The organism is Streptomyces sp. NPDC002680 (genome assembly GCF_042889145.1).
GTDB lineage: Bacteria > Actinomycetota > Actinomycetes > Streptomycetales > Streptomycetaceae > Streptomyces > Streptomyces adonidis.
This window is the reverse complement of record NZ_JBIAQP010000023.1, coordinates 172,674-230,344: the sequence shown is the minus strand read 5'-3', so window position 1 is coordinate 230,344 and position 57,671 is coordinate 172,674. Positions and strand designations below refer to the sequence as shown.

The window sequence follows — 57,671 nt, the reverse complement described above, 5'->3', positions numbered from 1 at the left end:
GTGTTCGTTTTCCTTCTTTCGCGGCGGTGCCCGACCGTTCCGGCCCCCGTTCCGGTCGGGAAGGCACCTGGAGCCTTGTTGCTCCAGGGAACAGACAATCGGATCACCCCACCGAAATGTGCAGTCCACCCAGCTGTCGCTTCTAACGGAAGGTGACCTTCCCTTACTTACAGATCATCCGACGATTTGCTGACGCATACCGCCATGATCCGCCATACCGCCCGCCAGACTTCGCCACCCCGACTCAGCTGCCCATCTGTCAAAAAGGGAGATTTCCGACCCTTATTTGCGCGAACACGAACCCACCCGACCGCGAAACAACTGTGATGTACATCACTCACCCGACCCATGGGTGTCGACGGGCACCATGACCGCATGGCCCGCCTCCGCGACATCGTCATCGACTCGGCCCACCCGGCCTCGCTGGCCCGCTTCTGGGCCGCCGCACTCGACGGGTACGCCGTCGCCCCGTACGACGAGGCGGAACTGGCCCGGCTGCGGGCACTGGGCATCGACGGCCCGGAGGACGACCCGACGGTCCTGCTGGAGCCGCGGGACGGCGGTCCCCGCCTGTTCGTCCAGCGCGTCCCGGAGCCCAAGCGCGTCAAGAACCGGGTCCACCTGGACCTGTCGACACCCGACCTGGCCACCGAACTGGACCGGCTCACGGCTCTGGGCGCCACCGTCCTGGCCCGCTACGACGACCACGTCGTGCTGCTGGACCCGGAGGGCAACGAGTTCTGCGTGATGAAGGTGAGGGAGGTGATGAAGGTGAGGTAGGTGAGAGAGGTGAGGAATTAGGGCGGGCGTCAGCCCGTCGCCTTCGCTTCCTTCGCCGGGTGTTCCGACTCCGTCGACACCCGCTGTACGTCCCGGGCCGAGCCCGTGACGCCCGACAGGAAGCCCTGGGCCCTCGGTGAGGCGTTCGCCGTCAGCCAGGCCGGGTCGATGTCGCAGACCGCGACCTTGACGTCCGTGCCCGCCAGGGCCAGGGGGAGGGTGTGGACCACCGTGGACGGGAAGCTGAGGATCGTACGGCCGATGGGGCCTCGGCGGGCGATCAGTTCCAGGGGGAGGTCCGGGCGGACCACCTCCAGGCCCGTGCAGGCCGCCAGGTCGTGGAGTTTCTCGGGGCTCTCGCGGCGGTGCGCGAAGTAACGCGTCACACCGTGGGCCTTGGCGAGGGCGCGGACCGCTTCGCGATAGCGATCGGCGTCGACCACGCCCGTCTCCACCAGTGACGTGCCGACCATGTCGGCGCCCTCGGAGATGTGCGGGGGCCCGAAGCGGGAGCGGGTCCAGGCGAAGTCGTTGGACGTGACCTCGACGCCCTTGGGGGTCTCCTCGATCGGCATGGACGAGAAGATCTCGACCCGGCGCTTGCCGCCCGGGGTCAGCCGACGGCGGGCCTTCGAGGACACCGGGATGAACAGCAGGTCCCGCGCCCCGGGGCGGCGGGACTTGCGGTGCCAGCGCACCAGGCGCTCGCCGCGCGCCAGTTGGGAGACGAACTCCATGGTCGCCGTGCCGTCGTCGACCACGACGAGGTCACGGGCCTTGGTGATGTTGAGAAGTACCTGTACGTAGCGGGAGAACGGGTCCCCCATCACGATCCGCTGCGTCCGGCGCAGGAGGGGCGCCAGGCCGCCGATCGTGCGGAACGGGGCCGACGTACCGGCTCGCGCGTCCTCCCAGCGGACCTCGTGGCCTTCGTCGCGGGCGAGTTCGGCCATGCGGCGCAGCTGACCCCGGGTCATCGGGTCGACCGGGGACAGGACCACCAGGGTCAGTCCGCCCGCGGCGGGTTCCCGGTGGACCGTCGGCCGGCTCTGGCCTCTGCGCCAGCGGCGGGACGCCTGCCCGGGGACTTTGCCCTTTTCGCGGGCGGAAACAGCCGACGCCGGACCGCCGGCCCCCTCCGGGCTGAGCGCATGCGCATGCACATGCGCCCATTCCAGCACGTTCAGGAGCTGGACCGGACTCTCGACGAAGGCGAGAGTTTGGGGGCCGGTGGTACCGGCGCGAGGGCTCATCGACGTACGACCGTCGCTTCCGTGAGTACGGACTGGGGGATCCGCGTGGACGGAGTGGTCACCGGCTGGCGCCGGTGAAGCCGCTGAGGGACGCGGATCAGGCGGTGACGGGCTCGCCCGCGGCAGCCGCGATCTCCGCGTCGGCGATGACGCCGGAGACACGGCGCAGCTTCTTCATCGGGCCGATCTCGGACTCGTAGACCTTCTTGACGCCGTCGCCGAGGGACTCCGAGATGATCCGGATGTCGCGGACGAGGCGGGTCAGGCCCTGCGGCTCGACGGAGGCGGCCTGGTCGGAGCCCCACATCGCGCGGTCGAGGGTGATGTGACGCTCGACGAAGGTGGCACCGAGGGCGACCGCGGCCAGCGTGGTCTGCAGGCCCGTCTCGTGGCCGGAGTAACCGATCGGAACGTTCGGGTACTCCTTCTCCAGCGTGTTGATGACGCGGAGGTTGAGCTCCTCGGCCTTCGCCGGGTACGTCGACGTCGCGTGGCAGAGCAGGATGTTGTCGCTGCCCAGCACCTCGACCGCGTGGCGGATCTGCTTCGGGGTGGACATACCCGTCGACAGGATGACCGTACGGCCGGTCTTGCGCAGGGCGACGAGCAGCTCGTCGTCCGTCAGGGACGCGGAGGCGACCTTGTGGGCCGGAACGTCGAACTGCTCCAGGAACGCGACGGCCTCGGTGTCCCACGGGGAGGCGAACCAGTCGATGCCGCGCTTCTTGCAGTGCTCGTCGATCTGGCGGTAGTCGTCCTCACCGAACTCCACACGGTGGCGGTAGTCGATGTAGGTCATGCGGCCCCAGGGGGTGTCGCGCTCGATGTCCCACTGGTCGCGCGGGGTGCAGATCTCCGGGGTGCGCTTCTGGAACTTGACCGCGTCGCAGCCGGCTTCGGCGGCCACGTCGATCAGCTTGAAGGCGTTCTCAAGGTCACCGTTGTGGTTGATGCCGATCTCGCCGCAGACGTAGACGGGCTGGCCGGGGCCGGCGGTCTTCGAACCGAACGAGCGCAAGCGGGTGGAGGTCATGACTTTTGGTCCTTACTTCTTGTTGAGGGGGTCGAGAGAGGGGCCGAGGATCCAGCTGGCGATCTCTCGGATCGCGCCGTCGCCGCCGGGAACGGTGGTGACCGCGCGTGCGGCGCCGCGCACAACGTCGTGGGCGCTCGCGACCGCCACGGGCCAGCCCACGAGGGCGAAGCACGGGAGGTCGTTGACGTCGTTGCCGACGTAGAGCACGCGCTCCGGCGCGATGCCCTGCTCCTCGCACCACTGCTTCAGCGCGAGGTCTTTCCGGTCGATGCCGTGCAGCACGGGCAGCTGTAGCTTCCGTGCGCGGGCGGCGACGACCGGGTTCTGTTCCGAGGACAGGATCAGCATCTTGAGGCTGCTCTTGCGCAGAGCCGCGATGCCGAGTCCGTCCCCGCGGTGCACGGAGACGAATTCCCGTCCCTCGGAGTCGATCAGCACCCTGTCATCGGTCTGGGTGCCGTCGAAGTCGAGTACGACCGCGTCGATGTCGTCGGCGGTCGGGAGGGCGCCGGGGCGTTCCGCGTCGAAGAGCGTCGCGAGGGCCCGGGCGCGGGCGAGGTCGTGCGGGTCGTCGATCTCCAGCACACGGGCCGGGTCGGTACGCACGGGTTCGGTGTGACCGAAGAAACGGTGCTTCGACTTACGGAAGCCCGCCGCGTCCATCGCGTAGACAGCGCCGGTCTCCAGGAGGTCCTGGGGGCGGTCCTGGCGGCGGGGCCGGAAGGACTTGTCGTGATTTACGCCATAGCCGCCGCCGACGGTCACCGTCTCGGTGGTGGTGACGGTGTCGGCGCCGCCCTCGACAGCCGCGCTCTCGCTCGGCGCGGGCTGCGGGTCGTCGGCCGCGTCGCGCCAGATGAAGCCGTGGAAGGGGGCGACGGTCAGCGCGCTGTCCGCGCCGTTGTTCACGACCGCTCCGACGACGCCGTCGACGTCCTCGCGGATGATGAACGGGCTGGTGCACTGCACGAGCAGGACCACGTCGACCTTGGCGTTGTGCAGCGTCTCGTGGGCGTCCATGGCGTGCAGGACGGCGGCCTCGGAGGTCGCGGTGTCACCGGCAATGGCGGCGGGGCGCAGCACGACCTCGGCGCCGGCCTGGCGGGCGGCGGCGGCGATGGCCTGGTCGTCGGTGGAGACGACGACGTCCGTGACCAGCTTGGCGGCGAGACACTCGCGCACCGCGCGGGCGACCAGCGGGACCCCGCCGACGGGCAGCAGGTTCTTCGCGGGCACGCCCTTGGAGCCGCCTCTCGCGGGGATCACCGCGAGCACGCGGGGCCGCGCGGTCGCTCGGCCCGCTTGCGGGTTGGACTCCGGCTTGGACATTGCCTGTACTCCTTGACGCTCTTCGCGTGCTTGACGTTCGCGTGCCTGACGGGGAACCCGGTCGGTCACAGCTCCCCCATGCGCCGGATCACGGGCGCCACGCGCTGCACGCCGTGCCGGTAGGCGCCGCGGGCCGCGCGACGCACGATCTGCCGCACCGCTCCCGGCTCCTTGTCGGCGGCCGGGGCTCCGGGCAGCGGAACGCCGTCGGGGCCGAGGTGGTGCCGAGCGAGAATACCCGGCAAATATCCGGGAGCCGTCATCGGTGTGTAGTACGGGGCCAGGGGCGGAAGCTTCGAGGATCCCAGAAGACGGTCGATCCTGTCGCGTGCCGCGTCGAAGGCGGTCTCGTACGAGCCATCAGCGGCAACGCCCTGCCGGGCCACCCACTGGGCGTCAGGAACGGGCTGGTGACCGGCGTCCAACTGCTCCCAGGAGGCGAGGCAGCCGGAGCCCACGAAGTGGTGGTTGCCGAGCGCCTCGCGCACCCCCAGGTCGCTCAGCACGACGGTCGGGATGCTGCGGTGCAGGGACTCCAGCGCGGCCGTGGAACTGATCGTGACCAGCAGGTCCGTGCGGTCCAGGACCTCGCCCATGTGCCCGTAGACGAGCTTGAAGTTCGGCGGAAGGTCTGCGCGCTGGGCCAGTTTCTGGTAGGGCAGTTCCTCGATGTGCGTGGTGTGCTCGCCGGGCTTGGAGCGCAGCTTGAGCAGCACCTCGCGCTCGGGGTGCAGCCGGGCGTGCTGCACGAGCCGGTCGAGCAGATACGTACGGTCCTTGCGGCTCTCCGGGACGGAGGGCTGGGCGGCGAAGACGACCGTGTAGGGGTGACCATGCTCACCTGTGTACGTCGAACCGCCCAGGAAGGGGAGTGCGACTTCGGTCACAGAGGACGAATCGGCACCGACTCCGTCGTACACGGCCTTGAAACGGTCGGCGTCCTGACGGGAGTTCGCGAGGACCAGGTCGGCGCCGTGGCGCAGCAGCAGACCGTCGGCGAGCTTTTCGTAGACGACCCCGACATAGCCGGTGACGACGACGGGGCGCAGGGCTGTGTCGTCCCACACCTTCGCGAGGCCGTGCAGCATCGCCTGGACGCCGCCGCCGACGAGAGCGAGCACGAGGATGTCGTACGGCTCCTCCTGGCCCATGGCCCGCAGGAACTCGAGGGCGGTCACCTCACGCAGGGAGTCCGCCTCGACCCCTACCTCCTGCAACTGGCGGGCGGTGGGGGTGGCCCGGCCTCTGAGGAGGTAGCCGTCAAGATGAATGTCCGAATTATCAGGAGAAATACGGCTGGCAGTGAGCGCACCCCATTTCCACCGAGTGTCGGAATCGGCGAGGACGGCGACCCTCATGGGGCTCGTGGTACTGGCTGGCACGTCCAAGACCTTAAGCCGACATGGGGGGCTTCCGCCGAATCCGTGGGCAACAAAGGGTTAACAAAAGGTCGCGTCGACTTGAATCAAGACGTCATACGTGCAGAAACCCCCTTGATTCACCGGCCCGACACATGTAGTTCACCCGACATCAAACCCCGGGTAAAGTAGGACCACCGGAGAGGCTCTAACCTCGGACTCGTGGTCAAGCTCTCCGTCATCGTGCCGTTCTACAACGTGCAGCAATACGCGCCCGACACTCTGAAGAGCCTGCGCGCCAACGCGCGCGAGGACTTCGAGTTCATCCTCGTCGACGACTGCTCGCGCGACGAGACTCCGAGCATCCTCGCGCGCGCAGAGCGCGAGCTGCCGGGCGCCGTGCTGGTCAGCCACGAGAAGAACGGAGGCCTGGCCACCGCCCGCAACACCGGTATCGACAAAGCGCGTGGCGAATACCTCACGTTCCTCGACGGCGACGACTGGCTCGCCCCCGGCTATTTCCCCCAACTCCTCGCCGCTATTGAGGACTTGGGCTGCGATTTCGTTCGTACGGACCATGTCCAGTGCACCAACAGGGCGCGTGCGATCCATCGGGTCCCGCACGGCAGGCGCGGGGTGGTGATGTCGCCGCGGGACGCGATCCTGCCGACCGACCGCTCCACCTCCGTCGACTACGCCTATGCCTGGGCCGGCATTTACCACCGCCGGCTCGTCGACCGCGGCATCCTGCACTTCACCGACGGGCTGCGTACGGCGGAGGACCGGCCGTGGATCTGGAAGCTGCACCGGGAGGCGGAGTCGTTCGCCGCCGTGGGGCTGCTCGGCGTGTTCTACCGGCGTGGTGTCGCCTCCTCGCTCACCCAAATCGGTGATGTTCGCCAACTCGACTTCATCCGGGCCTTCGACCAGGTGATCGAGGAGACGGCCCGGGACCCCGAGGCGGATAGGCTGCTGCCGAAAGCAGTGCGCACCTACTGCGCGATCATGGCTCATCATCTCGGAGCGATCGAGAGGTTCGAACCCGCCGTGGCCCGAAAACTGCGCTCGCTGAGCGCCGCCGCGCTGAAGCGGATGCCGCAGGACGTCCTCGCGGAGGCCATCGACTCGATGGACGCCCAGCGGGCCAACCGGCTGCGGAAGGTGCGGCGCAGGCCCGTCTCCGCGTCCGCCGGGACGGTGTCCGTCTGATGTCCCGCACCACCCAGATCTACTGCGCGTCGACGCTGTACGGCGCCGCCACGCTGGCCGCCGCCCTCGACGCGGGGCTCTTCGAGCCGGCCGACCGCCGGATCCTGCTCGTCACCAACAACGCGGCCAACCCCGAGATCACCCCCGGGGTCGACGCGATGTCCGGTTTCGACCGGGTGCGCGAGCGGTTCGACGAGGTGCTGTCCTGGAACGAGACGATCGCCCCGTTCCACCCCAGCGGCTGGGGCCCGCGCGCCGACGACGTCCCGCTGTGGGAGCGGCATCTGCGGATGCTGTGGAACCTCGGCGACGACAACATCCAGCTGGCCGTCGAGTCCGTGCAGGTCTACCCGGCCCTGGCGCTGTGCCAGTTGTTCACCGGCGCCCCCGTCGACGTCTACGCGGACGGCCTCATAAGTTATGGCCCCACACGCGAGAAGATCGACGCGCTGGTCGGCACCCGCATCGGGCGGCTGCTCCACCTCGACCTCGTCCCGGGCCTCACCCCGCTGCTGCTCACCGAGTTCTCCGTGCCCACCGAGCTGGTGCCGACCGAGGCGTTCCTGAAGGTGCTGGGCGAACTCGCCGAGGCCGAGCCGGAGCTCGCGGCGGCCACCGCGAAGAACGCGAAGGAACAGCCCGCGCTGCTGCTGGGCCAGTATCTTTCCGCGCTCGACATCCTCACCGCGGCCGAGGAGGAGGAGCTGCATCTGCGCATGGTGCGCGGCGCCGTGAAGGCCGGACACCGCGCACTCGTCTTCAAGCCGCACCCGACCGCGCCCGCCGCCTGGTCGGGCTCGCTGGAGGCGGAGGCGAAGAAGCTCGGCGCCACACTGACCGTCCTCGACCGGCCCGTGCTCGCCGAGGTCCTCTTCCAGCGGCTGCGCCCCGCGCTGGTCGTCGGCTGCTTCTCGACCGGCCTGTTCACGGCGGCGGGCCTGTACGGCATCCCGGTCGCCCGGGTCGGCACGGACACCGTGCTGGAGAAGATCGCGCCGTACCAGAACAGCAACCGCGTGCCGCTGACCATCGTGGACGTCCTGCTGCCGGACCTCGCCGACGCCAAGGCCGTGCAGAAGTGGTCGATGCCGTCCGCCAAGCAGGTCGGCAAGGAACTCGCCGGGCTCATCAAGGCGATCGGCTTCTGCATGCAGCCCCGGATCTACCCGAGGCTGCGCCCGGAGGCGGAGGCATACCTCTCCAAGCACCTCACCGAGCGGACCTGGCGCTACTTCAAGCGCCGCCGGCTGACCTCGCTGGCACTGCCCGGCGCGCTGCCGTCCCAGCTGTCGTTCATCCCGCGCAACGCGACCGTGCGCCGGATCGCGCGCCGGGCCCGTGCGCTGAGCAAAACGGTGAAGCGATGACAACAGGCCCCGCGGGCATCTAATCTGCCGAACGCGTCGCCACCGATTCGTATACGACGGACGGGTGGCGACGCGTTCGCGTGCGCGCAACCTTCGAGTGCCTGCATACGTCAATGACCTGACCGGTTATTCATCCGTCAGAGTTCTGTGCTACCTCTTTGGGTTGCCCCTGACTCTCCTGGTTACCGTCGATGAGTCAGCTTCGCTTGTTCTCTTCTCTTGTCCCCGCTGCGAAAGGCCACCCGATGACCGCGGCCGACCAGACCATGGCACCCCCGCTCCCGGCTCCCCCGCCGGGTCCGCGGTCCGGGAGTGCCGAACCGGCCGTTCCGCCCGCCGCCGAGGGCAAGAAGGCCCGCCCGGTCAGCCGGCTGCGGGCGCTGGACGGACTGCGGCTGGTGGCCGCGCTGATGGTCTGCATGTACCACTTCGCCGGCAAGAACGGTCAGGTCGCCGAGTCCTGGCACCAGTCGCCCGGTGTGATGTTCCCGACCCTGTCCCGGTTCGCCACCTACGGCAGCCTCGGGGTGCAGTTCTTCTTCGTCATCAGCGGCTTCGTCATCTGCATGAGCAGCTGGGGCAAGACGCTGGGCGACTTCTTCCGCTCGCGCATCGCGCGGCTCTACCCGGCGTACTGGGTGGCGATCGTCATGGTCACCGCCGCCTCGTTCGCGATGCCGGTGGTCGTGCACCACGTCCGCGGTGACGAGTTCCTCGTCAACCTCACGATGATGCAGCAGCCGCTGGGCGTGCCGCGTGTCCTGGGCGTGTGCTGGACGCTGTGGGTGGAGCTCAAGTTCTACGTGCTGTTCGCGCTGTTCGTGGTCTGGAAGGGCGTCACCTACCGCCGTGTGGTGACCTTCTGCATCCTGTGGACGCTGGCCGGCGCCTTCGCCCGGGTCGCCGACAACCCGCTGATCTCGGAACTGACCTTCCGCGACCACGCCCCCTTCTTCATCGGCGGCCTGGCCCTCTACCTGATCCACCGTTACGGCAGCGACCTGCTCCTGTGGGGCATCGTCGGCATGTCGTTCCTGCTGGGCCAGCGCTACTCGGTGACGGCCCTGTGGCACCCGGGCGCGCAGGGCGACTTCGTCCGGAACCCGTACGTGATCCAGGGGATCGTGCTGCTGGCCTTCGCGTCCGTCGCGGTGGTCGCGCTGGGCTGGACGCGCTGGGCGAACTGGAACTGGCTGACGATCGCGGGTGCGTTGACGTACCCCTTCTATCTGATCCACGAGCACCTGGGCTGGTTCTTCATCCGGGTCCTGCACCGCGGCTGGGGCCTCGACCCCTATCTGACGATCCTCGCGTCGGTGGCGAGCCTGCTGACGCTGGCCTGGCTCATGCACAAGTTCGTCGAGAAGCCGTTCGGGCCGCGCCTGAAGCGGACGATGACGCTGCAGTCGAAGCAGCTGGGCGAGAAGCTCAAGCAGGCCAAGTGAGTTGAGCGCGTGAAAGGGCCCGGGGTCGGATTCCGACCCCGGGCCCTTTCCTGTCGCTGTGCCGGTCAGGACCGCGCGGCCCTGACCTTCTTCACGACCTTGCGGACCGTCGGGTTGCGCCGCAGCGTCTCCGCGCGGACCGTGCTGCCGCCGGGGAGGCGGAGGCTGGTCAGGCGGCGGCGCTTGAAGTAGTGGGCGTTCTCCGACAGATGGACCGACAGCCAGGCGGCGACCTCTTCACGCAGCTGCGGGTGCTTGCGGGACTGCATGCAGTACCCGACCGCCTTCACCAGCGGCTCCAGCCGTGCGACAAGGCCGGGGTCGTCGGACGGCACGCCGATGCTGGACGCGAGGTCGCGTTCGGCGTCGGGCAGGGCCGCGTCGATGATGGTGAGCGGGATGCGGTTGCTGTTCTCGTACGGCGTGATGGCGTCGAGGAGCGACTCCGTGCCGACCCGGGCGACCGGGATGCCGTAGAAGGTCGCGGCGGTCATCAGGGCGGTGGAGAAGCAGCCGACGACCAGCTGCGGCTTCAGGTACGCGAACACCGTCTCGGCGAGCACCGGTTCGTTGAGGACGCTCAGGTGCACGCCCAGTTCCGTGGCGGCGGTCTGCAGGGACGTGGAGTACGCGGCCGGGGCACTCGGGTGCGGCTTGAACAGGACGGCGGTGTGGCCGGCCTTGGCCGCGGCCCGGAGCATCCGGACGTGCAGCTCCTCCTCTTCCTCCTGGGTGATGAGGTTGATGGCGGACAGGTACTGACCGAGGAGCACGGCCGTCGGACGGTTCTCGGCCGGGATACGGGCGGCGAGCAGGTCGACGCCCTGCTCCCCGATCTCGTTGAGAACCTCGACGATCGGCTCGTTCGGGATCGGCACCGGCTCCACGCCGTACTCGGCGAGGAGCAGGGGCCGCAGTCCCGGTATGAGGTCGAGGTGGAGCACGCGGGCAATGCGGCTGCTCATGCCGTGCGGAACGCGGTTGCGGGTGGGGCCGTAGCTCATCAGGCCGTCCGCGTACACGTGGATCGGGCTGTCGGCGAAGATCTCGGCGACCGCGCGCGAGGGGTTCGCCTGGATCGACTCGCAGGCGATCTCGACGGGCTCGTCACCGAGATCCCAGGCCAGGCGTACGGCCTTCTCCCACATGATCGCGTCCTGCGCGCGGGGGGACCAGCCGGCCGGGTGGTGCGGGGAGATGAACTCGTTCCAGGAGCGCACCTCGTCGAACTCGGGCCGCAGCTTCTCGAAGCCCGCCATTCTGTCGAGCGGGGTGCCGACCTCCGGGATGGCGGCCGTGTTGCTGACGACCAGGATGCGGCGGTGCTCCTCGCGCGGGCCGAAGAGCCCGGCGCGGATCGCGGCCGTGACGGTCGCCGCCGCGTACTGCGTCGCCGAGAAGAAGATCTGGATCATGCCGCGATTCCCTTCATACCGCCGCGCACGCGCCGCAGCAGGTGTACGCGCTGCTCGCCCATACCGATGAGGGCGGCCTGGAGCTCGTCCTCGGACATCTTGTTCAGCGCGTCGGCGCTCATCTGCCGCAGCTTGGCGGCGGTCGGCCGGTCGAAGCGGCTGCGCTGGAGCAGCTGGTGCGCGATGACGACGCAGTAGTTGCGCAGCGCCTTCTTGCGCAGCAGCCCGACCTCGGGGTCGCTCGCGAGTTCGGCGAGTACGAGGTCGAAGGACCGGAAGAAGTCCAGCTGGCGGACGTCACCGATCTGGGTGAGCGAGGTGGTGACGCCCCGGCGGTAGAAGACCCCGCGCAGGCTGGCGACCAGGTAGGAGTCGGCCCTGCGGTGCAGGTCCCAGATCCAGGGGCGGTCCTCGGCGGTCTTGAGGCCGTCGTGGAAGCGCAGCATGCCCTTGTCGAGGAGGCGGCGGTGGTAGACGCCGGCCCAGGCGTAGGGGTAGTCGACCATCGTGGTGTCGTCGACGGGGAGGATCGAGGTGCGCGGGTCCAGCGGGACGTTCCGGCGGCCCTCGGGCGCCCGGTGGACGGCCCGCTCTATGCCGTTGACCTGTACGTGGTCGGTACGCACGAAGTCGACGTCATGGCGCTGGATGGAGTCGACGAGGTCCTTCAGATAGCCCGGGGCCAGCCAGTCGTCACCGTCGAGGAAGGTGATGTACGTGCCCTCGGAGGCGTCGATGCCGGTGTTGCGGGCGGTGGCCAGACCGCCGTTCTGCTCGTGCTGGATCACCCTGCCGTTCTTCAGCCGCTTCGTCAGCTCCAGCAACGCCTCGTAGGTCTTGTCCTTCGTCGAGCGGTCCTCGATGAAGATGAACTCGAAGTCGTCCTGGTCGTTGTTGACGAGACTCGTCACGGTGTCCGAGACATAGGTCTCGATGTTGTAACAAGGCACGACGACGGACAGTATCGGGGGACGGTTGGTCACGCGTACACCTGGGCTCTCTCAGCTGCAGATTCCGCGACAGTAAGAGTTATTCGGCGCCGGATGTCAACTCGACCTTGATCGGACAGCACTCGAAAGATGAGGGCCGGGCCGCACTCACACCGCATCACGACGACTTTCCGTACGTCATTCCGTACGTCGCCCCGATTCCTGCGAGCACCAGCCTCAGCCCTTCCTCGAACTGTCGGTCGTAGTCCTGGAAGACCTCGGCGCCGGCCGCGGCCGACAGGGGAAAGTCTGCCATCCGCCGGGCCCGCTCCTCGACGTCGTACCCCTCGCGGCGCTCACCGGGCAGCGGCTGCACGCCCTGCTCCTCCGTGACGAAGCCAATCGTATAGACGTACGCGGTCATGTTCGCGCGGACGGCCTGGGCCGGTGTGAAGCCCGCCTCGACGAAGCAGCGGAGGTTCGCCTCCATCTGGACGGCGTGCTCGACGCCGGTGAAACGGGAGCCGCTGAACACCTTGGCGCCGTCGCGGTAGCCGAGCAGGGCGTCGCGCAGCCCGCGGCTGGCGACGAGCAGCCGCTCGTCCCACGGGACGTCGGGACCGGGGGCCGGGCCGGCGACCATCCGCCGGTACATCTCGGTCGCCATCTCATCGAGCAGGGCCTGTTTGTCCTTGAAGTGCCAGTACAGGGCGGGTGCCTTGACGTCCAGCTCCTTGGCGATGGCCCGCAGGGTGAGGCCGTCGAGACCGACCTCGTTGAGGAGCTTCAGGGCGGTGTCGGCGACGCGTTTGCGGTCGAGGGGGACTCGTCGTTCCGTACTCACGCTTGACAACTTAACACCGTTAAGTCCACTCTCGGAGAGCAGGGCAACTTAACAACGTTAAGGAGAGTGGAGTGGACATGAGGACCGACGTACTTGTCGTGGGCGCGGGGCCGACCGGACTGGCGCTCGCCGTGGACCTCGCGCGGCGCGGGGTGGACGCGGTGGTCGTGGAGCGGGCCGAGGGGCTGTTCCCCGGGTCGCGGGGCAAGGGGATCCAGCCGCGCACGATGGAAGTCTTCGACGACCTCGGGGTGCTGGACGCGATCCGGGCGGCCGGGGGCCCGTACCCGGTCGGGATGATCTGGCAGAACGGCGAAAGGGCGGGCGAGCACCGGATGTTCGACCCGGCGGAGGAGGAGAGCGAGGAGTCTCCGTACGGGGCCGAGCCGTGGATGGTGCCGCAGTGGCGAACGCAGGAGATCCTGTTCGCGCGGCTGACGGAGCTGGGCGGGCGGGTGGAGTTCGGCAGGGAGGTCGTGGGGCTCGACCAGGACGAGGAGGGCGTGACGGTCGCCTTCGCGGCGGGTGCGCCGGTTCGCGCGCGGTATGTCGTCGCGGCCGACGGTGGCCGCTCGACGGTTCGCCGGACGCTCGGCATCGGCATGACGGGCGAGACGGTCGACCCGAACCCGATCCTGGTGGCGGACGTACGGATCACGGGCCTGGACCGCGACAACTGGCATGTCTTCCCGCCGAGCGGGGAGGGCGAGGGCTTCATGGCCATCTGCCCGCTGGCCGGGACGGAGGACTTCCAGCTGGTGGCCCAGTTCCCGGAGGGGGAACACCTGGACGTGTCCCTTGAGGCCATACGGAAGACGGTGGCCGCCCGCTCGCACTTGGCCCCCGAGGACGTGACGGAGGTCCGCTGGGCCTCGGACTTCCGCCCGAGGGCGGCTCTGGCGGACGCCTTCCGCGCCGACCGGATCTTCCTCGCCGGGGACGCGGCGCACGTCCACTCCCCCGCCGGGGGCCAGGGTCTGAACACGAGCGTCCAGGACGCGTACAACCTGGGCTGGAAGCTGGGCGCGGTACTGAGGCGCGGGGCGCCCGAGTCCCTGCTGGCCACGTACGAGGAGGAGCGCCGGCCGATCGCCGCGCAGATGCTCGGCATCTCGACGGGCGTCCACCGGGGCGAGATCAGGCGCGGCGAGGCGACCCGCCAGCTGGGCCTCGGCTACCGAGACTCGTCCCTGACGGCGGAGACCCGTCCGTCCCCGGGCCCGGTCCACGCGGGCGACCGCGCACCGGACGGCACGGTGGACGGCGTACGCCTCTTCGACGCGTTCCGGGGCCCGCACTGGACGCTGCTGACGGTGGCCACGGCGACAGCCCTGCCTCCGCTCCCTGCCGTGCCCACGGTCCGCCTGCTCTCGTACGAGGCGTACGGCACGGGGGTGTTCCTGATCCGCCCGGACGGTTACGTGGGCTGGGCGGGAGCGACGGCGGAGGGGCTGGTGGAGTACGCGGCGGCCATGGGCATCCTCGGCTAGACCTTGGCTAGACCTTCTTGGCTAGACGCTGCTGGCCAGGGACAGCTTCACGGCGAAGCCGATGAACAGCGCGCCCGCCGCCGAGGTCGCCCCCGCCGACAGGCTCCGACGGCGCCGGAAGGCGGCGGCCAGCCTGGTCCCGCCGAATATCAGCGCGGTGAGATAGAGGAAGCTCGCAAGCTGCGCGAAGACACCGAGGACCACGAAGGAGACGGCCGGGTAGGCGTATCCGGGGTCGACGAACTGCACGAAGAAGGCGACGAAGAACAGGATCGCCTTCGGGTTGAAGAGGCTGATGACGAGAGCACGGCGATAGGGCCGCTCGTCGGCGCCGACGGCCGTGTCCTGGATCTCGGCCTCTTCCCGCCGCGAGCGCCACATGCCCCAGGCGGCCCGGAGCATGCCTATCGCGAGCCAGGTCAGATAACCGGCGCCGGCGTATTTCACGATCCCGAACAGCAGGGCGTTCGCCTGGAGCAGCGAGGCGACCCCGGCCGCGGAGAGGGTCATCAACACGGCGTCCCCGCACCAGACACCCGCTGCGGCCTTGTATCCGGTGCGGATGCCTCGACGGGCGGCGACGGAGAGGACGTAGAGCGAGTTGGGACCGGGGAGCAGGACGATGAGGACCAGGCCGGTGAGATACGTGGGGAGGTCAGTTACGCCGAACATGAGGGGAGTGTCGCACGGGGGTACGACAATCCGGGCTGGGATTTCACGGGGCGGACACGGCCTGCCGCAGCGCCTCAGAACGCATTACTAGGTACATAAACCCCCCAAACCCCCCGCAACGCCCCGCACACCTCCCCCACAGTCGCCCTGGCCCGCAGCGCGTCCTTCATCGGGTACAGGACGTTGGCCGTGCCCTCGGCCGCTTCCCGCAAGGCGGACAGGGCCGCGTCCACCGCCGCCTGGTCCCGGGCCGCCCGTAGCCGTGCCAGCCGTTGTGCCTGCTCCGCCTCGATCTTCGGGTTCACGCGGAGCGGCTCGTACGGTTCCTCCTCGTCCAGTTGGAAGCGGTTGACGCCCACCACCACCCGTTCCGCCGCGTCCGTCTCCTGGGCGATGCGGTACGCGTTGTGCTCGATCTCCGTCTTCTGGAAGCCGTGTTCGATCGCGGTCACCGCGCCGCCGAGGTCCTCGACCCGCCTCATCAGCGTCAGCGTCGCCGCCTCCACCTCGTCCGTCAGCTTCTCGATGGCGTACGAGCCCGCGAAGGGGTCCGCCGTCGCCGTCACGTCCGTCTCGTAGGCGAGGACCTGCTGGGTGCGGAGGGCGAGGCGGGCGCTCTTGTCCGTGGGGAGGGCGAGTGCCTCGTCGAAGCTGTTCGTGTGGAGGGACTGGGTGCCGCCGAGTACCGCCGCCAGGGCCTGGACCGCCACCCGGACCAGGTTCACCTCGGGCTGCTGGGCCGTCAGTTGCACGCCCGCCGTCTGTGTGTGGAACCGCAGCATCCATGACTTGGGGTTCCGGGCTCCGAAGTCCTCCCTCATCACCCTCGCCCAGATACGTCTCGCCGCGCGGAACTTCGCCACCTCCTCCAGCAGCGTCGTCCTGGCCACGAAGAAGAAGGACAGGCGTGGGGCGAAGTCGTCGATGTCCATGCCGGCCGCGATCGCCGTACGGACGTACTCGATGCCGTCCGCGAGCGTGAACGCGATCTCCTGTACGGGGCTCGCACCCGCTTCCGCCATGTGGTAGCCGGAGATCGAGATCGTGTTCCACTTCGGGATCTCGGACCCGCAGTACTTGAAGATGTCCGCGGTCAGGCGGAGGGACGGGGTCGGCGGGAAAATGTACGTTCCCCGCGCGATGTACTCCTTCAGTACGTCGTTCTGGATCGTGCCCGTGAGCTGGGCGGCCGGGATTCCCTGCTCCTCGGCCACCAGCTCGTACATCAGGAGGAGAAGCGCCGCCGGGGCGTTGATCGTCATCGACGTCGAGACCCTGTCCAGCGGGATTCCCTCGAACAGCACCCGCATGTCGTCCACCGAGTCGATCGCCACGCCCACCTTGCCGACCTCGCCGTGGGCGATCGCCGCGTCGCTGTCGTGGCCCATCTGGGTGGGGAGGTCGAAGGCCACGGACAGGCCCGTCGTGCCGTGGGCGATGAGCTGCCGGTAGCGCGCGTTCGACTCCGCGGCGGTGCCGAAACCGGCGTACTGGCGCATTGTCCAGGGGCGACCGGTGTACATGGTCGGATACACGCCCCGCGTGAAGGGGTACGCGCCCGGCTCGCCCAGTTTCTCCGCCGGATCCCAGTTCACGAGTGCGCCGGGTCCGTACGCCGGTTCGATGGGTAGTCCCGACTCGGACTCACGCGTCATGGTGTGTACCTCCGCGTAGCTTGCCAGTCGCCGCACACAACAATCATGAGCTTCGGGGGTCCGGCTTGCGTACTACAGGCATGCGAAAGGCGATTCTTGCTGTTCTCACGGCTCTCGCCCTGGGCGGCTGCACCGTGCAGACCACCGGCACGGACGGCGACGCCAGGTCACCCGTGCACATCCAGGTCTCACACCCGCCCACCGACGACAAACCCGATGACCGACCCGACGCCACGGCGACGCCCACTCCCAGGAAGGCGGCCCCCGTCACCCCTCCTCCCGCTGTCCTCTGGTCGCGCGGGGACAGCGGACGTGACGTGCGTGAACTCCAGGCCCGGCTGCGTCAGGTCGCCTGGCTCTACGACGGGCCGACCGGGTCGTACGACGATCTGACGGAGACCGCCGTCAAGGGCTTCCAGGGCAAGCGCGGGCTGCCGCGCACCGGGAAGACCGACACCGTCACCTGGCAGCGGCTGCTGCGGATGACACGCGAACCCGGCCAGTGGGAGCTGTTCCTGATGGGCGGGCAGCCGGCCGCCTATCCCGACCGGCGCTGTCTCACGGGCCGCGTGCTGTGCATCAGCAAGACGAGCCGCACGCTGCGCTGGATGGTCGACGGCCGGACCGTCTCGACAGTGGCCGTGCGGTTCGGCAGCCAGTTCACACCGACCCGGGAAGGCGTCTTCAGCGTCTACTGGAAGTCACGGCACCACGTGTCGACGCTCTACGACTCCCCCATGCCCTACGCGATGTTCTTCAGCGGCGGCCAGGCGGTCCACTACTCCGCCGACTTCGCGGCCCGTGGCTACGGCGGCGCCTCGCACGGCTGTGTGAACATCCGGGACGAGCTGGCGATCGCCGCGATCTTCGCCCAGGTGAGTGTCGGCGACAAGGTCGTCGTCTACTGGTGAGGCGGCGGAGAGGGTGATTTGGGGCGCGGACGGGACCGGGGGAACGTGTCCCGCCCGCGCCAGGTGCACGAGCCGTAGGTACGGGGGGAACCCCCGGCTCTGTGCGAGGAACCGATGACCAGTCGGCTCACTCACTACTGCGTCGGCGCCGCTGAAAATGTCACACCCGGCACGGGAGAGCTTCAGCGGCGCGCGTCTTCGCAGGTCAGGGCGGTGCGGTGCGGTGACAGGGATGGGCCCCTGGGACGTACGGAGGTCGTACGGGGGTCAGGTGGCCGTCGGCAGCGGCAGGATGCCGTACGACGGGTCGGAGGCCTCCGGCGCCGGTTCGTTCTGGGGGTCGTCCGCCTTGACGACGACGAAGGACGTCGGTTCGGGCGTCGGCTTCGTCGCGGCGCGGTCGCCCCGGCCCGTGCCGTTCCCGTTGCCGCGCCCTCCACCGCCGCCGCCGCCGTTGCCCTTGTCGTCGCCGGTCACGGCGTTGCCCTTGCCGCCGGTGTCCCCGGCGCCGCTCTGGTCGCCCTCGCCCGGCCCCGGCTGCGGCTGCGGCTCCGCATCGGTGTCGGAGTTCGAACTGACGGCCGGTTCGTCCTTGAGGGTGTCCTCGCAGTACTGCGACACCTTCTTGGAACCCTTGGCCGCCTTCTCCAGGGCCCGTCTGCGCTCCGCCTCCAGCTTCTTGCCGCTGCGCATGTCGCGGCAGGACGAGGCGAGTCCGCTGCGCCAGTCGCCGGGCAGGCTCAGGTCGGAGCGCGGCCCCTGTTCCGAGCCGGTCGTGCCCTCCTGGGCCTCCTCGCGCCCGGCGGAGCCGTTGTCGACGGAGCCCCCGGCCGTGCCGTCGGGCCGGACGGACGGGACGCCCTTGCCCCGGGAGCGGTCCGGCTTCGGCGAGGCCAGCATCGGGTCGCGCTCGGCGGCCGACACGGTGGCGGCGGGACGGCCCGGCTCGTCGTCGCGGAACGGGTTCGGCAGGACTCCGGCGCCGGCGGCCACGGCGACCGAGCCGACCATGCCGGCGGCCAGCGCGGCACTGAGCCCGAGCCGCAGGGGTCGGCCCCAGCGGGCCGGACGGGCCCGGGAACCGGACCGCCCGAAGCCGCCCACCCGTACGAGACCCATGTCCCGCCCCGCCTCTGTCACGGGAGCCGTGTCAGGGGTCGGGCGGGCCTTGCGGAAAGCGGCGAGCGCGGCGGCCTCGCCGGGGAGTTCGCAGCCGTTCCGCGGAGCGTCCACGGAGAGGGCGCCCAGGGTCTTGGCGAGCAGCTCGGCCTGGTCGCGGGTCTCGGGGTCTGCGGACGCCGGTGAAGCCTCCAGCGGCTCGCCGCTCAGCAAACGCTCCGCCGTGGCGCGGTCCAGCCACCTGTACCGGTCGTCGTCGGCCATCACATGTCCTTCTGCGTCCGCGAACGCGTATGCGTCACACCGGCCGACGTCACCGCAGGTCCGTGCGGTTCCCGCTGGGGCGGCAGCGCGTCGAGCGCGGCGGTCGCCTCCGGGTCCGCCCCGAGCAACTCCGCGAGCCGTCTCAGGCCGCGGTGCGCCGCCGTACGTACGGCTCCGGGGCGTTTGCCGAGGGTCTCGGCGGCGGTCTTGGCGTCGAGGCCGACGACCACCCGCAGGACGACGGCCTCGGCCTGGTCCTGCGGCAGCTGGGCGATGAGGGAGAGCGTGCGGTCGGTGGCCAGGGACTCCATGGCCTCGCCCGCCGTGTCGGAGTCGGCGGCCCGGCCGGACAGCTCGGTCTCGTCGCCGCCTATCACCGGGCGGCGCCCGCGCATCCGTATGTGGTCGAGGGCGCGGTTGCGGGCTATTCGCGCGGCCCAGCCCCGGAACCGGTCCGCGTCCCCGTCGAACCTGTCCAGGTCGCGGGCGATCTGCAGCCAGGCCTCGGACGTCACGTCCTCCGCGTCCGGATCGCCGACCAGCGTCCGTACGTACCCGAGCAACCGTGGGTGCACCGAGCGGTACACAGTCCGGAACGCGGTCTCGTCCCCGGCCTGTGCCGCAAGCACCGCGGTGGTCAGCTCCGCGTCGTCCCCCTGCACCGAGCACACCTCAAGACCTCAGTGGATGCAGTTTCCTGTCGTCCGCAGCCTGTAGCGAAAGGCACGTTACGGCGTGAAACCGCTGCTCGTCCATGTCCGTACAACGCGCAACCAACCCGTGACGCGCTGAGGGTGTGACAGAAAACGCACGCGCGGCGCTGTAGGAGATACGGGCCGCCGCGCGGCCCGTGCCGCGCGACGGCCGGGGCCTCTCCTGTGGGGGGTGGCGGCTCCGGCCGTTGCCATCGGCGGGCCGTCAGTGGGCCGTCATCGGGTACGAGACCCCCGTTCACCGCCAGTCGTCCTGGCGCCGGGTGGGTGCTGTCCGGTGTGCCCCGGAGTCCCTGGCCAGCAGAAACGCGGCGATCGCCGCCCGTTCCCCCTCCCCGGTACCCGCGCGCAGGGCGGCGGCGAGCAGCCCTGCCAGTTCCCGCTCCCGGGCCCGTCGGGCGTCTGCCGTGTCGTCGCCGTTCATGTCGGTTCCCCCAGATCCCCCAGTTGCCGGGCGAGGCGCTTCAGGCCCCGGTGTGCGGCCGTACGGACCGCGCCGGGGCGTTTGCCGAGGACGCGGGCGGCGGCGGAGGCGTCGAGGCCGACGACCACGCGGAGCAGGACCGCCTCGGCCTGATCTCGCGGGAGTCCGGCGATCAGCCCGAGGGCGTACTCCGTGGAGAGGGTCTCCAGGGCCTGGTCCGGGGTGCTGTACGGGCCGGGCAGCTCCAGTACGTCCTCTTCGAGCGCCGTCCCCTGCGGCCGTACCCGTCTTCGGCGCAGCAGGTCCAGGGCGCGGTTGCGGGCGATGGTCGCCGTCCAGCCGCGGAAACCGGCTCCGTCGCCCTTGAACCGGCCCAGGTCGCGGGAGATCTCCAGCCAGGCGTCGGACGCCACGTCCTCCGCCTCGTCGCCGACGAGCCCCCGCAGATAGCCGAGGAGTCCGGGCTGCACGATCCGGTACGCGACCGCGAAGGCCGCCTCGTCGCCGTTCTGGGCGCGCCCGACGGCTTCGCCCAGCTCCTCGTCGTACGCCTGTACGCGGCGGGGTTCCCGTCGTCCCTGGCCCAAGCGCTGTCCTCGTCCGTACCGGCGTACCGAGTGGGAGTACGGGCGCTTGTTCGACCGCCTGTCCTCATGGGCAACTGCGTCGCCCGGCGCGGAAGTGTCACAGCTCACGTCGGCTCAGACGGCCGTCGCGTCCCGGCACAGCAGCCGCAGCGAGCCGTGTCCGGCGAAACAGCGGCGGGCCTCGTCGACCGGGTCCCACAGCCGCCCGTCGGCCGTACGGACCCAGTGCCCGCCGTCCGCCTCCAGCCACTCGGCGCCCCCGGACCGCCGGACGATGACCTCGCCCGCGTACGCCCCGAAGCCGCGCAGCACCGACTCCACGGCTGCGTACGGCGGCTGCTCACGGCGGAGTTCCTCGATCATCCGGTCGACGCGCCACAGGCTCTGGGTCGAGTAGTCGAGGCGCAGCCGGGCGCCCTCGCGCATCGTCGCGACGGTGTCGGCGGCCCAGCGCACGGGTTTCGTGGCGGCGTGCGCGCGGGTCGCTCGGGCTGCGTGTGCTGCTGCTCGGTGTGCTGTCACACTCCAGGAAGCGTGCAGGTGGCGGCCGTTGTCACTCGTTTTCCGCGACTGCCCGGGATCGGTGCGGGACCGCCCCAGGACGACCACGGGACAGTCACAGGAGCTACCCGTTTCCGGGGTTCAGGCCCGTCCGCGGGCCCGTCGTGACACCACCGCGCGCAGTACGCGCCGCCCCTCCGTCGACACCGCCATCGCCTGCCGCAGTCCACCGGAACCGTGCTCGGCGAGCAGCTCCAGGACCCTGGTCTGGCGCCGCAGTTCGGCCGCGACGAGGGGCGACATGTCCTCCGTACGACCTTCCCGGTGGGAGTCGACCGAGGAGGCGCCGGTGGCGGAGGCGTCCAGGAGGCGGTGGATGCGGAGCGCGGCGACGGAGCAGGCGTCGGCCCACTCGCGCACCCCGGCGGCCGACCGGGTCGCGGGCGCGGCGGCGAGCATCCGCCGGGCGAGCAGGGTGGCCTCGCCCTCGTCGGAGGCGCCGGAGACGGTCAGGACGTCCGGCTCGTCGAGGTCGAGCTTGAGCCGGGCCTCTTCCAGCCGGGCCGTCCATTCCCCGGCGTCACTGCCGTCGGCGAGACTGGCCCACAGGGGGCGCAGGATCTCGTCGTCGCCGCCCAGGAGGGCCACGCACCGATCCAAACAAGCCAGTCCGCTGGCTGTCAGACCGCGCTCGTCGGCCCGAGCGATCAGTTCCACCAGGCTCATGCACGCCTCCTTCGCCAGGGCGCCGACCCTTACGGAGCCCGCGCTTTCCCTTACTGCGTGCAACGTACCCGGCGCGTCACAGCGGGAGAACACCGAGTCGGTCCAGGAACCGGAAGAACAGGTTTTCGGCCAATGGGTCGGGCTCTGAGGTCAGTACGTCGAGGAGCGGTCCGGCGTTCACCGTGTGGCCGGCCTCGGCGGCCCAGTCGACCGCGCGTCCGGCAGCGTCGGCGGGCTCCAGGAAGTAGTCGTCGAGCGCGAGCACGCCGTCCTCCTCCCCCTCCTCGTCGTCGCCCTCGCCCTGTCCGGCGCCCAGGTACCCGGCCATGGCCTCGCGGGCCAGACAGGTGGTCCAGGCGCCGCTCTCGGGTGCCGCCGCCTCCAGCACCACACAGCGGCTGTCCATGACGTACCCGAAGAGCGCGGGTGCGTCGGTCTCCAGGGCGAGCGTGTTCATGCTGCCGACGTCACCGTCGCCGCTCGGGTACTCCCACACCTGCCAGCCGTCGTCCCGCCGTTCGCGCGAGGTCAGCCCGTCGCGCACCGCGCGCAGGGCGTCGGTCTCGGCGAGCGGCCGCTCGCTCCTGCCCACGATCAAGTAGCCCCAGTAACCCAATGCCTTCCCCCCGGCCTTTCGGTTCTGCCCGCTCTACGGCTCTGTTCGCGCTGTCGCTCTTCTCGCTCTACCCGCGCCGAATACACCACAGCCACAAGGGAGTTGGCCAGTGATCCGACGCGCCCGGCGTGTCAGGCGCTCATGGGGGCGGGACCGCGCGACGCCTTCTCGTGCTGCATCCGGGTGAGCCGGAGCACGACGAGGATCGCGAGGACGGCAGCGGCGACGTCGGCCACGTCGGAGAGGAGCACCTGGCCGACGGCGTCCTGGATCTCGTCGGCCGTGTCGGCGTTGCGGTACGCCGTGTACCCGGCCCGGTTGGTGAGGAGCGCGAGGATCCACAGCGTCCACCAGGTGTTGACGAGCCCCTGCGGTGCGCGGGTGCCGGCGCGGCTGCTCGCGTCCCAGATGTCCAGCATGATCCGGCGCGGGAACCACAGGTTCACGACCGGCACGAACCAGCCCCAGCCGGCCCAGGCGCGCTTCTTGCTGTGCCCGAACGGGTTGAACACCTCGGCGTTGACCCGTACGCGCAGGAACCAGATCAGGTAGACGACCGTCGTCGCGACGAGGGACGCGGACTGCAGGTATCCGGCGGCGGCGTAGAGCGAGTCGGCGTGGTCGGCGTCGCGCATGAGGGCGGCGTAGTCGTCGTAGTCGGCGCCGTCGTTCGCGAGGGAGCCCGTCACGTCGTACATGGTGAGATCGGCGTAGACGGCGAAGAGATCGACGGCGACGACCACGCCGAGCAGCGCGGCGACTGCTTTGCCGAGGCCGACCGGGGAACGGAGCCAGGCCGGGCCGTGCGGCTGGAAGACGGGGCCGGTCGGCGCGGAGAACTGGCTGTGATTGCTGGACATGCGGATCCCCCGACAAGAAGTCGGGCGTGCCCCCATCCCCGGGGGCACGCCCAACACACGAATGCTTGTGCGACTGGTGTTACTTATGCGGAACTTACGGGTCGCCCGACCCGCCCGTCCAGCCGGATTCAGCCCAGCCGGTCCGCCAGGGCCTTGAACTGGGTCCAGGACAGAGAAGGCTGGGCTCGGGGGTCCCACAGCTTCTGGACGGTCGCCCGCAACGGCATCCGGATGCCCGCGGCCACCTGGTTCTGCGTCTGCGAGCCGGCGAGGTCGCACCAGACGGCGAAGACCCCGCCGAGTATCTGGCTGTCGTACGTCGACGAGACGGCCGTACTGCCGCGCAGCACGCGCGGGGTCCACTGCTTGTAGATCCGCTCGCCGGTGGGATAGACGAAGGTGTTCGGCTGCCCGAGCACGTAGTAGAGGTACTCGTCGTTGTAGTTGACGACCTTGCGGCCCGCGCTCAGATACCCGGCCGGCTGCCGGGCGCCGATCTCCTTGCCGGTCCAGTAGGCGACCTGGATGTTCTTGCCCGGCTGGACCGAACTGGACTGATAGAAACCGTCGTTCCAGGCGCGCAGGCTGGTGCGGCCGTGGGCGCGGACGGTGGCCGCCCGGTCGTTGAGCCAGCCCGTCGCGAGGTCGGAGACACCGGCCCCGGACCCGTACTTCTCGGTGGCCGCGGCGGCGAGCTGGGGGTAGGAGGCGGCCGGGCTGGAGACCGTCAGGGCCCGGTACTCGTCGCCGCCGAGGTGCCAGGAGGCACCGGGGAACAGGTCGGCGTACTCGTTGAGGAGATCGTCGACGATCTTCGCGGCCCCGGGCTTGGAGATGTCGATCGCCCCGCGCGCCGCGACGCCCTGCGCGTTGGTCAGCTGGAGGTCGGGGTGGGCGGCGAGGACCGCGCCCAGGTGTCCCGGGGAGTCGATCTCGGGCACGACGGTGATGTGCCGGCTCGCGGCGAGGGCGAGGATGCGGCGGACCTCGGCCTTGGTGAGGTGCTGCTGGGAGACGACCTCGGGGTGGCTGTCGGAGGCGATCCGGAAACCCTGGTCGTCGGAGAAGTGCAGGCCCAGCTCGTTGAACTTGAGGTCACCCAGCTCGCGGACGCGGTCCTCGATCCAGGCCGCCGTGAAGTGCTTGCGCGCGATGTCCAGCATCAGCCCGCGCTGCGCCTTGGCGGGCCGGTCGCGGACGACACCCTCGGGCGCGGTGCCCTTGCCGCTCACCTCCTGCTTGAGGGTGCGGGTGCCGTAGAAGACGCCGGCCTCGGCGGGGGCGGCGACGGTGACACGGCGGTTGGCGACGGTGAGGGTGTAGGACTCGGGGCCCTTCGCCGCCTGCCCCGGGTCCAGCTTGAGCTGGACGTCCCCGGCACGGGGGGCGCCGGTCCCGCCGTACGCCATCCGCAGCTCACCGGCGAGCAGCTTCCCCTCGTCGGCGAGGGCACCGGCGGTGACGACCACGCGGGCGGTGGCGGCAGGGCGCCAGCCGGGGCCCCGGGCGGGTATGTGCTCGCGTACGGCGGGGATGGTGCGGGGCGTCTTGGAGAGGGGGTAGACGCGGGCGGGGACGGTCGGGGTGGGGGAAGGCGTGCGGGACACGGCGGCGGGGGCGGAGGAGTCGGCTGCGGACACCTCGGAGGAGCGGGCCGCGCCGGTCGACGCGGGGTCGCCAGCGGTGGCCGGGCCGGTGTCTCCGACCGGCCAGAAAGCGACACTCACGCCCACGGCACCGACGGCCACGAGAACACCGGCCCCGAGAAGCAACCGGGACCCCTGCCCGTGCGTCTTCCGGACAGGGGTTCGATCGGGGGCTCGTCGCCGCCGCCCGGTCATCGGTTCCCACCTGCACGAGCCTCACGTATCGCCCGCATGCCACGCACCTCCTAGGTCCACCGTACGTTCCGAAACTATCCCGTTCGGGTGAAATTCAGACGCCCGAGGGACAGCTCCTGACCACTCTCGATAATGTGAGCGGTACTTCCCACACGGCAACCCAGAACTCCTTAGGACTCACGCTGCCCGCGCACCGTCTTCCCCACCTCACCGGCCGGCTCGCCATGCCGGCCCAGACGCGCGCCGAGTCCCCCTCTCCTACGCCGACAAGCCTGGAACGGTTCAACACCGAGCCCGCCGCGGACATCGAGCGCGCACTCCTCACCTGCCTGCGCAGCCTCCGCTGGGCCCGCCGCCTGACCGACCACCGCCCCTACCCGGACCTGGACTCCCTCCTGGCGGCAGCGGACGAGGCGGCCTACGACCTGACCCCGGCGGACCTGTCGGAGGCACTGGCGGCGGAGTCCCTGCCCGAGCTGCCAGACGGGGTGTACGCGGCGGCGCACACCGCGCTTGGGGCTGCGCACGCGGCATACGAGGCCCGATTCGGACACGTGTTCGTCATCTGCCTCGACGGCACCCCTCCCACAGAGGTGCTGAACACGATCCTGGCCGCGATCCGGTCACGTTTGACGAACGACCCGGAGGAAGAGCGGGTGGTGGCAGCGGAGGAACTGCGGCGCCTGGCAGGAGAACGGTTGGTGGGCACGCTCAGGGGCGCGGGGAACTGCGCGACCAGCCACAACTGACGTGTCACCCGGCAGACAACCGCACCCCCACCCCAGTAGCCGCACTCAGTAGCCCGTAAGAGCCTGTTTGATCACATCAGTAGGCCCGCTGTAAGCGTTCCGACAACTCGTCGCTACGATGGCCGGGGCCGGTGGACCGTACCCGGCCGGGCCCGTCCGACACCGAAGCCGGCGCGGCCCCAATCCCCGCTCCCGGAGGGTTTTCCGTGCCGGCTGGAACGCTGTACCGCGGCCGGGAAGGAATGTGGTCCTGGGTGGCTCATCGAGTCACCGGCGTCCTCATCTTCTTCTTCCTGTTCGTACACGTCCTGGACACCGCTCTCGTCCGTGTCTCCCCCGAGGCCTACGACAAGGTCGTGGCCACGTACAAGACGCCGATCGTCGCCGTGCTGGAGTACGGCCTCGTCGCCGCAATCCTCTTCCACGCGCTCAACGGTCTCCGCGTCATCGCCGTCGACTTCTGGTCGAAGGGCCCGCGCTACCAGAAGCAGATGCTGTGGACCGTCGTCGGCCTGTGGGTCGTACTGATGATCGGGGCGATCTACCCCGTCCTCGGCCACGCCGCTCGTGAACTGTTCGGGAGCTGACGCACATGGCGACGACTGAATCCACCGCCTCGGGCATCGGCCCCGTCGAGGGCGCGGGCGCGTTCTCGGGCTACGGCGTCGACAACCCGGCGCCCCTGATCGAGGCCCCGCGCAAGCGCACGAAGAAGACCCCCAAGTCCACCCGGGGCAACTTCGAGATGTACGGCTGGCTGTTCATGCGGCTGTCCGGCATCGTCCTGGTCGTGCTGGTCCTGGGCCACCTCCTGATCCAGCTGGTGCTGGACGGCGGTGTCTCCAAGATCGGCTTCGCCTTCGTGGCCGGCCGCTGGGCCTCCCCGTTCTGGCAGGTCTGGGACCTGCTGATGCTGTGGCTGGCGATGCTGCACGGCGCCAACGGCCTGCGCACCGTCATCAACGACTACGCGGAGCGCGCGAACACCCGGCTGTGGCTCAAGGGCCTGCTCTACACCGCCACGGTGTTCACGATCCTGCTGGGCACGCTGGTGATCTTCACCTTCGACCCGAACATCCGCTAGAAGTCTGATGGCCACGGTGCTGAGGGACTGAGGAAATCCTGATGAAGATCCACAAATACGACACCGTCATCGTCGGCGCGGGCGGCGCCGGTATGCGCGCCGCGATCGAGTCGACGAAGCGCAGCCGTACCGCCGTACTGACGAAGCTCTACCCGACCCGCTCCCACACGGGCGCCGCGCAGGGCGGTATGGCCGCCGCGCTCGCCAACGTGGAGGAGGACAACTGGGAGTGGCACACCTTCGACACGATCAAGGGCGGTGACTACCTGGTCGACCAGGACGCCGCCGAGATCCTGGCGAAGGAGGCCATCGACTCGGTCCTCGACCTGGAGAAGATGGGCCTGCCGTTCAACCGGACGCCCGACGGCACGATCGACCAGCGGCGATTTGGTGGCCACTCCCGTAACCACGGAGAGGCGCCCGTCCGCCGCTCCTGCTACGCGGCCGACCGCACCGGTCACATGATCCTCCAGACGCTCTACCAGAACTGCGTGAAGGAGGGCGTGGAGTTCTTCAACGAGTTCTACGTCCTCGACCAGCTGATCGTCGAGGTCGACGGTGTGAAGCGGTCCGCGGGCGTCGTCGCGTACGAACTGGCGACCGGCGAGATCCACGTCTTCCAGGCGAAGGCCGTGATCTACGCGTCCGGCGGCTGCGGCAAGTTCTTCAAGGTGACGTCGAACGCGCACACGCTGACGGGTGACGGCCAGGCGGCGGTGTACCGGCGCGGGCTGCCGCTGGAGGACATGGAGTTCTTCCAGTTCCACCCGACCGGCATCTGGCGCATGGGCATCCTGCTGACGGAGGGCGCCCGTGGTGAGGGCGGCATCCTCCGCAACAAGGACGGCGAGCGCTTCATGGAGAAGTACGCGCCGGTGATGAAGGACCTGGCGTCGCGTGACGTCGTCTCGCGGTCCATCTACACGGAGATCCGTGAGGGCCGCGGCTGCGGTCCCGAGGGCGACCACGTCTACCTCGACCTCACCCACCTCCCGCCGGAGCAGCTGGACGCCAAGCTGCCCGACATCACCGAGTTCGCCCGCACCTACCTGGGCATCGAGCCGTACACGGACCCGATCCCGATCCAGCCCACCGCGCACTACGCGATGGGCGGCATCCCGACGAACGTCGAGGGTGAGGTGCTGAGCGACAACACGACCGTCGTCCCCGGGCTGTACGCGGCCGGCGAGGTCGCGTGCGTATCGGTCCACGGCGCCAACCGCCTGGGCACGAACAGCCTCCTGGACATCAACGTGTTCGGGAAGCGGGCCGGGATCGCGGCGGCGGAGTACAGCCAGAAGGCCGACTTCGTCGAACTCCCCGAGAACCCGGCGGAGTTGGTGGTCTCCCAGGTCGAGCACCTGCGCGACTCCACGGGCACGGAGCGGGTCGCCGCGCTGCGCCTGGAACTCCAGGAGACCATGGACGCGAACGTCATGGTGTTCCGTACCGAGCAGACGATCAAGACGGCGGTGGAGAAGATCGCGGAACTCCGCGAGCGCTACCGGAACGTGTCGATCCAGGACAAGGGCAAGCGGTTCAACACGGACCTGCTTGAGGCCATCGAGCTGGGCAACCTGCTCGACCTCGCCGAGGTCATGGCGGTGTCGGCCCTGGCCCGCAAGGAGTCGCGCGGCGGTCACTACCGCGAGGACTACCCGAACCGCGACGACGTCAACTTCATGCGCCACACCATGGCGTACCGCGAAGTCGGCGACAACGGCACCGAGTCCATCCGTCTCGACTACAAGCCGGTCGTTCAGACCCGCTACCAGCCGATGGAGCGTAAGTACTGATGGCAACCCCTGTTCTGGACAAGGCGGACGCGGCCGGCGAGCCCGAGCCCGGCTTCGCCGACTCCCCGTACATCACGGTCACCTTCCGCATCCGCCGCTTCAACCCTGAGCTGGCGGCCGAGGCGGTCTGGGAAGACTTCCTGCTGGAGATCGACCCGAAGGAACGCGTCCTCGACGCCCTCCACAAGATCAAGTGGGACCAGGACGGTTCGCTGACGTTCCGTCGCTCCTGCGCGCACGGCATCTGCGGCTCGGACGCCATGCGGATCAACGGCAAGAACCGGCTTGCCTGCAAGACCCTGATCAAGGACATCAACCCCGGCAAGCCGATCACGGTCGAGCCCATCAAGGGCCTGACGGTCCTGAAGGACCTCGTCGTCGACATGGAGCCGTTCTTCCAGGCGTACCGCGACGTGATGCCCTTCCTCATCACGAAGGACACCAACGAGCCGACACGCGAGCGCTACCAGTCGGCGGAGGACCGGGAGCGGTTCGACGACACGACCAAGTGCATCCTGTGCGCAGCGTGCACGTCGTCGTGCCCGGTGTTCTGGAACGACGGCCAGTACTTCGGGCCGGCGGCGATCGTCAACGCGCATCGGTTCATCTTCGACTCGCGTGACGAGGCGGGCGAGCAGCGGCTGGAGATCCTGAACGACCGGGACGGCGTGTGGCGCTGCCGGACGACGTTCAACTGCACGGACGCGTGCCCGCGCGGCATCGAGGTCACGAAGGCGATCCAGGAAGTGAAGAGGGCGCTGATCACGCGCCGCTTCTGATCTCTCCGGGGATTCTTACTCCCGTTGCCCTCCGGTGGCCGTGCCTCTGTATCGACAGAGGCACGGCCACCTGGCGTTATGGGCCTTGCGGCCGGTCACTACGATTGCGGCGGCAATGGGAATCGTTGGGAGTGGACGGGCGATGGTGGACGGCTTCGAGAACCGGGCGTCACAGGGGTCGCGGTTTCGGGTGTGGACCGGGATCGTCCTGCTCGCGGCGGGCTGTTTCGTCGCCGGGGACGCGGCCCGGAGGGTCGGCGAGGCGCTGGCGTTCGGCGTCCACCGGTGGCCGTGGATCCTCCTCGCGCTGGCCGTGCTCAACGTGCTCCGCTCGGCGATGCCGACGGGTTCGTACATCGGCCCGCTCGTGCTCGGTGCCGTGGCCCTGGTCGGGCTGGCGATGTCCGACAGCGTGGGCCCGCAGGAGGTGGAGGACATCGCCCTGCCCGCCGTACTGGTGATCGCCGGTGCCGGGCTCGCGCTGGCGGCCTCGCACGATGTACGGACGACCAGTTGGAGCCGGTTCCTGACGACGGGCCGGGTCGTCATGCCGAAGGGGGCGCACGGGACGGTCACCGTCCGCGCGGTACTGGGCGACCTGCGCGCCGACCTGACGCAGGCGTCGGACGAGGACGAGACGACCGTACGTCTCACGGTGGTCGGGGGCCATGTGCAGGTGACGGTCCCGAGGGACCGGGCTGTGCGGGTGCACATGTCGGGAGCGGTGCTGACGCATATAGGGGAGACGGGGGCGGACCCGGTCGAGCCGGAGGATTCCCCGGATTCGGCAAAGGGGTTCACGATCCACGTGGTGGGGGTCTGCGGGGCGGTGGGCATCGTGCGGGTGTGATCCACAACTGCGCTGCAGGGCTGGGAACTTGGTCAACTCCCGTTGCAGACTGGGCACATGACCAACCTGAGCCTGAGGAAATCGATCGCAGTGCTGTCGGCCGTAGCGGCCACGACGGCCACGCTGCTCGCGACACCCCCCACCACTGCCTCGGCGACTCCCGCCCCGCACAAGGCATTCGCTGCCTTCGCGCGGGAGAACTTCGACCGCCTCCCCCTCGGCCCGGTCACGGCAGGCCGTGGCTGGACGACGGACACCTCCGACGGCACCCTGACCGTCGCGCCGAGTTCGACCGGCAAGGGCCGTGAACTCCGCATCCGTACGGAGGGCAACGGCCGCGCGTTCGTGGTCTTCCCCACCCCACCGGTACCCGGCAACAGCTACTGGGCCCGTCTGCGCCTACGCGTGGACGCGTTCCCGACGGCCCCCGACTGGGCCCACTGGACGATCGCGGAGGCCTCGGGCGCCGACTCCCCCACCCTCGTACGTCCGTTGGGCGGCCAGTACGCCCCCACGGACCAGGGCAACTTCTGGGGCGTCGGCTCCGATCTGGGCCCGACGGGCGACTGGACGTCGTGGAAGACGTCGGCGCCAGCGGTGGCGGGTGGTTGGCAGTGCGTGGAATTCCATCTCGACGGCGCGGACAACCGGGTGACGGTGTACTTCGACGGGGTCGAGCAGACAGACCTGACGGTCGACGCGACCCATCACGGGGGCGCGCAGGACGCCGACTTCACGTTCCCGACGTTCGATGAGCTGAAGGTGGGGTGGCAGTTGTATCAGGGGGATCCGACGCCGTCGTCGTACGACGTGCGGATGGACGACGTGGTGGTGAGTTCCCGGCGCGTGGGCGGGTGTTGAGGTCGCGCCGGGGGTCCTTCACCCGAGGATGAGGGGGAGTTTGGAGGCGAGGTCACCGAGGGCTGCTGTCTCCGCGTCCGTCGGGGTACGGCGTCCGGTGCCGATCAGCAGGGCGTCCCGGTCGGAGAGGGAGGCGGGGAACGGGGTCCCGGTGATCGCCTCGAGCGAGGCACGCGCGGCGGCGAGGGTCTCGGCGGGCGGCGGCTGCGACTCGTACGGCAGGTAGGCGATCAGGTCGAGGTGGTGAAGCGTCCATTCGAGGACGTACGCGGAGAGGTAGTCGCCGACGGTCAGCACCTCGTCGCGCGTGCTGACACGGGCGGCGGGATCGGCGAGGTGGGCGGCGCGGCCGGCGGCGGACCCGACGTCGTCGAGGTGGAACTTGAGGAGCGCCGGGTCACCGTAGGCGGCGGCCAGCCGGGGGATGAGCGCGTCGAGGGGGTCGTCGCCGGTCGGGGGTTCGGTGAGGACGTCCCAGTAGGTGACCGCGTCCACGGTCGGCTCGGCGTCGGTGGGCGTGGCGAGGGTGATCAGGACGTCCTGGGCGTCGATGACGAGGTGGCAGACGAGGTCCCGGACCAGCCAGCCTGTGCAGCCGGAGGGGCGCTCGAAGTCGTCGTCGGGGAGGTGGGCGACGGTGGTGAGGAGGGCGGTCCAGGAACGGGAGAAGAGGTCCACGGTCCGACACGCTAGCTCCGGAACGGAAGGGCGGACAGGCGGATCGGGGCGGTCGGCTCATGTACCTGGAAAGAGAGCGATGAGCAGGCGGGCCACGAACGGGTGAACCGGAGTCATGCTCCCTCCGACATGGCCAGCAGTACGCCAGGGTACTAGCATGGAAGCGTACTACTGGATGAGGGCAGATGGCCTGGCATCTTGAAATGGCCGGGGAGGTTCGCGACTGGCTGCACGAACTTCGCAAGGACAACCGTGCCACGGCGCAGCTCGTAGGGCAGGCGATCCAGGCTCTCGTCGACGAGGGCCCTGACCTCGGACGCCCGCTGGTCGACCGGATCAAGGGGTCCACCCTGCACAACCTCAAGGAGCTGCGCCCCGGCTCCGCCGGAAGCAGCGAGATCCGCATCCTGTTCGTCTTCGATCCGGAGCGCAGCGCGGTCCTTCTCGTGGCCGGCGACAAGGCGGGTCAGTGGACCGAGTGGTACCGCCGCTCCATCCCCTTGGCTGAAGCCCGCTACACAGACTGGCTCGTTCACCTGAAGCAACGACAGCAGAAGGAGGGACAAACATGACCAGCTTCCACTCCTGGGACGAGGTCAAGGAGGAGGTCTTCGACTCCGAGGACCTCGACGAGATCTCCGCGGGAGCCCGGCGCATGGTGGCGGAGGCACGCGCACACCGGCTCGCGGAGATGCGCCGCCAGCTCGGGCTCACCCAGCGCGAAGTGGCCGACCGCATGCACGTACGCCAGGAACGGGTGTCCGCCATCGAGCGCGGCAGGACATCATCCGCAGAGGTGGGAACTGTGGCTGCCTACGTCGCGGCCCTGGGCGGGGAGTTGGAGGTCGTTGCCAACTTCAACGGAACTCGGGTGATCGTGGCGTAAGGCGACGGTCTGTGGGAGGAGTTGGCCGCCCACATGAACTCCATCCCCGAGTTCGAGTACGAACGTCAGCGCCGCGTAGGCGCGTTGCGCGGCCGAGTTGGCCGGCGCGCGGGGGACTGCGGCTCGGGAGGTTGTGAGGGACGGGTTCGGCGGGGCGTAGATCCGGGGGATCCGGAGGGAATCCGGGGGCATTGTCAGTGGTGCCTCGTAGGGTCCCCTCATGTCCGAACCGCTCCAGGAACATCACGAACGACTGCCGGAGGATCTGCCGCCGGGCCGCCTGGTGGGTCCGTCCCAGGATCCGCATCCTTTGGTGTGGCTGAGCGATGGGCCGGTCCGGGGCGCGGCCGACTGGTGGGCACGGCTGTACTCCAGACACTCGGAGACCGGTCTCTATCCGCTGCTGCTCGAGTACCCGGACGACTCGTTCGAGCCCGTAGGAGTAGGGGGCGACTATGCGGCGGGCGCCGACGCCGCTTACTGCCTCCGGCGTGAGTGGACGAAGGACGCGTGGCCGCCCTTCGAGGAGTGGCCGGGCCTGGCGGCGCCCGCCTCAGTGGCGACGGACGTCGCCCTGCCCGCCGGGGAACTCGCCACCGCGCTGGTCCGCAGCAGCCGGGCCCAGTGTCTGGCACTGGTGGAGGTCTCCCGGGGCGCCGACGCACCCGCCGCCCTCAACTGGGCCGGACCGGCCAACCACATCACCGCGCAAGAGCTGTCGGCGGTACTCCGTTCCTGGGAGGACCGGTTCGGAGTCCGTGTCGTGGGCTTCGGACACGGAAGTCTCCACGTCTCGGTCGCCGCGCCGCCGACGGACATCGACCAGGCCCGTGTACTGACGGCCGAGCACTACGTCACCTGCCCGGACTGGTTCTACGTGGAACCGTCCATGGACTGGGAGACGTACCCCGAGGAACTCATGAAGCGCCACGAATGGGAGTTCTGGTGGGACTGACCGCAACCGCCGCCGACTACACGTGGTTCCAGGAACTCTTCCCGGATCTCGCGGAGGCGTACTGCTTCACGCTGGTGCGCGATCTGCCTCCCTCAGAGGTTCTCGCCCGCCTCGGAGGCAAGGCCGAGCCCTCTCTGACCGGGACGGAGGCGATAGTGGACGCGGCCTTCGATCTCCTCGATCGTCCGGACAACGCCCGGCAGTTCGTCGCCATGACCACCGTCGGGGACTGGACCCTGCTGATCGAGCCCATCGGCTATCTCGGGGTCACCGAGGAACGCGCCCTGCCGGCCTCCGCCGGAACGCGCTGGGTCTCGCACTTCGTGAACATCAACGGCGTCTGTACATTCCTCTGGGCCGAGGACACGGTCAACCGTCTGACGTTCGAGCCCGAAGTCCCCGACCAGCGATGGGGAACGACCCCCTGACGAACTCCTGGACGCCATGCACCACTGTGGCTTCCAGTTCTGGGACCGTCGGTCAGAAGTACCGTCTGAGTGTCGCCGCAGAACGGAGTTCGCCGCTACGGCGGTCAGGGCCCCGTTTTCCGGTCACGCGCCGGGGCGGGGCCTTGTCCGTATGTCAAGCGTCCGGTGTGCCCCGACCGGCGTCGTTCCCGTCGTCGTCGCTGTTCCCGACAACTGTTCCCTGGGCTTCCGCCTTGGCCTCGATGATGAACGCCGATGTGTCGAGTTCGAAGTCGAACGGGGCGGGGACACGCACGGGCCGCCCGAAGGGCACATTGGTCCGCGACCGGTAACCCTTCGGAGACGGATCCCAGAAGACGTTGATCTCCTGCATCTTCATGTCGAGCAGGAGATACACGGGCACGATCCGCCCGTAAGTGTCCATCTTGTCGAGCCAGTCGACATCTTTGGTGGAGTCGGAGGTCAGCTCGGCGGCGAGGGAGAGGGCGGTTGCATCGGCGTGGCGGCCTTCGTCGTCGAAGGCCGCTTCGTCGGCGACGTGGAGGCCAGGCCCAAAGCCGCGCTCGAATCCAGGGAACCTGAAGAGAAAGGGCGCCACATCTGCGTCGTGCCCCTCTGGGACGTGGGGCTCCAGTTGCAACCGCAGAGCCTTCATCACCCTCTTGTAACGCAGCTTCGACCACGGCGACACGACGATCTTCCCCCGGATGACTTCGGCCTTGTAGCCGACAGGTGTGTCCATCTCCTCGACGATCCGGAGCATTTCCTCGAAGGACCCGGTCGCAGGAGCATCTATGGCTGCGTCTATGGCTGTCGGACGCTCGGTCATGATGGTCACCACGGTCCTCCACTGATTACAGAGCGTGTCGCTTCTTCCACCATAGCGCCGGGCTGTCCGGCCGCCGCCCTGTGCTCGATCCGGCCGAGGCCGATGGAGACCGCCAGGAGTTCGCCGGGCTGCGGCCGGCGGCGAAGCCGTCCTCGCCCTCGGAGGGAATCGATCACCGCGTGGGTGAACCCCTGCCGCATGAAAACCGCTGAGCCCAGGCGTACAACCTTCTGGGTACATCGCGGGTCCTACCTGCGCTTCCCGTTCCGGCGGCGACGCCACCGCCCCGACCAGCGCAACCGACTCCGGTACCCGGACGCCGTTCATTGGCGGTACGGAAAGGCAGTACAGCCATGTCCGGACGGAAGCGACCAGACCACCGCGGGCAGCCACAAGGCCCCGCGTACCGCAGGAGACACATGTCCATACGCACCACCGGTCGCCTGGTCCTCGCGACGGCGACCTCCGTCGCGCTGGCCGGCGGCCTGCTCACCCTGTCGGCAGGCTCCGTGACCGCGGCCACCCAGGCCAAGTACGCCGACGACTACAACGGCGACGGCTTCCGCGACTACGCGTTCGGGGACGGCGGCGACTCGGTCACCGTGACCTACGGGACCGCGACGGGTCCCGGTACGAAGACCAAGAGGTTCACGCAGAACAGCGCGGGCATCCCGGGCACGTCCGGGGACGCCGGAGGGTACGCCGACGGATTCGGCGGCTCTCTCGCGAACGCCGACCTCAACCGGGACGGGTACGCCGACCTGGTCGTCGGCGACCGGTCCGAGAAGGTGGGCGGCAAGGTCGCGGCGGGCGCGGTCACCGTGCTGTGGGGCGCCAAGGCGGGTCTGGGTGCCAAGGCGACCCGTATCCCCGTCGCGGCCAACGCCTACTACGGCTTCGGCACCGCGCTCGCTACCGGCGACTTCAATGGCGACGGCAAGCCCGACCTGGCCGTCGCCGACGGGGTCGGAACGGTCTACATCTACCGTGGCGGGATCGGCCCGGCCGGTACGACGGGCAGGGTCACCAAGCACGACCACCGGGACCTGGGCGAGACCACCGCGCTCGTAGCCGGACGGGTCACGAAGGACAACGCCACGGATCTGTACGTCCTCGGCCAGGGCTACAAGGGCGACAAGGCGACCCAGGCGGCCTGGTTCCTGCGCGGCGGTGCCACGATCACGTCGGGCAGGCTCACGACATACAACAACGCGCAGCCCGACTACGGCCCGACGGGCGTCATCGCCGACTTCGACAAGAACGGCTACGGCGACCTCGCGGTGAGCGACGTCCCGCACAGCAAGAGCGCCGGCTCGGTCGTCATCCTGCGCGGGAGCGCCACCGGCCCGGTGAGCACGTACTCCCGCCTGACGCAGGCGACTTCGGGCGTCGCCACGAACCCCACGCAGGGCGACGCCTTCGGCTACTCCCTCTCGGCAGGCGACACCAACCGCGACGGCTATCCGGACCTCGCGGTCAGCGCCTCGTCGGAGAAGGTCGGCTCGGTCGCGAACGCGGGCGGCGTCCACGTCCTGCGCGGCAGCAGGAACGGCCTGACCGGCGCCGGTTCCAAGTGGTTCACACGGGCTACGGCGGGAGTGCCGGGGAATGCCGGGCAGTACCAGATGTTCGGCCTGGGCGTCCGCCTGCGGGACATCGACCGGGACGGTGACGCGGACCTTCTGATCTCGGGGCAGAACGGCAGCGGGAACGTGCTGCTTCGGTCGGCGGGGGCTAGTGGTGTGACGGTGGGGGCTGCGAGTGAGGTGGGGGTTCGGGCGGAGTTTCCGCAGTAGGGGGAACTGACGCGATGAGGGGCCCGGTGACCGACGTTCGACATAGGTCACCGGGAGTCGCTGGGTGATCACCGTTTGCCCGATCCGGGACTGTCGGCCGGGGGTACAGTCTGAGTGTTGCCGCAGAACGCACTTCGCCGTGTCGCCGCAGAGCATTGAGGAGCACACCGGGTCGCGTATGGCCCGCATCCGCAAGCAGCGAGGGCTCGCTCAGCAGGGGCTCGCGATGCGCTCCAATATCTCCAAGTCGCTTCTGTCGAAGGTGGAGTGCGGACAGAAGCCCGCCTCCCCCGCCCTCGTCGCCGCCTGTGCTCGCGCGCGCTGGACGTTTCCACGTCCGACCTGCTGGGCCAGCCGTACGCGGAGGAGTTGCGCCGCGATCGCATGGACGCGTTGATACAGCCAATCCGTGAGGGGTTGGAGAACTGGGATGTCGCGTTGGACTGGGGCACGGCGCCACGTCCTGTCACGCTCATCCGTGCCGACGTACAGCAGGCCCTCGTCCAGCGTCGCCAGCGCAGTACGCAGATATGGTGCGGGACTTGCCCGGCCTGATCGACGAGTCGGTGCAAGCCCATGCACGCAGGCTCTGGCGAGGAGCAGCGGTTGGCTTACGAGTGTCTGGCGGGGACATTCCGGTGCGTTTTCACGGTGGCGTGGAACTTCGGCTACATCGATCTCACCACCGTCGCACTGGATCGGTTGGCTTGGACGGCACCACTCGCCGACGAGCTGGGTGGCCGCCCTGCATGCTTACCTTCGTGCACAGACGACGATGTCGTCCGGCCGGTACGACGTAGGCATGCGTGTGATCGACACGGCGCTCAGAAACCTTGATGTCCAAGATGCTCGCCGGCCAGCGGGTATTGAGGCCATGCGGGGCGTGATGCGTCTTCGGGCTGCGGTGATCGCTGGACGGATGAAGGACCGGGAACATGCGGACGTCCGTCTGGCTGAGGCCCGTACTCTCGCGCGGGCCGCAGGAGAGTTGCCTGACTTCGGAGTGACCTGGGGACCGGGTGAACGTCGGCGTGCACGCTGTGGCCATCGCCTCGGAAATGGACGACTTCGTGCGCGCTGTCGAACTTGCCAAGGATGTACGGATTCCACGCGGCTGGACCCGCTCCAGAGCCGGGCATCACTGGATCGACCTCGGCCGTGCCCACACTTGGGCGGACCACCCGAACAAGCTCTGGACTGCCTGCAACGCGCCCGTCGGGTCGCACCACAGCAGACCCGGTGCCACCCGACGGTGCGCGAGACCGTGCTGGCACTCAAGCGGCGCGCGCACCCGGAACAGTTCTCTCACCCAGTACGCAGAGTGGGTCGGGATCTAACACGTTGTGACGGCGTGGAGTTGCACCCTTCGGTGCAACCTAAGGGCTTCGGTAATCGGCAGGCTGACACACAGCCAGTAACCCGTGACCGATCGCCGCTCCAGGGACGCAACAGAGCTGTCAAGGAGCACCAACACACCGCACGGTATCGCCCGCACCTTCCAGCCATCGCCACACCCGTCACAGCTTGGTCCTGACCATCACCGCAAACAATATTCCCGATCCGTCAGCCGCGGCGTGCGGGTATCAGCCGCAAGTCTGCCTGCCGCCATCACGGTGTCGCGCTCTGCAGGGACAGTGCTGATCCAGGACATGGCCGGACGAGCGTGGTGAGCCCCAACGGAGCAGGTACACCTACTGCCTTGGGCCAGCCCCGAGGGGAACCCCTGTTATCCGGTCCGCGGCGGAACTGGATACGTATCACGTCTCGCCGACGACATGGAGGCGGCCCAACTAGAGATCCCCAGTGACCTCATCAAGCAAGCGCACCAGTTCCTTGCTGAACAAGCTTGGAATCCCGGTGAACTTCACCTACTGGCAGTCCAGTTGAGCGAGACCCTTGCAAACACGCATCGGATCGCGGTGAGCCGGGGCGCCCGCTTGCCCGCACCCGCTTACGAGAAGCTCGCCACTCTAGAAAACCAGGCCGCTGAAGAGAACACGGCGGACCCTCAGGAGCCAGACCTGCACGGCTGATCAGCCTAGCTGCGAGTCGCCTCACCAGAGGACAGACTGTATTACAGTTCACCCCTCATAAATCTGAGCAACGCACATATCGCCACGAGCCGCCAACTCGTAAACCTTCCAAAAGTCGATCAGGGAATTTTCCAAATCATCCAAATAGCCATCAGGGATTCCGCCCCGAATGATGTCATTCAAAACCTCCGGAGCCACACCCATGATTTCCCGCACACTGATAGAGGAGAGGAATTCACTCACCTCTTTCACCTGCCCTGCCGTCAGAAATGTGCAGACCGTGCCAAAATCATCGTCCCCAAGTAGGGCTCCGCCTGAAATAGCAAGTGCCGCGACATCACTCGCCCCGACTCGCGCAAAGAAATTCTCGATGACCTCGCCGTCCTCACCGAGATCACAGATCGCCTCGGACGCATCGGATTCCAGGTCTTGAAATCGAGAAATAACCCAGTCGAACCCGGACAGTACTTCCTCTGCAGACAGAGGGAACAACGAGACATTCACCGGAAACCAACCTCCGCTCAGGGTGAGATCAGTAGGCTAGCAGAGGCGTCAGACCGGGAATCACTGAAGAGTCACTCGACCCCCATGGGCTTTGAGACCAGTCGTGATTCTCGACGTTCACGTGCCACCACTCCTTCGCTCCTTCCGAGACCTTCTTGTACCAAGGGTCCTTTTGCGGAACAGGAGAACCAACAGGGACGTTCGGATCCCGCCCCTTGTCCTGATTAATATTCTTGGTTCTATAGCCAATCACTCCATCACTCTTCACAGAGGAAAAGGCATCGACCCATTCGCCAGCCTTGAAAAGGTTCGGCCCCTTTAGCGGCCACATACTGAATCCGCTCTTCACTGTGACCTTCTTACCGCCCTTACCATCCAACTGCGCTTGAAGGCTTTTCACATAAGCCGCCACCTCTGCACCGCCGTCAATTTCTGCCTTCCCTCCAAAATGCTTCACATCCCACACATAGACAGTATCGTCAGTCCAATAGAGGAGGTCAGCCCATCCCCCCTTCTTCTTCCCTGGAATGTTGCGGATATAATTTTCGGAATCGCGATAACCCATCGTTTGCTGGAGGTCAACCGTCACCTCACCGCCCCCCTTGGGCTGCACGGCACGCAACCAGGCCATGTACATGACGATCGCAGTGTCATGCGCCTTCGTGTACTTCTCCTTTACGTATTGGGCACGCTGCTTCTGACGCTGCTTCGCGGCTTGAGATTCTTCCTTAACAAGGTCGAGTAGCCCCGATGGATCACTTCGGGTAATTGGACTGTTACGGCTGTACGCATACCCGTTAACCTGCAACGGATCCGAGATATCAATAATCGGATCCGCCGACAGGAACCGCCCCGCCCCCTGGTCGTACTCCCGAGCCCCAATATGCGTAAGCCCAGTACCAGCGTCATCGATCCCGACGCCCAGGTAACTCCGCTTGTTCGGCCAGCTCGCCGGCTTCGGGCCCCGCACCTCCCCGTACGGCTTGAACGCCCTCCGCGTCACCGGCTGGCCGACCGTCGTCACGTCCACCGTCGTGTTGGCCGTGCCCAGGTGATCGGCCAGCATCACGTTGCGCTTGTGGCCCGTGGTCGCGCCGTTGCTCGTCGAGCGGACCACCGTCGGAGCGCCGGGGTGGACGTACGCACGGGAGGCACGGACGACCGTGCCCGTCGCGTCCGTCGTCACCTCTGTTTCGCCCAGGTAAAGGGTCGAGCCCGACGGGGAGTTCTCCAGGAGGCGGTTGCCGTTCGCGTCGTAGACGTACTTCGTTGTCGTGCCGTCGTCCGTGATCGTCGCGGGCTTGTTCTCCTGGGTCCACGTCAGGTCCTGCGTCGTCGCCGACAGGTCGCGGACCGTCGTGTTGCCCACCGCGTCGTACTGGTAACTGCTGCCCTGGCCAGTCGGGTTGGACGTGATCCAGCCCAGCGTGTGCGGTTGCTTGCCCTCGCTGTTGCCGTAGCCGTACTTGAAGGTGACGTTCTTCGCCGCGTCCGCCGGGTCGTGTTCCGTCAGCGTCGCCCGGTTGCCCAGCCAGTCGAACGTGAATGACTGGCGGTATGCCGTCGCACCCGTCGAGACTGTCGAGGAGTCGGGGGCCGTCGCCGCCAGCGTGGTCGTCAGTGACGTGTCGGGGCTCGCCGTGTCCGACAACGTGTCCGGGGCGTCCGCCACCGGGCCCGACGAGGCCGCGTAGTCGGAGCGGTAGCCCCACGTCGTGCCGTTCGACGCCTTGCAGCTCTTGCCGTCGACGGGCGTGATGTTCGACGTCCAGGCATTCACCAACTCGCCCATCACGTCGTACGTGAAGCACTGCGTGTCCCAGGGCGGGGTCGCCGAACCGTCCGTCAGCTGGCGGGAGTTGGACGTGATCACCCCGGACTGGTCGTACGAGTAGTAGCTGTCCGTGATGCGGTGCGGGTCCGCCGTCTCGCGGTCCGCCACCGTGCGCTGGAGGCGGCCCGTGGACGGGTCGATGAAGTTCGTCGTCCAGACTCGGTAGGGCTGTACGCCTGACACCGTACGCAGGGGCTCGCCGTACGGGGAGTAGGTGACGTCCGACGTGTACCAGGTCAGGCCTGATGTCGATTCGGGCAGGCCGTCGCTGTTGTAGCGGGTGACCACCTTCTCCTTCGCCAGGCCGCCGATCGCCGGCAGGGTGACCGAGAGCGGCTTTCCGGTGGGCGTGTACGTGTATGCGTACGCGTACTTGCCCGAGAGGCCTGCGGTCATCGCGCCCGCCGCCGCGATCTCGGTCTCCGTGCCGGTCGGGCGGTACTCCGTGTCGTAGCCCGTGACCCGGTTCGTGTAGTCGCCTTGCGCCGTGTGCCGGACCGACGCGACCGGCTGGCCCAGCGCGCCCGGCAGGCTGTCGTACGAGAACGACTTCACCGGGTCCGCGGTCGCCGAGCCCTCGCGGACGTAGGTGACACGGCCGAGGTCGTCGTACTGCGTGAACGTCGTCCGGCCCTTCGCGTCCGTCACCTTGTTCGGGCGGTCCGCGTCGTCGTACCACGTGTCCGTCTTGCCGACGTCCGGGTCCGTGGTCGACTTCACCCGGCCCCGGGCGTCGTACACATACGTCCAGGTGTTGCCCGCCGGGTCCTTCACCTCGGTGCGGTAGCCGCGGGCGTCGTAGGTGTACGTCGTCGTGCGGCCCGCGTCCGTGCTGGCCGCGTCCTTGTAGTGGCGGATCGAGGTGACGCGGCCCAGGGCGTCCGTGTACGTGCGCGTCCGGGGGCTCGTCGAGCCGGCCGGGTTCACGTACGTGCTCGTGTCGCTGTACGTCGTGTACGTCGCGTACTTGTACTCGCCCGCGTGATACGTCGACTCACGGTACGGGCGTTCGAGGCCGTCGTAGCGGAACTTGACCTTGCTCGGGATCAGGGTCTCGGAGAGAGGAAGAAAAATCTTCGTCGTCGGCTCACCCTTCGCGAGATAAGCACCCTTCTGCTCATCGACCAGGCCGTGGTCGTCGTACGTCGTGTCGGTGACGATGCGGCCGGGGCCGTGCGCCTCCGACTGGGTCTGCACCTGGCGCAACAGGCCGTCGTAGAGAGTGACTTGCTTGCTGTAGGTGCCGTCGTCCTTGAGTGTGTTGGTGGTGACGGCGGCGGGGCGGGTCACACTCTTCGTCGCTATCGCCGACTGGTAGTCGATCACCACGTCCGGCTTGCCACCCGCTGGGCGCGACGGGGACCAGCCCTTCACCAGGCGGCCGAGGGCGTCGTACTCGCTGCGTGTGACGCGGTCGTTGGCGTCGGTGACCGTCAGGGCCAGGCTTCGGCCCGGGTCGAAGGTCGTCCTGACCGTGTGGCCCTTGGCGTTCGTCGTCTTCACGGCCGTGACCGGACCGCCCTCGTCGCCAGGTGTGTACTCGGTCGTCGTCGTGCCCGCCCCCGGCTTCATGACCGTACGGATGCGGCCCAGCGGGTCGTACGTCGTCGTCGCGGCGACCACGTCCACGGTTCCGGTGCCGTCGACGCCGGTGACAGTCGTCACCAGGCCCCTCGACGGGATCTCGATGTTGTCGCCCGTACTTCCGTCGTAGCTGTTGCGCACCGACTTGATGAGCTTGGTCGCCGGGTCCGCGGTCGCGTACCCCGCGCACGAAGTACCCGTGCTGCGCTGCGACTTGGGCAGGCCGATCAGCCATGTCGCAGGGTTGTGGACGTACGTCGTCACCGTGCACGTCTGGTCGGAGAGGGTCTCGGCAGTGCCGTTCGGCTTGACCACCGCCGTCTCCACCTGGATCGGCAGGCCGTAGGTGTCGTCCACGGATGTCAGCGTGCGGACGGCTCGCCAGCTCGTGTCGACGGTCTGGATGGCGTCCGTACGCCTGACTCCGCTGCGGTGGGCCAGCAGCGGCTCCATGTCCGTGGCGTCCTCCGCCTCCCTCGGGCGGGACGCCGTCTGCTTCGACCAGGGGAAGTTCAGGGTGCGGTTCTGGACCTTTCCGCCGGAGTCCAGGTAAGTGATCGTCTCTGCCGTCATGCCCGCGTACTGCCGGTCGTCGTCCGCGAGCAGGGTGAGCTCTTCCTTGGAGTCCTTGACCTGGCCCCCCACCCCCAGGAAATAGCGGGTCTTGGAGTACGACTGGGCCTGCAGGACACCGTTCCCGGGGGCGACGCTGCTGCCCTTCGTCACCGCGACGTCGCGGTAGCCGCGCCAGTCGCTGAACGTGCGCAGGGACGGGCGGGTGAACTCGTCGTCGCTCTTGGACCAGGCCGGGCCGTCGTACGCGTAGACCGTCTTGATGTCCTGGCCGTGCGAGGTGACCTTGTCCCGTTCCGTGACGGACTCGACGACGTACTTGTTGAACCACTCCTTCCCGGGGGTCTCCTCATCACCGTCTGGGGACCAGCGGACCGGGTAACACGTGCCGTTGCTGCGGCCGTTGTCCGTGGCCGGGGCGGTCCCGCAGCCGCCCGTGTACTCGACCTCGATGTCACCGCCGCTCTCCGTCGACACCGTGCCGATGCGGGGCCCTTCACAGAGTCGGAGGGAGCTCGGTTACGAAGACGGGATGTGTTTCGGCCCGCTGAGCAGTTTGTTCGCCCTCGCCCAACGGGCCGGGGTCCTACTGGGTGCGGGTTACCCTCGCGTGGTCGGTCACGAGGCGGCGGAAGAGATCGTGACCTGTCCGGCCGGTGTGGCGCAGTGCCCAGAGTTGGGCTGTGTCCTGCTCGTCCTGAGGACCGGACTCGGTCACGGCCGGAGGCGGCGCAGAACACTTCGAAGGTGACACCGGCGTCCGGAACGTGCGTGATCGTGTGCGGAACGTACTTCATGGTCGTGCGACTCATTCGGACACCTCGGCGGGGAGCACGATAGCTGGTCAAGCGTGGCCTTGCCGACTTCGCCGCCGCCGACCTCGACCACTTGGCCCGCGCCATGAAGCGCAAGCCCAGGAAGTGCTACAGGGCAGGCCGACATCAGCGACTTACCAAGCTACCCATCGATTGCTGCAGAAATTCACTAGAATAAGACTGCCTGTAGCTGCCATCCATAATCCCAACGGCCCTTGCTTCACCACTACCAATCAGCCTGATATCCCCTGCGGGGGTTTCGGCCGCACCAAACTCTCCAAAATCACGCCCCGGCCATACCGGGATGGGTGAGTGGTAAATTTCAGGTTCGACAGGGAAAGCTGCAAGCAGGCTTTCATCATGCCCGACTACTTCCCATGAGCCATTCAGAACCTGCGCGTCATCACTATAGACAGGGAATTGCCACGCAACAGAAAGTTGAGGATGTACGGACGCCAAGGAATCGAATTCCTCCCGGAAGATTCCGACTGCGACTCCGAATCTGTTTCGCGCCACCACAATCACTGCATACCAGATGCCGTCAGCGGGAATCGCTAGGATGTCGCCCACCTCAGGCTCAGTGGCACTCCCTGTCACTGCAATTGAGAGCCGAGAAACGTCTCCGCTCGATACATCCACAAGGTTCACCGCTTCGTCATTGATGAAGGGCAATAGGATGTCCACCAGATCGGATGGAGACACCGGTCTCCCACTCCTCTCATCAGACAAATCAGCAAGGATATCAGCCATGTCCGTAAACATCGAATCGCCCAGTTCGGGCACCCGGGAGCCTTCAGGGCCAGAGTAGACGGTTCCATCCGTCAGAGTAGCCTTGAACGCGAGAGGTGTGGAATAGACGCCGTCCCATGACCACTCCAAGAGCTGCAAGAATTCCTTCAATGACGGGGAACTACCCACCATTTCGGAGAATTCCAATAGGATTGCCGCCAGCTTGACGCTTACATCGTCACTACTCACGGGCATCCTCCATTCTTGAACGTTTCGTACGCCAAATATCCGGGCGCCTTCTTCGGATCCATGGGGTTCTGTCGATTTCCTCTATAGTTGTCGCCGTCCTCTCCAATGTAGGTGCCGAAGTAATCTGACATTCGCTGTTCAAGGAGGCGGGATTGACCGTAGGTCCTAGCGCCCGGATACACGTCCATTCTATCGCCGTTCGCAGGGTTGAACCGATTCCAGGTTCCGCTGTGGCGTCGTTGAACACTCGCCGGCGATTCGTTGGGGCCAAACATTCCGCTGTAGTAGACCACACTATTTCGGTCCACCAGTACATAGTTGCTGTACCCCTGGCGGTCATATTTATCAAGGTCAAAATCTGCCCCACCCGCGTTGTGAACGAGGACCGGAGTCTGCCCTGCAACCACATAGTACGTATGAAGGTCATCGACCGTCAGGTTGTACGTGCGAGCGTGCTTCGAGAACGGGCGGTTTGCGGTGACCGTGACGGTTGAGCCGTCCGGCTTGCGCAGGTGCATGCCTGCCGTGAGGTCGCGTGTCGCCACCCACTGGCCCAGTTCCGGGACCCAGAAGGGATGGTCGTGGGTGGCCGTGAGCTTCTCGATGCCGTTGTCCGTAGCGATGGACAGTTCGTTGAAGTATTTCTCGGCATCGGCGATGACGATCAGCCTGGTGACTTTCCTGGGACCAAACTCCCCGGTTTCAGGATCGGTAGCCTGAACCTCGTCGCCGACCTCGACGTCTTCGATGTCCTTCGTTGTGCCGTCGGCCATGAGGACGTCAGTACCGGCCAGGAAACAGCGCGGACACGGAGATCCCTTGGCGCCCTTACCACCCGTCATCCCGCGCGCCGCCGCCACCCCAGCCCCCACGTCCCCCAGAGACTGGCAAAGGCTCGATGCCTGACAAGGTGGACTGGGAAGATCCCTAACGTCGGACCAATTGTCGTAGTAGCTCTGCATGCTCTGGCAGGAGCTGGTCCACTGCAGTTCCATGCATTTTTCGCGGAAATACAGCTCGACATTCATCCAGTAGGGAATGTCTTCGCGATACGTTCCCCAGTTGGCCATCATATTGACGGTCGGCATGGGGTGATTTCGATTGAATTCCTTCAACACCTTGGCTGGCGGATACACGCTCTTGGTCGTGTCCGTGTCGCCAGGCGCGTTATAGCTCGTGCCGTCGTAGGTATCAGATCCCGGGTCGTTGTTCGGCTGGTAGTTTCCGTACGTTCCGTTACTTCCGGAACAGAAGTTATCGGGGCCGCAGCTTTCCAGGCCTGTAGGGTCCGAGCGGCTGATCGGGCTGTTGTTTGAGTACGCGTACCCGTTCATCTGGAGTGGGTCCGCGATGTCGATGATCGGGTCGGCGGAGATGAACCGCCCCGAGTTCTGGTCGTACTCCCGAGCCCCGATATGTGTGAGCCCGGTTGCCGAGTCGTTGATGCCGACGCCCAGGTAGCTCCGCTTGTTCGGCCAGTTCGCCGGCTTCGGACCACGCACCTCGCCATACGGCTTGAACGCCCGCCGCGTGACCGCCTGTCCGGTCGACAGCTCCACCGTCGTGTTCGCCGTGCCGAGATGGTCGGCCAGCATCACGTTCAGCTTGTGGCCGGTCGTCGCACCGTTGCTCGTCGAGCGGACCACCGTCGGGGCGCCGGGGTGGGCGTACGCACGGGACGCCCGTACGACCTCGCCGCTCGCATCCGTCGTCACCTCCGTCTCGCCCAGGTACAGGGTCGAGCCCGAGGGCGAGTTCTCCAGGAGACGGTTGCCGTTCGCGTCATAGACGTACGTCGTTGTCGTGCCGTCGTCCGTGATCGTGGCGAGCTTGTTCTCCTTCGTCCAGGTCAAGTCCTGGGTCGTCGCCGACAGGTCGCGGACCGTCGTGTTGCCCACCGCGTCGTACTGGTAACTGCTGCCCTGGCCCGTCGGGTTGGAGGCGATATAGCCCAGCGTGTGCGGCTGCTGTCCACCATCGTGGCCGTAGCCGTACTGGAAGGTGACGTTCTTGCTCGCGTCCGCCGCGTCGTGTTCCGTCAGCGTGGCCCGGTTGCCCAGCCAGTCGAAGGTGAACGACTGACGGTAGGACGCGCCGCCCGCGGCGACCGTGCCCTCGGCCGGAGCCGCCGCGCCCAGGGTCGAGGTCAGCGAGGCATCCGGGGCCGTCACGTCCGTCGACGCGTCCGGGGCATCCGCCACCGGGCCCGACGACAGCGCGTAGTCGTCACGCGGGCCCCAGGTCGTGCCGCCCGCCGACTTGCAGCCCACGCCCGTCGTGCCGTTGGGCTCGATGTTCGACGTCCAGGCGTTGACCAGTTCCCCTAGCGCGTCGTACGTGTAGCACTGCGTGTCCCACGTCTCGCCCGACGCATCCTGCAACAGGCGGGCGTTGGACGTGATCGTGCCGGAGGCGTCGTAGGAGTAGGCGGCGTCCGTGACGCGGTGCGGGCCGGCCGTTTCCCGGTCCGTGATGGTGCGCTGGAGGCGGCCGGTGTGCGGGTCGATGAAGTTCGTCGTCCACACCCGGACCGGCTGCGCACCCGACACCGTACGCAGCGGCTCGCCGTACGGCGAGTACGTCACGTCCGACGTGTACCAGGCCAGACCCGACGTCGACTCGGCCAGACCGTCACCGTTGTAACGGGTGACGACCTTCTCCTTCGGCAGCCCGCCGACCGCCGGCAGTGTCATCGACAGGGGCTTGCCTGTCGGCGAGTACGTGTACTCGTAGGCGTACGTACCGGACAGTCCCGCGGTCCTCGAATCGGCCGCCGGGATCACCGTCTTGCTGCTGGTCGGCCGGTACTCGGCGTCGTAGCCGGTGACTTCGTTGACGTAGTCGCCCTGCGAGGTGTGCCGGATGGAGGCGGTCGGCTGGCCGAGCGCCCCTTGCACGGAGTCATACGTGAACGTCTTGACCGGGGCGGGATCGGAACCCTCATAGACGTGCTCGACGCGGCCCAGCTCGTCGTACTCCGTACGCGTCGTCCTCGACTCCGCGTCCGTCACCTTGTTCGGCCGGTCGGCGGCGTCGTACCAGGTCTGTGTCGTGCCGACGTCCGGGTCCGTGGTGGACTTGACCCGGCCGCGGGCGTCGTACTCGTACACCCACGCGTTGCCCGCCGGGTCGGTGACGTTGCTGCGGTTGCCTCGGGCGTCGTACGAGTACGAAGTCGTGCGCGGCTGGGTGCCACTGGTCTTGGCGAAGTGCTGGACGGAGGTGACCCGGCCGAGCGCGTCGGTGAACGTCTTGTACACCGGTGCGGTCGATCCGGGCGGGTCGACGTACGTGCTGGTGTCACCGTACGACGTGTACGTCCCGTACTTGAAGTTGCCGTCGTGGTACGTCGACTGGCGGACCGGGCGCTCCAGCCCGTCGTAGCGCAGTTTGACCCAACTGGGAACCAGGGTCTTGGACTTGGGTGCGAAGAGTGCGGTGGCCGGTTCGCTCTTCGCAAGATAGGCACCCGTCTGCTCGTCGGGCAGGCCGTGGTCGTTGTAGGTGATGTCGGTGACGATGCGGCCGGGGCCGTATGCCTCCGACTGGGTCTGGACCTGCCGCATCAGACCGTCGTAGATCGTCACCTGACGGCTGTAGAAGCCGTCGTCCTTCAACGTACTGGTCGTGACCGCAGCGGGGCGTGTCGTCTCGGAGGTGGCGATCGCCGGCTGGTAGTCGATCTTCACGTCCGGCAACTGGTTGCCCGAAGAGTGAGACGGGGACCAGCCCTTCACCAGGCGGCCGAGCGAATCGTACTCGGAGCGCGTGACACGACTGTTGGCGTCAGTGACCGTCAAGGCCAGGCTCCGGCCCGGGTCGAAGGTCATCGTGGCGGCATGGCCCTTGGCGTTGATCGTCTTCACGGCGGTGACCGGGCCGCCCGCGTCGCCGGGTGTGTACTCGGTCCTCGTCGTGCCTGCCCCCGGCTTCGTGACCGAACGGACGCGGCCCAACGGGTCGTACGTCGTCGTCGCGGCGTCCACTTCGCCGGTACCGGTGCCGTCGACGCCGGTGACCGTCGTCACCAGGCCCTTCGACGGGATCTCGATGTCGGCCGTGCTTCCGTCGTAGCTGTTCCGCACCAACTTGATGAGCTTGGTCGCCGGGTCCGCCGCCCCGTACCCCGCGCACGAAGTACCTGTACTGCGCTGCGACTTGAGCAGGCCGATCAGCCATGCCGAGGGGTTGTGGACGTACGACGTCACCGTGCACGTCTGGTTGGACAGCGTCTCGCCGGTCCCGTTCGGCTTGACCACCGCCGTCTCCACCTGGACCGGCAGACCGTACGTGTCGTCCACCGACGTCAGCGTCCGCACCGCCTGCCAGTCCGTGCTGGTCGGCTGTGCCTTGTTCCCGACCGTCTGGATGGCGTCCGTGCGCCTGATGCCGCTGCGCTGGGCGAGCAGCGGGGTCATGTCCACGCCGGTCTCGGCCTCGCGGGGACGGGACGCGGTCTGCTTCGACCAGGGGTAGTTCAGGGTGCGCTTGAGAACCCGCTTGTCGGAACTCGCGTACGTGATGCTCTCCGCCGTCATCCCCGCGAACTGCCGCGCGTCGTCCGCAAGGAGCGTGTACGTGCCGGTGGAGTCCTTGACCTCTCCCCCGGTGCCCTGGAAGTACCTGGTCACCCCGTACGACTGGGACTGCGGATCCCCGATCTGGGAGGTCGACCTGCTTCCCTTGGTGACCGCTACCTGGCGGTAACCGCGCCAGTCGCTGAACGTCCGCAGTGCCGGACGCGTGAACTCATCGTCCGACTTCGACCAGGCCGGGTCCGTGTACGTGTACCGGGTGTGGACCGGCTTGCCGTGGGACGTGACCTTGTCCGTCTCGGTCACGGAGTGGACCACGTACTTGTTGAACCACGCCTTCGCGGGCGTCTTCTCGTCACCGTCCGGGGACCAACGCACTGGGTAACAGGTGCCGTTGTCCTTGCCCTTGTCCGTGGCCGGCTCGCTCCCGCAGCCGCCCTTGTACTCGACCTCGATGTCGCCGCCGGACTCCGTGGCAACCGTGCCGATGCGGGGCCGGGTGAAACCGGGACGCTGGTCGTTCGAGCCGCTGGAGACCAGGTTCGGAAGCTGGCGGTCCTTCAGACGGCCGCGCAGGGGCGAGGTCGAACCCACCGTGTACTGGGCGAAGCTGATGCCGGCCTCGGACTGGAGGGTGCCGGTGGTGTCGCCGGGGGCGAAGCCTCGGCGGGTGATCGAGTTGAGCCAGAGGCCGGGAGACGTGTCGTACCAGTCCTCCGGGAAGGACTGGTGAAGCTCGTACGTGTCCACCTTGCCCAGGCCGGTCTGGCTAGCACGGGCCGCCTTCGTCGTCACCGTGTCCAGGCGCAGCTGCGTCCAGAAGGACGGGAAGACGGGGCACAGCTTCGAGGTGGACTTGCAGTTGAGGTTGCCGGGGGTGTCCCACCAGGGGCGGTACGCACCCGGGTCGGCCGTCTTGGCGAAGTTGGCGGAGGTGCAGTCCGCCTCCGACTTGAGGCAGCGCTGCTTAACACCGAAGTCGACCGTCGCGGACGGCTTCGTCAGGTCGGCACGCATGCCGTACTCAATGGTCGTCGGGTAGGCGAAGCGGTCGTACTGCTCCGGTGCCGTGAACTTCTTCTTCACGGCGTAGTAGTTCGTCTCCTGGTTCCAGGTGACGACCATCGCGTTGCCGTGCACGTCGACGACCTTGTCCAGGCCCCAGCGCCAGGCCTGCTGCTTGCCCGCGCCGCAGCGGGAGTCGGCGAAGGCGGTGGCGTGGCAGGGCTCGGTGGGGTGGTTGCCGAAGACAGGGACGGTGGAGACGGAGTTGGTGTTCGCGTGGCCGCCGCCGACCGCGTTGAGGCCGTAGAAGTACTTCGTACCGTCCGTGGTCGTGACGATCCAGTACTCGCCGTTGTTGTCGCCGTTGCTGCCGCCGGTACGGCGCTCGACGCGGGTGCCGTCGTCCTGCATGGGACGGTAGATCTCAGTGTCGGTCTCGGGGGCGCTGCCCGAGGCCGCGTCCCGGACCAGTTCCGTGGTCTTGCCCATCAACGACATCACCGCGTTGTACGACACCCAGCACAGGTCGGACGTCTTGTCCTTCTTGGCCGTGTTGTTGGGCGTACCGGAGTTCAGCGTCTTGCGGTCGTCCTGGCAGGCGCGGTAGCGGCGCTCGATGTGGCCGGGGTCGAAGTCCCAGCCCTCGCCGATCCAGGAGGCCTGGGGCGAGGAGACCGCTGTACGGCCGTCCACCGTCTGGGAGTTGTAGGTGAAGGAGATGTTGGGCGCCGGGCCCGCGGGAGCCGCCGGGGTCGTCAGCGGGTACGACCAAGTGAACGCGCCCGAGGAACCTCCGGCCTCCCACTTGCCGTTGGAGGCGAGAGGCGTGGCCTTGAACGAACCTCCCGCGCCGCCGCCGGAGTCGACTGCCCCGATGACCGCGGTGTCGCCGCCGGTGGCAACCTGGGTCGCCGAAGTCCGGTAGGAAACCTGCGCTATTGACGGTCCGTCAGCTCTTGTGTCCTCAGCTGCGGCCTGGGTGACGGTGCCGTCCGCCGCTGTGTCGACCGTGGCCGTGATGGACTGTGCCTTCGTGTCGTTGGCCGTGTCCAGTTCCTCGTACTCCTGGCACGCCTCGACGTCCGGTGTCGTCAGGTAGCACTCGGGGAACTGCACGAAGCGCAGGCGGGAGGCCCAGTCGGCGCCGTAGAGGTTCCTGAACTTGGTGTAGTCGAGCTTGACCGAGAGCGGGACAGAACCGGTCGCCGGGGCCTGGACGGTGACGATGGCACCGTCCACGCCTTGGGAGACGGCCGCGGTGCGGTCGAAGACCTTGACCTGCCAAGTTCCGGTTGGCGCCGCCTGATCGGGCGCCTGCCCGAGGCTGACGGGCAGGTCCTCGACTGGCGCCAGGTCGATCTGTTGGGCAGTCGTGCCCACGCGTGCAGCGGCCGCGGTGCCGGTCGCCGCCGCGCCGAAGTCGACCACCCCGGTGTCGCCGGGCGGTGCCGCCGCAGTGCCTGTCGGCGCCTGCTCCAGGTCCTCGGGGATTTCGACCTTCAGGGTCTCCAGATCCCGTTCGAAGACCTTGCCCGTGACGGGCTCCTCCTCTTCGAGTGTCTCCAGCTCCAGCGTTTCGCGGCCTTCTGGTGCGACGGTCGGGTCAGGTGGCACCGCCAGCGACTGGGTGGGCAGAAGACCCACGAGCAGAATTGCTCCGATGGCGGGTACGACGACCGCGCGCAACCGGCGTGCACGGCGACGACGGGAAGGCGAAAGACGACCGAACACGACGAGATCCCCCCGGACCACGTGAAGCGGGACCAGGATGCGGACCACGCGTGATGGCGTAACAGATGCCGCAGATTCTGTGACGGTTCTGTGGCGTTTCGCTAGATCAACTGTGCGGATGTGATGATCGCCACGGTGCGTAACATCTTGTAATGGTTAGTGATGGGCGGAGTGCGACCTACCCGAGGTATCGGAATGCGTCGCCTCTTGGTGATCTACTACTCAATTCTTAACTTCCCTTTACAAATGCCGCTCGAATCAGGGAAGTTGACGACGTTTCAGGGCGATTTGGCGCCATGAATGTCGCACCGCAGGACAGTTGTCGGCGGGCCGGGTCAGCCACCAGTACGGGCCCCGCCATTGGCCTGCTCAATCCGCGCCCGTCTTCGCAATGCGTGACGACAGCCGACCCATTGGGCCATCATCGGCGAGCCCGGTCGTGCCCTGTCGCGCGCCCGGTTCCAAGGGGGAAGGGAAACTCGCCCGATGACGCGCACCAGGCGCCGTATGCCCGGAAGTCGGACCACCGCCGCCATACTCACCGCGACCCTCGCCGCCACCGGCGTCGTCTTCGTGAGCCTCGGTCTGGACGATGCCGACTCAGTCGGTGAGGCGCAAAGCGGCCGGAACCCGCAGCCGGTCTCCGAGGCCACGGCGATCGCCCGCGCCTCGGAAACGGGGAAGCCTGTCGAGGTCACTGCACTGCGCACGGCGCGCTCCAGCACCTGGGCCCGGCCCGACGGCCGCATGGCCAAACAGCTGTACTCCTCGCCGATCCGGGCCAAGGTCGGAGGTGAGTGGAAGCCCATCGACTACGACCTGCATCGCACCAAGGCCGGTTGGGAACCCGAGGCCACCAACACGCGGATCGTGTTCTCGGCCGGTTCCGACACTGCCGAGGCACGCGGGCAGGAGCGCTCCACACGCAGTACCGCCCGCCGGGTCTCACTGCTCAAGGGCGCCAAGGAGGCGACCACAGCCGCAGCCGACGAGGCGGCGACTCCCCTGGTCACTCTGACGGTTGAGGGGGGCTACGAAATCCAGCTCACCTGGCCTGGCCCCGTTCCCACCCCGATCATCGATGGCTCCCGGGCCCTGTACCCGGAGATCTTCCCCGGAGCCGATCTTGTCCTCACCGCCGAGGACGACGGCTTCGCCCAGCTCATCGTTCTGAAGAACCGCGCGGCAGCCGCCGATCCACACGCCCAGCAACTCTCGTACGGCATCAGCGCCCCGGACCTGACCTTCCGCCTGGATCCGATCACCGGCATCCTCACCGCCGAGAACGCCTACTCCTCCGAAGTCGCCATGTCGCCCACCCCCCTGATGTGGGACAGCAGCGGCGCACCGGCCGTTACGGACGGCAGTGTGGGTGCCACCGCGCAGCCGACCGCGTCCGAGTCTCCCGTCCCCACCGACGGGACCGGCGCCACGCCCAGCGACAGCGCCAGTGCGACGGAGGAAGCGCTGATCGAGTCGGACGAGCAGACGGACGCCGACCCTGAGGACCTGCCGTCGGCCTCCGACGGCCCCGCACCGACTCAGTCGGAGTCCCCGCTGCCGTCCGCACCGGCCGAGCCGACCCCCGCCCCCTCGCAGACCGGCTCGGCTGCCACGCTCAGCCTGCCTTCCCTCGACGGTCCGTCCCCCGACTCGCTCGGCGAGCTGGTCGAGGCCGATCTGTCCGGGGCGAACTGGCTTCTCACACCCGATCAGGATTTCCTCGCCGACCCGGCCACCACCTACCCGGTCTTCGTTGACCCGTCGGTGAAGAAGCACACCCAGAACTGGACCACGGCCTACAGTCGTCACCCCAACGCGACCTTTTACAACGGCAAGGGCTTCAACAAGGGCGGAACGCACGAGGCGCGCGTCGGCTTCGAGTCCGACACCTGGGGTACCTCACGCTCGTACTTCAACATCGCCTTCGACAAGGACCTGAAGGGGACGAAGATCGAGAGTGCGAAGCTGCGTGTCCTGGAGACGTACTCCTGGTCCTGCAGCGCTCGCGCGATGAGTGTGCACCTCACTGGCGAGATCAACTCCCATACCAACTGGAAGAACGCGCCCCGGCTGCACGATGGCAACAAGTTCGCGACCAAGAGCTTCGCGCACGGCTACAAGTCCGGTTGCCGGGACGCATACGAGACGTTCGACGTGCGCAAGGCAGCACAACAGCGTGCTGACAAGGGCGAGGACACCATCACCTTCGGCATGCGAGCGAGCGACGAGCACTCCCAGTACGCGTGGAAGAAATTCCAGGCCAACGGCGACAACGCGCCCGTACTGGAACTCGTCTACAACCGCAGGCCGACCGCCCCCGACGCCCTCGACCTCGGTCCCGACGCCAAGTGCACCACCACCAAGCCGTACGTCCGCATGGGCGCCGGGAGCCTGACCTTCACCGCCAGGGCGTCTGACAAGGACAAGAACCTCGACTACCTCGACTTCGACCTGTGGCCGCACGGAAAGTGGGGCACCACGGGCGACATGCTCGGCTCCACGGGCACGGTGTCAGCCGGCGCCGACAAGGAAAGGGCGCTACGCACCACCAGTGCCTTCCCGACCAGCAGACTGACCAACGGCACCCTCTACTCGTGGCGAGTGCGGGCCTTCGACGACGCCGGCACTTCCTCCAGCTTCTCGCCGGCCAAGACGCCGTGCCGCTTCATTCTCGACCTCTCGGCGCCCAAGCCGCCCAAGGTGAGCTCCACCGACTTCCCCAATGCCGACGGCAATGAGAACGGCTTCGGCAACAGCGCCGAGGACGCGAACTGGAGCACCAAGAAATTCGGCACACCCGGCGCCTTCACTGTGCGCGCCCTCAACACGGACGTCGTGCGGTACGAGTACGGGTTCAACTCGCCCAGCTATGCGTTCACTCTCAACCGCGCTGCCGGTACCGCCGTCACAGTCAGCGCGACCCTCGCGAACGCCAAGCCTCCGGCCGCAGGTCCGAACGTGCTGTACATCCGTACGGTTGACGGCGCGGGCAACGTCTCCGATCCGACGAAGTACCTCTTCTACGTCACACCACGGGACCAGGCCGACGCGCCTGGGGACTTCACCGGGGACAAGCTCGCCGACATGATGGTCGTCACCGGGGCCGGCAACCTGGGGCTGTATCCCTCCCAGGCCACCGCCACCGACCTCACCCAGAGCATCGGCGACCTCGTCGACTACTCGATGCCAGGCGCCTACCGGGACAACCCGGACAAGGATCCCAACGGCGATGACCTACCGCCGTTCGTCCAGGCTCCCGACGGCCACTTCAAGGGCGCCTTGATCACCCACAACGGTGACATCTACGGCGGCGACGGCCTCCAGGACCTCGTCGTGCGGCTCGGCACGAGGCTGTGGGTCTACCCGGGCGACGGCTACGGCGCCGTCAACATCGACAAGCGCCGCGAGATCCTCCTACCGGAAGGCGCGCCGAGCCCGTCGACCCTGACCCAGATCGTGTCTGCGGGCTTTGCCACCGAGTTCGGACACACCGACTTCGTTGGCACCATCGGGGACCAGTTGTGGGCGTTCACCGGCTACCACGGGGCGACTGTCGACGGGACGGTCCGGCTTTCGACATCGGGCTGGACCAACCGGGACATCGTCATCGCCCGGGACATCAGCGGTGACGGCATCACCGACCTCCTCTTCCGGGACAACAACACGGGCAAGCTTTGGCTCCGCAAGGGTGTCGCCGCTGCCACCGGCGGAGTCGATCTGACCTCGCTGGGCAAGGAAGGCACCGACACCGAGTACGGCGCGGCAGGCTGGGGCAACACCAACATGCTGCACCTGATGGGCACGCCCGACATCAACGGCGACTCGGTCCCCGACATCTGGGCAGTGCGCTCCGACGGCACCGTACGGGTCTACTCGGGCGGTAGGACGAGTGTCGTGGCGGGCTCCGGCAAGGAGGTCATAGGCGCGGCGCCCTGGTGGCAGAACCGGATCGCCGTCGGATGACCGGCTAGCACGGCGCGAGTACGTCGTCGAGGGCCCCGTTTCCGCAGGAGACGGGGCCCTCGGGGGTGCCGGGCACACGATCGGGTGACGTGGCGTGGAGGGGACACCTCTGTTCCTCCCGGCCTACGATGATGGCCTCGGCACCAGCCCAACAGGAGGCACCTGATGTCCGCAACAGCTGTCGAGCAGCCTCACGGCGAACGTCCGCTGATCGCGGAGGCGAACCGTCTCATGGAGCGCAATCCGGGCTACCGCGTCGAGATCATCGGAGGCCTGATCCTCGTGTCCCCGCCCCCGGACGTCCCCCACGCCCGCGCTCTGGCCAGGCTCACGCACCCGTTCATCGCAGCCGGCATCGACGGAAGCGAGACCGAGGTGCTCCAAGGCGTCGGCCTGTGGTTGCCCAGCGGCACCGAGGACTACGCCATCCCTGATCTCGTCGTCGTCGACGCCGACATCGAAGAGCACTACGTCGAGAACAACTGCTACGAGCCGGTGGCTTTCCAACTCGTCCTGGAAGTCACCTCCAGCAACTGGAAAGCCGACCTGCAGACCAAGGTCGCCGCCTACGCCGGTGCCAAGGTGCCCGTCTACGTCGTCGTCGACCGCAAGCACCAGCGCCTCCACGTGCTCACCAACCCCGAGGGCAACACGTACACCACGCACCGCATCCACGCCCCCGGCGAAATCGTCACCCTCCCCGACTCGATCGGTGCCAAGGTCAGCCTCGACGTGGCGGAAATCCTCGAAGCCGGTCAATCGAAGCGAACTCCCTGATCACACCGGTCGCCGCACATGCCTCCCAGGATTCCGCCGACCATCCCCTTACCCTGACGCCATGTCAGATGACGAGTCGTACGAACTGCTCGGTTTCGACAACGTGCTGCTGCCCGTCGGTGATCTCGCCGAGGCGGTCGCCTTCTACGAGCGTGCCGGGTTCGGTATCACCGCCCGGCTCGACGAGGCCGGGATCGCCGTACTGAGGGTCGGTCCCGAGACCCCGGGCCTGCTGCTGCGTGTCGAGGAGGCGCTCGGACACCGGCCGCCCCCGTGGGCCTCGCCCCGGATCTGGCTGGAA

Annotated in this window: 45 protein-coding genes and 1 pseudogene (1 of these 46 only partly in view); 22 read left to right on the top strand and 24 right to left on the bottom strand. The window is 67.9% G+C overall.

Going from position 1 to position 57,671, the window contains the following annotated elements:
* The first annotated feature begins 375 nt into the window (after window positions 1-375).
* A complete protein-coding gene (locus ACFYXF_RS44325; protein WP_389358604.1) occupies window positions 376-780 on the top strand; it encodes a VOC family protein in 405 nt (134 codons plus the stop codon).
* Window positions 781-809: 29 nt separating this feature from the next.
* Here the strand turns inward: ACFYXF_RS44325 and ACFYXF_RS44320 are convergent, their stop codons facing one another.
* The 4 genes from ACFYXF_RS44320 to ACFYXF_RS44305 all read right to left on the bottom strand — a co-directional run bounded on the left by ACFYXF_RS44320 (window position 810) and on the right by ACFYXF_RS44305 (window position 5,780).
* Window positions 810-2,033, bottom strand: a complete 1,224-nt coding sequence (locus tag ACFYXF_RS44320; protein ID WP_389358602.1) for a hypothetical protein — start codon at window positions 2,031-2,033, stop codon at window positions 810-812.
* Window positions 2,034-2,130: 97 nt separating this feature from the next.
* A complete protein-coding gene (locus ACFYXF_RS44315; protein WP_389358600.1) occupies window positions 2,131-3,066 on the bottom strand; it encodes an N-acetylneuraminate synthase family protein in 936 nt (311 codons plus the stop codon).
* A gap of 12 nt (window positions 3,067-3,078) precedes the next feature.
* Window positions 3,079-4,398, bottom strand: coding sequence for a cytidylyltransferase domain-containing protein (locus ACFYXF_RS44310; protein WP_389358598.1), 1,320 nt, complete (start codon window positions 4,396-4,398; stop codon window positions 3,079-3,081).
* Between the two features lie 65 nt (window positions 4,399-4,463).
* Window positions 4,464-5,780, bottom strand: a complete 1,317-nt coding sequence (locus ACFYXF_RS44305) for a DUF6716 putative glycosyltransferase (protein ID WP_389358596.1) — start codon at window positions 5,778-5,780, stop codon at window positions 4,464-4,466.
* A 198-nt stretch (window positions 5,781-5,978) separates the two neighbouring features.
* On the opposite strand from ACFYXF_RS44305, the gene ACFYXF_RS44300 reads away from it, so the two are divergent.
* The 3 genes from ACFYXF_RS44300 to ACFYXF_RS44290 all read left to right on the top strand — a co-directional run bounded on the left by ACFYXF_RS44300 (window position 5,979) and on the right by ACFYXF_RS44290 (window position 9,777).
* Window positions 5,979-6,965, top strand: coding sequence for a glycosyltransferase family 2 protein (locus ACFYXF_RS44300; RefSeq protein ID WP_389358594.1), 987 nt, complete (start codon window positions 5,979-5,981; stop codon window positions 6,963-6,965).
* Window positions 6,965-8,332: a polysialyltransferase family glycosyltransferase gene (locus tag ACFYXF_RS44295; protein WP_389358592.1), complete on the top strand. Its 1,368-nt coding sequence runs from the start codon at window positions 6,965-6,967 to the stop codon at window positions 8,330-8,332. Before ACFYXF_RS44300 ends, ACFYXF_RS44295 begins: the two co-directional genes overlap by 1 nt.
* 245 nt (window positions 8,333-8,577) lie before the next feature.
* On the top strand, window positions 8,578-9,777 hold the full coding sequence (locus tag ACFYXF_RS44290; RefSeq protein ID WP_389358590.1) for an acyltransferase family protein: 1,200 nt from the start codon (window positions 8,578-8,580) through the stop codon (window positions 9,775-9,777).
* A 65-nt stretch (window positions 9,778-9,842) separates the two neighbouring features.
* On the opposite strand, the gene ACFYXF_RS44285 is transcribed toward ACFYXF_RS44290, so the two are convergent.
* The 3 genes from ACFYXF_RS44285 to ACFYXF_RS44275 all read right to left on the bottom strand — a co-directional run bounded on the left by ACFYXF_RS44285 (window position 9,843) and on the right by ACFYXF_RS44275 (window position 12,965).
* A complete protein-coding gene (locus ACFYXF_RS44285) occupies window positions 9,843-11,192 on the bottom strand; it encodes a polysialyltransferase family glycosyltransferase (protein WP_389358588.1) in 1,350 nt (449 codons plus the stop codon).
* A complete protein-coding gene (locus ACFYXF_RS44280) occupies window positions 11,189-12,175 on the bottom strand; it encodes a glycosyltransferase family 2 protein (RefSeq protein ID WP_389358586.1) in 987 nt (328 codons plus the stop codon). The genes ACFYXF_RS44285 and ACFYXF_RS44280 overlap by 4 nt, the downstream gene beginning before the upstream one ends.
* 124 nt (window positions 12,176-12,299) lie before the next feature.
* Window positions 12,300-12,965: a TetR/AcrR family transcriptional regulator C-terminal domain-containing protein gene (locus ACFYXF_RS44275; protein ID WP_389358584.1), complete on the bottom strand. Its 666-nt coding sequence runs from the start codon at window positions 12,963-12,965 to the stop codon at window positions 12,300-12,302.
* Window positions 12,966-13,042: 77 nt separating this feature from the next.
* Here ACFYXF_RS44275 and ACFYXF_RS44270 point away from each other — a divergent pair, with 77 nt between their 5' ends.
* Window positions 13,043-14,455 (top strand): FAD-dependent oxidoreductase, encoded by a 1,413-nt coding sequence (locus ACFYXF_RS44270; protein ID WP_389358582.1) that lies wholly within the window; start codon window positions 13,043-13,045, stop codon window positions 14,453-14,455.
* A 21-nt stretch (window positions 14,456-14,476) separates the two neighbouring features.
* On the opposite strand, the gene leuE is transcribed toward ACFYXF_RS44270, so the two are convergent.
* Window positions 14,477-15,127, bottom strand: a complete 651-nt coding sequence (gene leuE, locus ACFYXF_RS44265; protein ID WP_389358580.1) for a leucine efflux protein LeuE — start codon at window positions 15,125-15,127, stop codon at window positions 14,477-14,479.
* A gap of 74 nt (window positions 15,128-15,201) precedes the next feature.
* On the bottom strand, window positions 15,202-16,782 hold the full coding sequence (locus ACFYXF_RS44260) for a methylmalonyl-CoA mutase (RefSeq protein WP_389358578.1): 1,581 nt from the start codon (window positions 16,780-16,782) through the stop codon (window positions 15,202-15,204).
* Window positions 16,783-16,862: 80 nt separating this feature from the next.
* Here ACFYXF_RS44260 and ACFYXF_RS44255 point away from each other — a divergent pair, with 80 nt between their 5' ends.
* Complete coding sequence (locus ACFYXF_RS44255; RefSeq protein ID WP_389358576.1) at window positions 16,863-17,693, top strand: L,D-transpeptidase family protein; 831 nt, start codon at window positions 16,863-16,865, stop codon at window positions 17,691-17,693.
* Window positions 17,694-17,960: 267 nt separating this feature from the next.
* Here ACFYXF_RS44255 and ACFYXF_RS44250 read toward each other — a convergent pair whose 3' ends face one another.
* The 9 genes from ACFYXF_RS44250 to ACFYXF_RS44210 all read right to left on the bottom strand — a co-directional run bounded on the left by ACFYXF_RS44250 (window position 17,961) and on the right by ACFYXF_RS44210 (window position 25,344).
* A complete protein-coding gene (locus ACFYXF_RS44250; RefSeq protein WP_389358574.1) occupies window positions 17,961-19,076 on the bottom strand; it encodes a hypothetical protein in 1,116 nt (371 codons plus the stop codon).
* Window positions 19,076-19,738 (bottom strand): RNA polymerase sigma factor, encoded by a 663-nt coding sequence (locus ACFYXF_RS44245; protein ID WP_389358572.1) that lies wholly within the window; start codon window positions 19,736-19,738, stop codon window positions 19,076-19,078. The genes ACFYXF_RS44250 and ACFYXF_RS44245 overlap by 1 nt, the downstream gene beginning before the upstream one ends.
* A gap of 289 nt (window positions 19,739-20,027) precedes the next feature.
* Window positions 20,028-20,213 carry a hypothetical protein gene (locus ACFYXF_RS44240; RefSeq protein WP_389358570.1) on the bottom strand — a complete coding sequence of 62 codons (186 nt, stop codon included), beginning with the start codon at window positions 20,211-20,213 and terminating at the stop codon, window positions 20,028-20,030.
* Window positions 20,210-20,800, bottom strand: coding sequence for an RNA polymerase sigma factor (locus ACFYXF_RS44235; protein WP_389358568.1), 591 nt, complete (start codon window positions 20,798-20,800; stop codon window positions 20,210-20,212). The genes ACFYXF_RS44240 and ACFYXF_RS44235 overlap by 4 nt, the downstream gene beginning before the upstream one ends.
* 114 nt (window positions 20,801-20,914) lie before the next feature.
* Window positions 20,915-21,322 carry a DUF6278 family protein gene (locus ACFYXF_RS44230; RefSeq protein ID WP_389358566.1) on the bottom strand — a complete coding sequence of 136 codons (408 nt, stop codon included), beginning with the start codon at window positions 21,320-21,322 and terminating at the stop codon, window positions 20,915-20,917.
* A 120-nt stretch (window positions 21,323-21,442) separates the two neighbouring features.
* Complete coding sequence (locus ACFYXF_RS44225) at window positions 21,443-22,027, bottom strand: hypothetical protein (protein WP_389358564.1); 585 nt, start codon at window positions 22,025-22,027, stop codon at window positions 21,443-21,445.
* 76 nt (window positions 22,028-22,103) lie between these two features.
* On the bottom strand, window positions 22,104-22,643 hold the full coding sequence (locus ACFYXF_RS44220) for a hypothetical protein (protein WP_389358562.1): 540 nt from the start codon (window positions 22,641-22,643) through the stop codon (window positions 22,104-22,106).
* A gap of 131 nt (window positions 22,644-22,774) precedes the next feature.
* Window positions 22,775-23,503: a DUF4328 domain-containing protein gene (locus ACFYXF_RS44215; protein WP_389358560.1), complete on the bottom strand. Its 729-nt coding sequence runs from the start codon at window positions 23,501-23,503 to the stop codon at window positions 22,775-22,777.
* Window positions 23,504-23,631: 128 nt separating this feature from the next.
* Window positions 23,632-25,344 carry a glycoside hydrolase family 20 protein gene (locus tag ACFYXF_RS44210; RefSeq protein ID WP_389358558.1) on the bottom strand — a complete coding sequence of 571 codons (1,713 nt, stop codon included), beginning with the start codon at window positions 25,342-25,344 and terminating at the stop codon, window positions 23,632-23,634.
* A 224-nt stretch (window positions 25,345-25,568) separates the two neighbouring features.
* Between ACFYXF_RS44210 and ACFYXF_RS44205 the strand changes: the two genes are divergently transcribed.
* The 7 genes from ACFYXF_RS44205 (at window position 25,569) to ACFYXF_RS44175 (ending at window position 31,463) form a co-directional block, all read left to right on the top strand.
* The gene (locus ACFYXF_RS44205; protein WP_389358659.1) at window positions 25,569-26,093 is read left to right on the top strand and encodes a 2-oxo-4-hydroxy-4-carboxy-5-ureidoimidazoline decarboxylase; all 525 of its coding nucleotides are present in this window, start codon (window positions 25,569-25,571) and stop codon (window positions 26,091-26,093) included.
* A gap of 206 nt (window positions 26,094-26,299) precedes the next feature.
* Window positions 26,300-26,680 carry a succinate dehydrogenase, cytochrome b556 subunit gene (gene sdhC / locus ACFYXF_RS44200; RefSeq protein WP_105973587.1) on the top strand — a complete coding sequence of 127 codons (381 nt, stop codon included), beginning with the start codon at window positions 26,300-26,302 and terminating at the stop codon, window positions 26,678-26,680.
* Between the two features lie 5 nt (window positions 26,681-26,685).
* Window positions 26,686-27,177: a succinate dehydrogenase hydrophobic membrane anchor subunit gene (locus tag ACFYXF_RS44195; RefSeq protein ID WP_235475348.1), complete on the top strand. Its 492-nt coding sequence runs from the start codon at window positions 26,686-26,688 to the stop codon at window positions 27,175-27,177.
* 41 nt (window positions 27,178-27,218) lie between these two features.
* Window positions 27,219-28,973, top strand: coding sequence for a succinate dehydrogenase flavoprotein subunit (sdhA, locus tag ACFYXF_RS44190; RefSeq protein ID WP_389358556.1), 1,755 nt, complete (start codon window positions 27,219-27,221; stop codon window positions 28,971-28,973).
* A complete protein-coding gene (locus ACFYXF_RS44185) occupies window positions 28,973-29,752 on the top strand; it encodes a succinate dehydrogenase iron-sulfur subunit (RefSeq protein WP_389358554.1) in 780 nt (259 codons plus the stop codon). The genes sdhA and ACFYXF_RS44185 overlap by 1 nt, the downstream gene beginning before the upstream one ends.
* Before the next feature lie 115 nt (window positions 29,753-29,867).
* Window positions 29,868-30,602, top strand: a complete 735-nt coding sequence (locus ACFYXF_RS44180) for a hypothetical protein (RefSeq protein WP_389358552.1) — start codon at window positions 29,868-29,870, stop codon at window positions 30,600-30,602.
* A 57-nt stretch (window positions 30,603-30,659) separates the two neighbouring features.
* A complete protein-coding gene (locus tag ACFYXF_RS44175) occupies window positions 30,660-31,463 on the top strand; it encodes a hypothetical protein (RefSeq protein WP_389358550.1) in 804 nt (267 codons plus the stop codon).
* A gap of 18 nt (window positions 31,464-31,481) precedes the next feature.
* On the opposite strand, the gene ACFYXF_RS44170 is transcribed toward ACFYXF_RS44175, so the two are convergent.
* Window positions 31,482-32,141 carry a maleylpyruvate isomerase N-terminal domain-containing protein gene (locus ACFYXF_RS44170; protein ID WP_389358548.1) on the bottom strand — a complete coding sequence of 220 codons (660 nt, stop codon included), beginning with the start codon at window positions 32,139-32,141 and terminating at the stop codon, window positions 31,482-31,484.
* 185 nt (window positions 32,142-32,326) lie between these two features.
* On the opposite strand from ACFYXF_RS44170, the gene ACFYXF_RS44165 reads away from it, so the two are divergent.
* The 4 genes from ACFYXF_RS44165 to ACFYXF_RS44150 all read left to right on the top strand — a co-directional run bounded on the left by ACFYXF_RS44165 (window position 32,327) and on the right by ACFYXF_RS44150 (window position 34,410).
* Window positions 32,327-32,713 carry a type II toxin-antitoxin system RelE/ParE family toxin gene (locus ACFYXF_RS44165; protein ID WP_389358546.1) on the top strand — a complete coding sequence of 129 codons (387 nt, stop codon included), beginning with the start codon at window positions 32,327-32,329 and terminating at the stop codon, window positions 32,711-32,713.
* Complete coding sequence (locus ACFYXF_RS44160; RefSeq protein WP_389358544.1) at window positions 32,710-33,027, top strand: helix-turn-helix domain-containing protein; 318 nt, start codon at window positions 32,710-32,712, stop codon at window positions 33,025-33,027. The genes ACFYXF_RS44165 and ACFYXF_RS44160 overlap by 4 nt, the downstream gene beginning before the upstream one ends.
* Window positions 33,028-33,247: 220 nt before the next feature.
* A complete protein-coding gene (locus ACFYXF_RS44155) occupies window positions 33,248-33,982 on the top strand; it encodes a DUF4253 domain-containing protein (protein ID WP_389358542.1) in 735 nt (244 codons plus the stop codon).
* Entirely contained in the window at window positions 33,973-34,410 is a 438-nt protein-coding gene (locus ACFYXF_RS44150; RefSeq protein ID WP_389358540.1) for a DUF6461 domain-containing protein, read from the top strand. The genes ACFYXF_RS44155 and ACFYXF_RS44150 overlap by 10 nt, the downstream gene beginning before the upstream one ends.
* A 154-nt stretch (window positions 34,411-34,564) precedes the next feature.
* Here ACFYXF_RS44150 and ACFYXF_RS44145 read toward each other — a convergent pair whose 3' ends face one another.
* On the bottom strand, window positions 34,565-35,239 hold the full coding sequence (locus tag ACFYXF_RS44145) for a Uma2 family endonuclease (protein ID WP_389358657.1): 675 nt from the start codon (window positions 35,237-35,239) through the stop codon (window positions 34,565-34,567).
* Between the two features lie 419 nt (window positions 35,240-35,658).
* On the opposite strand from ACFYXF_RS44145, the gene ACFYXF_RS44140 reads away from it, so the two are divergent.
* Together ACFYXF_RS44140 and ACFYXF_RS44135 are read left to right on the top strand one after the other, a co-directional pair.
* Window positions 35,659-37,035 (top strand): FG-GAP and VCBS repeat-containing protein, encoded by a 1,377-nt coding sequence (locus tag ACFYXF_RS44140; protein ID WP_389358538.1) that lies wholly within the window; start codon window positions 35,659-35,661, stop codon window positions 37,033-37,035.
* A gap of 178 nt (window positions 37,036-37,213) precedes the next feature.
* Entirely contained in the window at window positions 37,214-37,432 is a 219-nt protein-coding gene (locus tag ACFYXF_RS44135) for a helix-turn-helix domain-containing protein (protein WP_389358536.1), read from the top strand.
* Between the two features lie 1,684 nt (window positions 37,433-39,116).
* Here ACFYXF_RS44135 and ACFYXF_RS44130 read toward each other — a convergent pair.
* The 4 genes and pseudogenes from ACFYXF_RS44130 to ACFYXF_RS44115 all read right to left on the bottom strand — a co-directional run bounded on the left by ACFYXF_RS44130 (window position 39,117) and on the right by ACFYXF_RS44115 (window position 52,540).
* Window positions 39,117-39,572: a DUF1877 family protein gene (locus ACFYXF_RS44130; protein WP_389358534.1), complete on the bottom strand. Its 456-nt coding sequence runs from the start codon at window positions 39,570-39,572 to the stop codon at window positions 39,117-39,119.
* Between the two features lie 742 nt (window positions 39,573-40,314).
* Window positions 40,315-44,055 (bottom strand): annotated as a pseudogene (locus ACFYXF_RS44125) (RHS repeat-associated core domain-containing protein); the annotation flags it as partial.
* Window positions 44,056-44,504: 449 nt separating this feature from the next.
* The gene (locus ACFYXF_RS44120) at window positions 44,505-45,356 is read right to left on the bottom strand and encodes a hypothetical protein (protein ID WP_389358532.1); all 852 of its coding nucleotides are present in this window, start codon (window positions 45,354-45,356) and stop codon (window positions 44,505-44,507) included.
* Window positions 45,353-52,540, bottom strand: coding sequence for a polymorphic toxin-type HINT domain-containing protein (locus ACFYXF_RS44115; RefSeq protein WP_389358530.1), 7,188 nt, complete (start codon window positions 52,538-52,540; stop codon window positions 45,353-45,355). Before ACFYXF_RS44115 ends, ACFYXF_RS44120 begins: the two co-directional genes overlap by 4 nt.
* Before the next feature lie 573 nt (window positions 52,541-53,113).
* On the opposite strand from ACFYXF_RS44115, the gene ACFYXF_RS44110 reads away from it, so the two are divergent.
* From ACFYXF_RS44110 to ACFYXF_RS44100, 3 genes are all read left to right on the top strand, one after another.
* The gene (locus ACFYXF_RS44110; RefSeq protein WP_389358528.1) at window positions 53,114-56,593 is read left to right on the top strand and encodes a DNRLRE domain-containing protein; all 3,480 of its coding nucleotides are present in this window, start codon (window positions 53,114-53,116) and stop codon (window positions 56,591-56,593) included.
* A 165-nt stretch (window positions 56,594-56,758) separates the two neighbouring features.
* Entirely contained in the window at window positions 56,759-57,370 is a 612-nt protein-coding gene (locus ACFYXF_RS44105; protein WP_389358526.1) for a Uma2 family endonuclease, read from the top strand.
* Between the two features lie 61 nt (window positions 57,371-57,431).
* Window positions 57,432-57,671, top strand: partial view of a VOC family protein gene (locus ACFYXF_RS44100; RefSeq protein WP_389358524.1) — the 5' portion only. It continues 168 nt past the right edge of the window; only the first 240 of its 408 coding nucleotides appear in the window; the start codon lies at window positions 57,432-57,434; its stop codon lies beyond the right edge, outside the window.

What these genes read in the sequence shown, in the direction of transcription:
- ACFYXF_RS44180 (WP_389358552.1), top strand. Translation starts at nt 29,868, where the DNA reads ATGGGAATCGTTGGGAGTGGACGGGCGATGGTGGACGGCTTCGAGAAC.
- ACFYXF_RS44185 (WP_389358554.1), top strand. Translation starts at nt 28,973, where the DNA reads ATGGCAACCCCTGTTCTGGACAAGGCGGACGCGGCCGGCGAGCCCGAG.
- ACFYXF_RS44310 (WP_389358598.1), bottom strand. Translation starts at nt 4,398, where the DNA reads ATGTCCAAGCCGGAGTCCAACCCGCAAGCGGGCCGAGCGACCGCGCGG.
- ACFYXF_RS44215 (WP_389358560.1), bottom strand. Translation starts at nt 23,503, where the DNA reads ATGTCCAGCAATCACAGCCAGTTCTCCGCGCCGACCGGCCCCGTCTTC.
- ACFYXF_RS44155 (WP_389358542.1), top strand. Translation starts at nt 33,248, where the DNA reads ATGTCCGAACCGCTCCAGGAACATCACGAACGACTGCCGGAGGATCTG.
- ACFYXF_RS44295 (WP_389358592.1), top strand. Translation starts at nt 6,965, where the DNA reads ATGTCCCGCACCACCCAGATCTACTGCGCGTCGACGCTGTACGGCGCC.
- ACFYXF_RS44175 (WP_389358550.1), top strand. Translation starts at nt 30,660, where the DNA reads ATGACCAACCTGAGCCTGAGGAAATCGATCGCAGTGCTGTCGGCCGTA.
- ACFYXF_RS44260 (WP_389358578.1), bottom strand. Translation starts at nt 16,782, where the DNA reads ATGACGCGTGAGTCCGAGTCGGGACTACCCATCGAACCGGCGTACGGA.
- ACFYXF_RS44160 (WP_389358544.1), top strand. Translation starts at nt 32,710, where the DNA reads ATGACCAGCTTCCACTCCTGGGACGAGGTCAAGGAGGAGGTCTTCGAC.
- ACFYXF_RS44105 (WP_389358526.1), top strand. Translation starts at nt 56,759, where the DNA reads ATGTCCGCAACAGCTGTCGAGCAGCCTCACGGCGAACGTCCGCTGATC.
- ACFYXF_RS44210 (WP_389358558.1), bottom strand. Translation starts at nt 25,344, where the DNA reads ATGACCGGGCGGCGGCGACGAGCCCCCGATCGAACCCCTGTCCGGAAG.
- ACFYXF_RS44140 (WP_389358538.1), top strand. Translation starts at nt 35,659, where the DNA reads ATGTCCATACGCACCACCGGTCGCCTGGTCCTCGCGACGGCGACCTCC.
- ACFYXF_RS44250 (WP_389358574.1), bottom strand. Translation starts at nt 19,076, where the DNA reads ATGGCCGACGACGACCGGTACAGGTGGCTGGACCGCGCCACGGCGGAG.
- leuE (WP_389358580.1), bottom strand. Translation starts at nt 15,127, where the DNA reads ATGTTCGGCGTAACTGACCTCCCCACGTATCTCACCGGCCTGGTCCTC.
- ACFYXF_RS44145 (WP_389358657.1), bottom strand. Translation starts at nt 35,239, where the DNA reads ATGACCGAGCGTCCGACAGCCATAGACGCAGCCATAGATGCTCCTGCG.
- ACFYXF_RS44315 (WP_389358600.1), bottom strand. Translation starts at nt 3,066, where the DNA reads ATGACCTCCACCCGCTTGCGCTCGTTCGGTTCGAAGACCGCCGGCCCC.
- ACFYXF_RS44290 (WP_389358590.1), top strand. Translation starts at nt 8,578, where the DNA reads ATGACCGCGGCCGACCAGACCATGGCACCCCCGCTCCCGGCTCCCCCG.
- ACFYXF_RS44165 (WP_389358546.1), top strand. Translation starts at nt 32,327, where the DNA reads ATGGCCTGGCATCTTGAAATGGCCGGGGAGGTTCGCGACTGGCTGCAC.
- ACFYXF_RS44255 (WP_389358576.1), top strand. Translation starts at nt 16,863, where the DNA reads ATGCGAAAGGCGATTCTTGCTGTTCTCACGGCTCTCGCCCTGGGCGGC.
- ACFYXF_RS44110 (WP_389358528.1), top strand. Translation starts at nt 53,114, where the DNA reads ATGACGCGCACCAGGCGCCGTATGCCCGGAAGTCGGACCACCGCCGCC.
- ACFYXF_RS44205 (WP_389358659.1), top strand. Translation starts at nt 25,569, where the DNA reads ATGCCGGCCCAGACGCGCGCCGAGTCCCCCTCTCCTACGCCGACAAGC.
- ACFYXF_RS44285 (WP_389358588.1), bottom strand. Translation starts at nt 11,192, where the DNA reads ATGATCCAGATCTTCTTCTCGGCGACGCAGTACGCGGCGGCGACCGTC.
- sdhA (WP_389358556.1), top strand. Translation starts at nt 27,219, where the DNA reads ATGAAGATCCACAAATACGACACCGTCATCGTCGGCGCGGGCGGCGCC.
- ACFYXF_RS44225 (WP_389358564.1), bottom strand. Translation starts at nt 22,027, where the DNA reads ATGAGCCTGGTGGAACTGATCGCTCGGGCCGACGAGCGCGGTCTGACA.
- ACFYXF_RS44240 (WP_389358570.1), bottom strand. Translation starts at nt 20,213, where the DNA reads ATGAACGGCGACGACACGGCAGACGCCCGACGGGCCCGGGAGCGGGAA.
- ACFYXF_RS44320 (WP_389358602.1), bottom strand. Translation starts at nt 2,033, where the DNA reads ATGAGCCCTCGCGCCGGTACCACCGGCCCCCAAACTCTCGCCTTCGTC.
- ACFYXF_RS44270 (WP_389358582.1), top strand. Translation starts at nt 13,043, where the DNA reads ATGAGGACCGACGTACTTGTCGTGGGCGCGGGGCCGACCGGACTGGCG.
- ACFYXF_RS44195 (WP_235475348.1), top strand. Translation starts at nt 26,686, where the DNA reads ATGGCGACGACTGAATCCACCGCCTCGGGCATCGGCCCCGTCGAGGGC.
- ACFYXF_RS44135 (WP_389358536.1), top strand. Translation starts at nt 37,214, where the DNA reads ATGGCCCGCATCCGCAAGCAGCGAGGGCTCGCTCAGCAGGGGCTCGCG.
- ACFYXF_RS44325 (WP_389358604.1), top strand. Translation starts at nt 376, where the DNA reads ATGGCCCGCCTCCGCGACATCGTCATCGACTCGGCCCACCCGGCCTCG.